Origin of the sequence: Sphaerimonospora mesophila, assembly GCF_001417795.1 — a bacterium.
Lineage (GTDB): Bacteria > Actinomycetota > Actinomycetes > Streptosporangiales > Streptosporangiaceae > Sphaerimonospora > Sphaerimonospora mesophila.
This window is the reverse complement of sequence record NZ_BCBX01000030.1, coordinates 557,183-597,764: the sequence shown is the minus strand read 5'-3', so window position 1 is coordinate 597,764 and position 40,582 is coordinate 557,183. Positions and strand designations below refer to the sequence as shown.

General features: G+C 67.3%; 38 protein-coding genes and 1 pseudogene. 23 read left to right on the top strand and 16 right to left on the bottom strand.

What is annotated here, in order from left to right:
- The first annotated feature begins 142 nt into the window (after positions 1–142).
- Positions 143–676 (top strand): hypothetical protein, encoded by a 534-nt coding sequence (locus tag AP234_RS34180; RefSeq protein WP_160330369.1) that lies wholly within the window; start codon positions 143–145, stop codon positions 674–676.
- Between the two features lie 185 nt (positions 677–861).
- On the opposite strand, the gene AP234_RS37025 is transcribed toward AP234_RS34180, so the two are convergent.
- Positions 862–1,698 carry a hypothetical protein gene (locus AP234_RS37025; RefSeq protein ID WP_055477932.1) on the bottom strand — a complete coding sequence of 279 codons (837 nt, stop codon included), beginning with the start codon at positions 1,696–1,698 and terminating at the stop codon, positions 862–864.
- A 12-nt stretch (positions 1,699–1,710) separates the two neighbouring features.
- Between AP234_RS37025 and AP234_RS03035 the strand changes: the two genes are divergently transcribed.
- Entirely contained in the window at positions 1,711–2,172 is a 462-nt protein-coding gene (locus tag AP234_RS03035) for an HNH endonuclease signature motif containing protein (RefSeq protein ID WP_268778010.1), read from the top strand.
- A 185-nt stretch (positions 2,173–2,357) separates the two neighbouring features.
- On the opposite strand, the gene AP234_RS03030 is transcribed toward AP234_RS03035, so the two are convergent.
- Together AP234_RS03030 and AP234_RS03025 are read right to left on the bottom strand one after the other, a co-directional pair.
- Entirely contained in the window at positions 2,358–3,020 is a 663-nt protein-coding gene (locus AP234_RS03030) for a response regulator (RefSeq protein WP_055477930.1), read from the bottom strand.
- Positions 3,017–4,291 carry a sensor histidine kinase gene (locus AP234_RS03025; protein WP_063842741.1) on the bottom strand — a complete coding sequence of 425 codons (1,275 nt, stop codon included), beginning with the start codon at positions 4,289–4,291 and terminating at the stop codon, positions 3,017–3,019. The genes AP234_RS03030 and AP234_RS03025 overlap by 4 nt, the downstream gene beginning before the upstream one ends.
- A gap of 675 nt (positions 4,292–4,966) precedes the next feature.
- Between AP234_RS03025 and AP234_RS39095 the strand changes: the two genes are divergently transcribed.
- Both AP234_RS39095 and AP234_RS03020 read left to right on the top strand, forming a co-directional pair.
- Positions 4,967–5,095 (top strand): hypothetical protein, encoded by a 129-nt coding sequence (locus tag AP234_RS39095; protein ID WP_268777999.1) that lies wholly within the window; start codon positions 4,967–4,969, stop codon positions 5,093–5,095.
- Positions 5,096–5,436: 341 nt separating this feature from the next.
- The gene (locus AP234_RS03020; RefSeq protein WP_063842773.1) at positions 5,437–7,224 is read left to right on the top strand and encodes a gamma-glutamyltransferase family protein; all 1,788 of its coding nucleotides are present in this window, start codon (positions 5,437–5,439) and stop codon (positions 7,222–7,224) included.
- Positions 7,225–7,453: 229 nt separating this feature from the next.
- Here AP234_RS03020 and AP234_RS37610 read toward each other — a convergent pair whose 3' ends face one another.
- Positions 7,454–7,627, bottom strand: a complete 174-nt coding sequence (locus AP234_RS37610; protein WP_162842181.1) for a hypothetical protein — start codon at positions 7,625–7,627, stop codon at positions 7,454–7,456.
- Positions 7,628–7,725: 98 nt separating this feature from the next.
- Here AP234_RS37610 and AP234_RS03015 point away from each other — a divergent pair, with 98 nt between their 5' ends.
- Positions 7,726–8,601 carry an SURF1 family protein gene (locus AP234_RS03015; RefSeq protein ID WP_063842740.1) on the top strand — a complete coding sequence of 292 codons (876 nt, stop codon included), beginning with the start codon at positions 7,726–7,728 and terminating at the stop codon, positions 8,599–8,601.
- Between the two features lie 31 nt (positions 8,602–8,632).
- Positions 8,633–8,944, top strand: a complete 312-nt coding sequence (locus tag AP234_RS03010) for a DUF3817 domain-containing protein (protein WP_055477929.1) — start codon at positions 8,633–8,635, stop codon at positions 8,942–8,944.
- A 64-nt stretch (positions 8,945–9,008) separates the two neighbouring features.
- Here AP234_RS03010 and AP234_RS03005 read toward each other — a convergent pair whose 3' ends face one another.
- Together AP234_RS03005 and AP234_RS03000 are read right to left on the bottom strand one after the other, a co-directional pair.
- Positions 9,009–9,203: a hypothetical protein gene (locus AP234_RS03005; RefSeq protein WP_055477928.1), complete on the bottom strand. Its 195-nt coding sequence runs from the start codon at positions 9,201–9,203 to the stop codon at positions 9,009–9,011.
- A gap of 193 nt (positions 9,204–9,396) precedes the next feature.
- Positions 9,397–9,993: a hemerythrin domain-containing protein gene (locus tag AP234_RS03000; RefSeq protein ID WP_055477927.1), complete on the bottom strand. Its 597-nt coding sequence runs from the start codon at positions 9,991–9,993 to the stop codon at positions 9,397–9,399.
- A gap of 181 nt (positions 9,994–10,174) precedes the next feature.
- Here AP234_RS03000 and AP234_RS02995 point away from each other — a divergent pair, with 181 nt between their 5' ends.
- The 10 genes and pseudogenes from AP234_RS02995 to AP234_RS39370 form a co-directional block, all read left to right on the top strand.
- Positions 10,175–10,864 carry a response regulator gene (locus AP234_RS02995; RefSeq protein ID WP_055477926.1) on the top strand — a complete coding sequence of 230 codons (690 nt, stop codon included), beginning with the start codon at positions 10,175–10,177 and terminating at the stop codon, positions 10,862–10,864.
- A 15-nt stretch (positions 10,865–10,879) separates the two neighbouring features.
- Complete coding sequence (locus tag AP234_RS34565) at positions 10,880–14,119, top strand: DUF4153 domain-containing protein (RefSeq protein ID WP_083501776.1); 3,240 nt, start codon at positions 10,880–10,882, stop codon at positions 14,117–14,119.
- A gap of 104 nt (positions 14,120–14,223) precedes the next feature.
- Positions 14,224–15,585 carry an alanine racemase gene (locus AP234_RS02985; protein ID WP_055477925.1) on the top strand — a complete coding sequence of 454 codons (1,362 nt, stop codon included), beginning with the start codon at positions 14,224–14,226 and terminating at the stop codon, positions 15,583–15,585.
- A 30-nt stretch (positions 15,586–15,615) separates the two neighbouring features.
- Positions 15,616–16,833 (top strand): hypothetical protein, encoded by a 1,218-nt coding sequence (locus AP234_RS02980; protein WP_055477924.1) that lies wholly within the window; start codon positions 15,616–15,618, stop codon positions 16,831–16,833.
- Positions 16,830–17,186, top strand: a complete 357-nt coding sequence (locus AP234_RS02975; protein WP_268777998.1) for a DUF6247 family protein — start codon at positions 16,830–16,832, stop codon at positions 17,184–17,186. The genes AP234_RS02980 and AP234_RS02975 overlap by 4 nt, the downstream gene beginning before the upstream one ends.
- A gap of 112 nt (positions 17,187–17,298) precedes the next feature.
- Complete coding sequence (locus tag AP234_RS37020) at positions 17,299–17,448, top strand: hypothetical protein (protein WP_160330368.1); 150 nt, start codon at positions 17,299–17,301, stop codon at positions 17,446–17,448.
- 706 nt (positions 17,449–18,154) lie between these two features.
- Positions 18,155–20,137, top strand: a complete 1,983-nt coding sequence (locus AP234_RS02970) for a hypothetical protein (protein ID WP_055477922.1) — start codon at positions 18,155–18,157, stop codon at positions 20,135–20,137.
- 466 nt (positions 20,138–20,603) lie between these two features.
- Positions 20,604–20,951 (top strand): hypothetical protein, encoded by a 348-nt coding sequence (locus tag AP234_RS02965; RefSeq protein WP_055477921.1) that lies wholly within the window; start codon positions 20,604–20,606, stop codon positions 20,949–20,951.
- Complete coding sequence (locus AP234_RS34560) at positions 20,935–21,486, top strand: nucleotidyl transferase AbiEii/AbiGii toxin family protein (protein ID WP_083501707.1); 552 nt, start codon at positions 20,935–20,937, stop codon at positions 21,484–21,486. Before AP234_RS02965 ends, AP234_RS34560 begins: the two co-directional genes overlap by 17 nt.
- Before the next feature lie 305 nt (positions 21,487–21,791).
- Positions 21,792–21,977: pseudogene (locus AP234_RS39370) on the top strand (DUF6247 family protein); the annotation flags it as partial.
- A 402-nt stretch (positions 21,978–22,379) separates the two neighbouring features.
- On the opposite strand, the gene AP234_RS35845 reads toward AP234_RS39370, so the two are convergent.
- A complete protein-coding gene (locus AP234_RS35845) occupies positions 22,380–22,646 on the bottom strand; it encodes a hypothetical protein (RefSeq protein ID WP_152990202.1) in 267 nt (88 codons plus the stop codon).
- Between the two features lie 158 nt (positions 22,647–22,804).
- The gene (locus AP234_RS02955; protein WP_055477919.1) at positions 22,805–23,023 is read right to left on the bottom strand and encodes a hypothetical protein; all 219 of its coding nucleotides are present in this window, start codon (positions 23,021–23,023) and stop codon (positions 22,805–22,807) included.
- Between the two features lie 282 nt (positions 23,024–23,305).
- On the opposite strand from AP234_RS02955, the gene AP234_RS02950 reads away from it, so the two are divergent.
- The gene (locus AP234_RS02950) at positions 23,306–24,163 is read left to right on the top strand and encodes a helix-turn-helix domain-containing protein (protein ID WP_055478225.1); all 858 of its coding nucleotides are present in this window, start codon (positions 23,306–23,308) and stop codon (positions 24,161–24,163) included.
- Entirely contained in the window at positions 24,156–24,356 is a 201-nt protein-coding gene (locus tag AP234_RS02945; protein WP_055477918.1) for a DUF397 domain-containing protein, read from the top strand. The genes AP234_RS02950 and AP234_RS02945 overlap by 8 nt, the downstream gene beginning before the upstream one ends.
- A 253-nt stretch (positions 24,357–24,609) precedes the next feature.
- Here the strand turns inward: AP234_RS02945 and AP234_RS02940 are convergent, their stop codons facing one another.
- Positions 24,610–24,978, bottom strand: coding sequence for a DUF5615 family PIN-like protein (locus AP234_RS02940; protein WP_055477917.1), 369 nt, complete (start codon positions 24,976–24,978; stop codon positions 24,610–24,612).
- On the bottom strand, positions 24,975–25,205 hold the full coding sequence (locus AP234_RS02935) for a DUF433 domain-containing protein (RefSeq protein WP_055477916.1): 231 nt from the start codon (positions 25,203–25,205) through the stop codon (positions 24,975–24,977). Before AP234_RS02935 ends, AP234_RS02940 begins: the two co-directional genes overlap by 4 nt.
- Positions 25,206–25,427: 222 nt before the next feature.
- Between AP234_RS02935 and AP234_RS02930 the strand changes: the two genes are divergently transcribed.
- The 3 genes from AP234_RS02930 to AP234_RS02920 are packed head-to-tail and all read left to right on the top strand — an operon-like array spanning position 25,428 to position 31,619.
- Positions 25,428–26,945 carry a type I restriction-modification system subunit M gene (locus AP234_RS02930; protein WP_055477915.1) on the top strand — a complete coding sequence of 506 codons (1,518 nt, stop codon included), beginning with the start codon at positions 25,428–25,430 and terminating at the stop codon, positions 26,943–26,945.
- Positions 26,942–28,168 (top strand): restriction endonuclease subunit S, encoded by a 1,227-nt coding sequence (locus AP234_RS34555; protein ID WP_083501706.1) that lies wholly within the window; start codon positions 26,942–26,944, stop codon positions 28,166–28,168. The genes AP234_RS02930 and AP234_RS34555 overlap by 4 nt, the downstream gene beginning before the upstream one ends.
- Positions 28,169–28,190: 22 nt before the next feature.
- A complete protein-coding gene (locus AP234_RS02920) occupies positions 28,191–31,619 on the top strand; it encodes a DEAD/DEAH box helicase family protein (RefSeq protein WP_055477913.1) in 3,429 nt (1,142 codons plus the stop codon).
- Between the two features lie 5 nt (positions 31,620–31,624).
- On the opposite strand, the gene AP234_RS02915 is transcribed toward AP234_RS02920, so the two are convergent.
- From AP234_RS02915 to AP234_RS02895, 5 genes are read right to left on the bottom strand one after another with little or no spacing between them, the layout of a single operon-like run.
- Positions 31,625–32,620, bottom strand: coding sequence for a LacI family DNA-binding transcriptional regulator (locus AP234_RS02915; RefSeq protein ID WP_055477912.1), 996 nt, complete (start codon positions 32,618–32,620; stop codon positions 31,625–31,627).
- Positions 32,621–34,000, bottom strand: a complete 1,380-nt coding sequence (locus tag AP234_RS02910) for a GH1 family beta-glucosidase (RefSeq protein WP_235557924.1) — start codon at positions 33,998–34,000, stop codon at positions 32,621–32,623. It abuts the gene before it with no gap.
- A complete protein-coding gene (locus tag AP234_RS02905) occupies positions 33,997–34,818 on the bottom strand; it encodes a carbohydrate ABC transporter permease (RefSeq protein ID WP_083501705.1) in 822 nt (273 codons plus the stop codon). Before AP234_RS02905 ends, AP234_RS02910 begins: the two co-directional genes overlap by 4 nt.
- Positions 34,819–34,874: 56 nt before the next feature.
- The gene (locus tag AP234_RS02900) at positions 34,875–35,861 is read right to left on the bottom strand and encodes a carbohydrate ABC transporter permease (RefSeq protein ID WP_235557923.1); all 987 of its coding nucleotides are present in this window, start codon (positions 35,859–35,861) and stop codon (positions 34,875–34,877) included.
- A gap of 26 nt (positions 35,862–35,887) precedes the next feature.
- Positions 35,888–37,216 carry an extracellular solute-binding protein gene (locus tag AP234_RS02895; protein WP_235557922.1) on the bottom strand — a complete coding sequence of 443 codons (1,329 nt, stop codon included), beginning with the start codon at positions 37,214–37,216 and terminating at the stop codon, positions 35,888–35,890.
- A 401-nt stretch (positions 37,217–37,617) separates the two neighbouring features.
- Here AP234_RS02895 and AP234_RS02890 point away from each other — a divergent pair, with 401 nt between their 5' ends.
- Positions 37,618–38,988, top strand: coding sequence for a glycoside hydrolase family 16 protein (locus AP234_RS02890; RefSeq protein WP_055477910.1), 1,371 nt, complete (start codon positions 37,618–37,620; stop codon positions 38,986–38,988).
- 111 nt (positions 38,989–39,099) lie between these two features.
- On the opposite strand, the gene AP234_RS02885 is transcribed toward AP234_RS02890, so the two are convergent.
- Positions 39,100–39,705, bottom strand: coding sequence for a hypothetical protein (locus tag AP234_RS02885; protein WP_055477909.1), 606 nt, complete (start codon positions 39,703–39,705; stop codon positions 39,100–39,102).
- A 645-nt stretch (positions 39,706–40,350) separates the two neighbouring features.
- Between AP234_RS02885 and AP234_RS37015 the strand changes: the two genes are divergently transcribed.
- A partial coding sequence (locus tag AP234_RS37015) for a winged helix-turn-helix domain-containing protein (RefSeq protein ID WP_200926193.1) occupies positions 40,351–40,582 on the top strand: 232 nt, incomplete at its 3' end.

Below are 40,582 nucleotides of genomic sequence, written 5' to 3'. Positions count from 1 at the left end.
GATTCCGGTCCCGACCCCGATTCCGGTCCCGGACCCGATTCCGGTCCCGGACCCGATTCCGGTCCCGACCCCGATTCCGGTCCCGACCCCGATTCCGGTCCCGGACCCGAGTCCGGTCCCGGCCCTAATTCCGGTCCTGATCTTGATGCTGTTCCCGTTCCCGATCGTGGCCTCGATTCCGGCCCGGACGTCGGTCCCGATTCCGGGCCTGGCCCTTCTTTCGGGCCTGACACCGGTCCCGGCCCTGACGCTGGTCCCGGTCCCGACTGTGGTCCTAGTCCTGGTGCCGGTGCCGGTGCCGGTCGTGGCCCTGTTTCCGGACCTGATCGCGGTCCTGGCGCTGATTCTGGTGCTGATGCCGGTCCTGGTGCTTGTCCTGATTCCTGCTCCGATTCCGGTGCTGGTCCCGGTGCTGGTGCCGGTGCTGGTGCTGGCGGTGATCGCCTTCCCGGTCCTGGTCCTGGTGCCGGCGATGAGCGTCATGGTGATGGTGGGGACGGTATGGGGGGCGGCCTTGACGGTGATGGCGCTGATCGTGACGGTCGCGATGGCAGCAGCGGTCACGGCCGGGGCGCGCTGGGCAGGGCCGGACTCACCGCGGGGGCCGATCCGGCCGGGGAGGAGCCGGCGCGGGCGGGCCGGGGGTGGGCGCTCGGTGAGATCCGTGTCGGGGTGATGACTCTGCTGGGGCGTGATGAGCATCCCGCTCACGTGCCCGGCTGGGGGTTTGTGCATGCGGACCTGGCCCGTTGGATCGTGGCCCGGATGCTGCCGGGGGAGTGGCGGTTTGCCGTGTGCGGTGACGACGGCCGGCTGTTGCATGCCGGGATCACCCGCCACCGCGCGCGACCGGTCACCTCCTCAGCGGGTCAGGCCCGCCCGGCAGCAGACGCCCGCCCGGCCGATGATGTGCCCCCGGCCCGTGACAGGCGCCGGGGTGGGATCGTCGAACTGCAGATCTCCTGGACGCACCTGTACGAACTGACGGGCCGGCCCGCCGGCGCGGGCGACTGGTCGAACCTTCTGGCCGATCTGCTCCGGCAGACCCGCCGCCACCTGGACCACGATGGACACGACCACGGCGCGGTCCTCACACCCGCCGGTGATCACGGCGGGCATCCTGGCTCCGCTCCCGCCCCCGCCTCTGGCCCCGGCCCCGATTCCAAGCCCGGTCTCGATTCCAAGCCCGATCCCGATCGCTGTGGGGATCATGGTTCGTGTCCTGAATCCGAGCGTGACGGCGGTCCCGATCCCAATCCCGGTCCCGGTCCTGGTCTTGACCGTGACCGCGATCGTGGCCTTGATCCTGGGAATGACCATGATCGTGGCTGTGGCTGTGGCTGTGGCTGTGGCTGTGGCTGTGGCTGTGGCGGTGGTCCCGATCATGGAGATGGCTGCGGGCTTGACGGTGGGGAAGCCACTGAGGGTGATCTCGATCGCGATGAGATCACTCATGGTGATCCACGACGTGGTGATCCAGGACGGGGCGAGGCCGGTCGTGGTGCTCCAGATCGTGGTGGGGCTGGTCGTGGTGCTCCAGATCGTGGTGGGGCTGGTCGTGGTGATCCAGATCGTGGTGGGGCCGGTCGTGGTGCTCCAGAGCACGGTGGGGATGGTCGCGGTGGGGATGGTCGCGGTGATCCGGATGGTGGGACCGGTCGCCGGAGGGCTGATGCCGTCTTGCGGCGTTATGTCCAAATCCGTGGCCGCGTGTGTTCTTGGCCCGGCTGCCGCGTGCCCGCCACCAAGACCGACCAGGACCATATCGTCGACTGGTCCTTGGCCGGCCCCACCTGTGCGGACAATCTGGAGTTGGCCTGCCGGCACGACCATCGCGCCAAGCATGAGGGCGGCTGGCGGGTGACCAGGCCCGAGCCGGGTCTCACCGTCTGGACCAGCCCGCTCGGGCACGTCTACCCGGTCCGGCTCCCTCCGATCATGGTCCCCCTGCCCGATCCGCAGCCGCGAAACTGGCCCAAGGCGCCACCCGACCGCCTGCCTCAGGACACCGAGCCGATCATGGCCGATGAAACCCCGGCCGAAGGCCTGACGGTAAGACCGGGATCGGTGGGTCGAGAATCACCGGGGCATGGCTCTCTGGAAAGCGAAGCTTCCGACGCCCTCGGCCCCAAGTCCTTTCTCTATCCTGACCACGACATCCCTCCCTTCTGACCGTCTTGCGGCGGTTCTTCCGGCAGGTCTCTTGTCGGTTCTTCCGTCGGTCTTCCATTGGTCTTCCGCCGGTTGTTCGTCGGCTTTTCAGTGCAGCCATTCAGCACGGGATTTTCCTGTGCCGGGTGTCCTGTCGGGCACGAGGTGCGTGCTCAGATACCGGGACTAGAGCGGTCGGGTATCAATCAGAGCCAGCCGGGCCTGACCAGGCCGGATTCGTAGGCGATGACGACGAGCTGGGCACGGTCGCGGGCCTGGAGTTTCATCATCGTGCGGCTCACGTGGGTCTTGGCCGTCGCAGGCGACATGTGGAGCTCGGCGGCGATCTCATCGTTGGTCATGCCGCCGCCCACGAGCGTGAGAACCTCGCGCTCCCGTTCGGTCAGCAGATCGAGGCAGGGGGCGATCCCGGGCTCCTTGGCCTTGGCGGCGTACTCGGCGATCAGCCGGCGCGTGACGCTGGGGGACAGCAGGGCGTCGCCCGAGGCCACTACGCGGACCGCCTGGATCAGTTCGGCGGGTTCAGTGTCCTTGACAAGAAAGCCGCTCGCGCCGCCACGCAGGGCCTCGAAGACGTACTCGTCCAGCTCGAACGTGGTGAGCATGATTATCTTCGTGTCGGCGGCCCGGGGATCCTCGCCGATCCGGCGGGTGGCGGTCAGGCCGTCCATGCCCGGCATACGGATGTCCATCAGCACGACATCGGGGTTGAGCTCCCGGACCAGTCGTACGGCTTCCGCGCCTTCGCCGGCTTCGGCGACCACTGTCATTCCGTCCTGGGCGTCCAGCAGGGCACGGAAACCGGCTCGTACAAGTGCTTGATCGTCGGCTAGCAGAATTGTGATCAATTGTGCTCCTTGACTGACTCCACCTGATCGGCGGCTCCTGCCGGGGTATCGGATGCCGGGGTATCGGATGCCGGGGTACCGGATGCTGGAGTGTCAGAGGCTGGAATACCGGCCGGCGGAACGGGGGAGGTGGGAGCACCGGAGGCAGGTGAGAGCGTGAGGTCTGAGAGGGGGAGGACGGCGATCACGCGGAAGCCGCCATCAGGTCGGGGGCCGGCTGAGAGCGATCCGCCCAGGGCGGCGGCTCGCTCGCGCATCCCGGGGATGCCGTTGCCCCCGCCGGTGGCCGTGGCGTCGGGATCCTTGGCCGTGGCGTCGGAATCCCGGCCGGTGCCGTCGTCATCGATGATGACGGTCAGTTCGCGGGAGCCGTACGTCACCTGGATGTCCACGGCCGAGCCAGGGACATGCCGGGTCACATTGGTCAGCGACTCCTGCACGATCCGATAACCGGCCCGATCGATCCCGGTGGGTAGCGGCCTGGCGTCTCCGACCACCTTCAGCGTCACGTCGAGGCCGCTGCGCTCTATGAGCTCCCGCAGGCGGCTCATCCCCGCCGTGGGGGAGCGTGGCGCGCCGTCCCGCAGCAGGCCGATCACCCCGCGCATCTCGGTGAGCACGTCTTTGGACGCCTGTTTGATCGTGGCCAGAGCCGTACGCGCCTGCTCGGGATGGTCATCGAGGAGGTGCAGCGCGGTGGACGCCTGGACGTGGATCAGCGAGATGTTGTGTGCGAGCACGTCGTGTAGCTCTCGGGCCATGCTCAGCCGTTCCTCGCTGGCCTGCCGCCTGGTCTCCTCCTCCGCCACTCGCTTCCGCTCGGCAAGGCGTTCGCGTCTGCTGCGGGTGAACTCGGCGATCGTCAATGTGAGGAGTAGATATGCCGCGACCGCGCTGTGGTGGAAGAGCCCAAGGGGTTCGGGGATGAGCCAGGTGGCGTACACGACCACGAACAGGAAGAAGCCCGCCGAGATGAGCCATGCCGCCAGCCGCTGTCCGTAGAGGATCGCACTGAAGATCATGATCACTGGACTGATGAACACCGGCCCGTAGGAACCCCCCAACACGAGATATGTGGAGGTCGCCGCCATCGTGGCGAGCAGCCCGGACGCCGGGAAACGGCGGCGCACCGCGATCGCGAGCGGTCCCACCAGCAGCAGTGCGTAACCACGCCAGTCCAGCGGCAGGCGGCCCAGGTCTGGGGCCTCGAGTTGGTTGGGTTGGGCACTCCTCGAGCCGACGACCTGGAACACGCCGATGACGGCCGACAAAGCCAGATCTTTCACACTAAATCGGGCGGAACGGGAGTGCACACCCGCACGCTAGGCCATCGCGCCATGTCATGGCATCCGCCGAGGGTGGCACGACCCGGTACGCCGCCAGGAGTATGGCGGGTCGGCAGCCGAGCCTGCATCGGAACCGGCATCGGAATCGGCATCGGAGTTGACATGTCGGGGCATGGCCGTCGATCTCCGCATGTGGCCGTCGGGCCAGGACGAGGTCCTGGCCTCTGGGACAAGGTCATGGGCCGGAACAAGGTTGTGACCCCGAGAACAAGTTGTGACCCCGAGAACAAGATTGTGGCCCCGGGGCAAGGCTGTGCTTCCTGGACCAAGGGTGTGCTTCCTGGACCAAGGGTGTGCTTCCTAAACCAAGGCTGTGCTTCCTAAACCAAGGCTGTGCTTCCTGGACCAAGGCTGTGGGCGCCGAGCAGGGTTATGGGCCCCGAGCAGGGTTGTTGGTCTACGAGCAGGGCTGTGGCTCCGGGAAAGGTCGGCCGCGGAGTAAGGCTGTGAGGTCGGGAGGCGCTCGGCGCGAAGTGTGAACGCGCAAGCCGGAATCCTCAGCCGCCATACTCAGAGATTTCCGTACAGATCATGACATTGTGAGTCATGCTGAAGTAATCAATGTTGTGATGGGGGTGGAGTCGCAGTGCAAGTGGAGCCGTGGCGGAGGCGGACAGCTTGATGGAGGTGGACGTCGTGATGGAGGCGGACGCTGCGGAGATCGGTGCTGGGGCGGCGAACGTTGTGGGGGCGGATCTGGAAGCGGATGCTCTGGAGGTCGTTGCATGAGAAGTGCCGTGGTCGCGTCGCTGGGGTTGGTCACACTCGTCGGCCCGATGGCCCCGCCGGCATCGCTTTCGCCGGCGCCGGTCTCATCGGCACCGGTTGAGTCCGCACCGGTTGAGTCGGCACTGGTCGAGCTGGCACTGGTCGAGCCGGCATTGCCTCAGTCTGCGCTGGTTCCCCCGGGACAGGTCTCGTCGGCGGAGGCAGTGGAGGCAGAGGAGGCAGAGGAGGCGGTCGAGGCGAGGGAAGCGGCGGAGGTCCCGGCGGCCTGGGCCCCGCGTGGGCCGTACGGCACGGAACCGGCAGGGGCGTGGGCTCAGCGGAGGCCGGATCTCAAGAAGCCGGTGGCGGAGGGCTACGGCGGTGCGGTGGCGACCGTGGACCTGGACGCCAGCAGGGCGGCGCTGAAGGTGCTCGGTCAGGGCGGCAACGCGATGGACGCCGCCGTGGCCGCGGCGGCGACGCTCGGCGTGACCGAGGCGTACTCGGCAGGTCTCGCGGGCGGCGGCTTCATCGTCTACTACGACGCCCGCACTCGGAGGGTCGCCACGATCGACGGCAGGGAGACCGCGCCGCGGGCGATGACCGCCACGACGTTCGAGGGCATCCCGTTCGACGAGGCGGTGACCAGTGGCCTGTCCGTCGGGGTGCCGGGCAGCGTCGCGCAGTGGGATCTCGCGCTGCGCCGGTTCGGCACGATGCCGCTCCGGAGGGCCCTGCGCCCGGCGATCGAGACGGCCGAGAGGGGCTTCGTCGTCGACCAGACATTCCATGACCAGACCGCGCAGAACGCGGACCGTTTCAAGGACTTCACCTCGACCGCCGCCCTGTTCCTGCCGGGCGGCCGTCCACCGGCCGTCGGGTCGGTCTTCCGCAATCCCGACCTCGCCAGGACGTACCGCGAACTGGGCCGGCGCGGGCCGGGCTGGCTGTACGGCGGAGCACTCGGCAGGGAGATCGTGACCGCGGTCAGGCGGCCGCCGGTGACTCCGGGCTCCACCCGGCTCGTCCGCCCGGGTCTGATGGAGACGGCCGACCTGGCGGCCTACCGCGCGATCGAGCGGCCGCCCACGAAGGTCACCTACAGGGGCCTCGACGTGTACGGCATGGCTCCGCCGTCATCGGGCGGATCGACGGTCGGGGAGGCGCTGAACATCCTGGCGGCGCTGCCGGACGTCGAGCCCAAGAGCCAGGAGTCGCAGGTCCAGGGGCTGCACCGATACCTGGAGGCGTCGCGGCTCGCGTTCGCCGACCGCAACGCGTTCGTGGGTGATCCGGCCCATGTGGACGTGCCGCTGGACGGGCTGCTGTCCGACGTCTACGGCAAGGAACGCGCCTGCCTGATCGGGCCGGTCGCGATGCCGCATCCGGCCGCGCCGGGTTCTCCCGGCTCGTTCGGCTCCTTCACCGCCTGCCCTGTGTTCCCGACTGCCATGTCCCCGAGTGCCACGCCGCCGTCTCCCGTACAGACGCCTCCCGTACAGTCGTCTCCCGCGCAATCCCAGGGCTCCTCATCCAGCGAGGGGAAGTCCGGTGAGGAGAAGGCGGAGGGGCCCGAGACGACCCATCTCGTGGTCGCCGACAGATGGGGCAACGTCGCGGCGTACAACATCACGATCGAGCAGACGGGTGGCAGCGGCATCGTGGTGCCCGGCCGCGGGTTCCTGCTCAACAACGAGCTGACCGACTTCACATTCGGTCCCGCGCCCGGCGACCCCAACCTGCCCGCGCCGGGCAAGCGTCCCCGCTCGTCGATGGCGCCCACGATCGTGCTCAAGGACGGCAGGCCGCTGCTGGCGGTCGGCTCGCCCGGCGGTGCGACGATCATCACGACCGTGCTCCAGATCCTGGTCAACCGGTTCGACTTCGGCATGTCGCTGCCCCAGGCGATCGCGGCTCCCCGCGCCTCTCAGCGCAACACCGCCACCACGCAGGCCGAGCCCGCGTTCGCCGAGACGTACGGCGCGGCGCTCACCGCTCTGGGTCACACCCTCGCCCCGGTCCCAGGCCCGCCCGCCGGGGAGATCGGCGCGGCGACCGGGCTGGAGTTCCTCGGCGGCGGGAAGATCCAGGCGGTGGCCGAGCCCTCCCGGCGCGGGGGCGGCAGCGCTCTCGTGCTCAGGACGCGCTGAGGACCGCCGACAGTGCTTGGATCCACCGACGGGCCTCGAGAACCCACCGACACGACAGGCCCACGGATCCGCCGACGGGCATTGGGGCCGTCGACACACTCGCAGGCGCCGAGGGGCACTGAAGTCGAGGGGCGAGTCGGCGGGCACCGAGACCGTCTGAGGGTACGGCAAAGCCGCCGACGGGTGCGGTCGTCGGCGGCCGGTCCCCGGCGGTCGGTGCGGCTGGAGATCAGCTGAGCAGGAGGTACACCACCACGGCGAGCACCACCAGGAGCAGCACACCGCCGGCGATCCATATCGGCAACCGGGACGGCTGCTCCCGCGCGGCCGCCGCGTCCTGCTGCTGTGCGAAGGCGCGGAACGCCTGAGTGTTGCCGGCCGGGTCAATGTGAGGGTCGGACATGGGCGCAACTCTAGCGACACCCGGAAGCCCGACGAAGCGATTTGTCGGATTTTCCGCCGTGTGCGGGACCGATGCCATCGGCGGATAGCGTGTTATCCATGTTGCGTACCCTGCTCGCTCCCCGGCTGGTGGCCCTGCACCTGCTGGTGATCGGGGTGCTCGTGTCCTTCACCATGCTCGGGCGCTGGCAGCTCGGCGTCTTCGAGGCATCGGGCAAACCCATACTCGCCGCGGATCCGGCGCCGGTCGCCGTCACCGAGTTGACCCAGGCGGGCCGGCACATCCCGGCGGATGCGGTGGGCAGGCAGGTCACCGCCACCGGCACCTACGACGCGTCCGGCCAACTCCTGGTGGCCGACCGGATGGCCGACGTTTCGGCCCCCGGGGGACGGGCGGCCAAGGGCCGGGGGTTCTGGCTGCTCACCCCGCTGCGGCTGGCGGACGGCACGCTCGTCGCCGTGGTACGCGGCTGGGTCTCCTCGCCCGAGGACCCGGCGGTCGCCGTACCGGCGGGCACCGTCACGGTCAGCGGTCGGCTCCGCCCGGCCGAGCCGACCAACGCCGTGCAGCGATCGTCGCAGACGCTGCCCGCGGGGCAGGTGGCCACCGTGTCCACCGGGGAACTCATCAACGTGTGGACCGACGCTCCGCTGCGCGACGGCTTCGTCGTCGCGACAGCACAGGAGCCGGCCTCCCAGGCCAAGCACGTCGTCGTGCAGCCGCCGACCGAGGGCGTGGGGCTCACCTGGCGCAATCTCGCCTACGCGGTCCAATGGTGGGTCTTCGCGCTCTTCGCGGTCTACATGTGGTTCCACTTCGTGCGCGACGACGTACGCGCCGCCCGTGCGGCACGTACCGGCACCGCCCAGGAGACGCCGGAGACATCGGTCACACCGGAGACGCCGGCGACATCCGGGGAACGGGCGACACCGGCGGCGCCGGGGGGACCGGCTGACGGTGCGGATATCGTGTGATGAACGACTTCCAGCAGAGGTAAATGATCAAGTGGCTTCCGCGCTCAAGTTCTACCGTGTGATGGCGTACATCGTCGGCGTGATGCTGCTCGCGCTCTGTGTGGCGATGGTCGCGAAGTACGGATTCGACAGCCCCACCGCGGTGATGATCGTGGGCCAGGCCCACGGCTTCCTGTACATGGTCTATCTGGTGGCCGCGTTCAACCTCGGGCTCAAGGCTCGGTGGGGCTTCGGCTACCTGCTGCTCGTGCTGCTCTCGGGGACGATCCCGTTCCTGTCGTTCGTCATGGAGCGGAAGGCCACCGACCGCGTCCGCAAGCAGCTCGCGGCCGCGGCGGTGTAGCGGCCTTCAGCCGCCGGCGTTCAACGGCCGTCCTTCAGCGCCGTCCTACGACGGCTGATCTCCTTCAGCCGCCGATCTGGCGGCGACGGATGCGGCGAAGCCGCTTGCGCTGCGACTCGTCGAGCATGAAGTACGCGACGACCGGAGCGCCCAGCACGCCGAGCACGATCAGCCAGGTCAGGAGCGAGGGGATCGGCAGGAGGATGGCGAGCACGGCCACAATTCCCGCACCCACGTAGTACTTTCCGAGTGGCGACATCGTCCGGCCTTTCGTGTTCTCTGCTGCGTCGCCAGGAGAACGTACGGACCCGTCGCCGAGTTCCTAGGGCGTGTCCGGCACCGTACGGCAGCCGTACGGCGCTGCCTCGGGAACCCTCATCCGGCACCCCTCGGGCACGGCCTGCGACCCCCCGGCCGGGCCGCGGCCGTGCCGCGTGGATGTCGCACGTTTTTCAGCCTTCGCCGGACTCGGACTTGCCCATCGCCTTGCGGATCACGTCGCGTGCCCGGTCCATCATGGCGAGCGGCGGCCCGAGCAGGATGTTCCCGGTCGCGGACTCGGGGCCGCCCGGGTGCGGGTGAGTGGGTGCCATCGCCTCGGCGGCCTTGACCCCCACGGCCATCGCCTTACGCTCGGCCTCACTGGTCGCCGCCTTCAACTCGGCGAACTCATAGCGTTCCTCGGCGGCGGCGTGGGCGAACACGGCGGCCCGGAGCCGCTCCAGTTCCTGGGTGAACTGGGGCGTCGTCACGTCCATGTCGTCGAGGCGGCTGAGCATCTCCTTCGCCTCTTCTTCCTCCTGCAGTCGACTGTCGACGATCGCGTCGCCGCCGACCAGCTTGCGCCGCGCATAGGGATGGACGATCTCCTCCTCGGCCGTCTCGTGAACGGCGAGCAGGCGGACGAGTCGGCTGAACGCCTCCTTCCGCTCTTCTCCCCGGCACCTGTCGACCTCGTCGAACAGATCCCTGATGAGGGAATGCTGCCGGAGCAGAAGATCGATGACGTCGTTCTCCCGCATCGTTTCCGGCCTGGTCTGGCGGTCCATTGGGCGCCTCCTCCCTGGTCGTGTTCGGGGTCTCCGGTCATATTCGGGCTACCCCTAACCAGGGACCGAAACGCCCACCCACAGCTGCGGATTTCGTAGGATCGGCCCCCTCTGACGGGATGCACCAGATCTTCACATAACGACGCGACGGGTCTGCACAAGGCCGTCCTACGATTCCGGCATGGTCACTCCCCAGCAGCGCCGAGTCCTCGTGGTCGAGGACGACGAGACGATCGCCAGAGCCGTACGGGAGCGCCTGGTGGCCGAGGGTTTCGAGGTGCTGGTCGCGAACGACGGAGCGGGGGCGCTCGCGACCTATGCCGAGGCCGATCCCGATGTCGTGATCCTCGACCGGCTGCTGCCCGGCCTGGACGGGCTGGAGGTCTGCCGCCGGATGCAGGCCGCCCGCCCGGTCCCGGTGCTCATGCTGACCGCCCTCGGTGAGGAGACCGATGTGCTCGTCGGCCTGGGGGTGGGGGCCGACGACTACATCACCAAGCCGTTCAGCATGCGCGAACTCGTGGCGCGCATCCGCGCGCTGCTGCGGCGGGTGGAGCGGGCCGGCCTGCTGGCCAGGGGAGACGGGGTGATCCGTGTCGGCGCCGTTGAGATCAACACGGCGGAGCGGCGGGTCTTCGTGCACGGCGTCGAGGCGCAGCTCACGCGGACCGAGTTCGACCTGCTCCGGCGGATGGCGGAGCGCCCGGGCCAGGTGTTCGAGCGGGAACGGCTGCTGTCCGACATCTGGGGCTTCTCCGAGGCGGCCGCGACGAGGACCGTCGACAGCCATGTCCGCGCCCTGCGTCGCAAGCTCGGCCCCGAGGTCGTCCGTACGGTGCACGGTGTCGGGTACGCGCTCGCCCGCACGTGAGCGGGGGTGCGGGCGATGAGGCCGCTGGATTTCCTCGGCCGGATCAAGGTCAAGCTCGGCATCGTCATCGTGCTCGCCGTGGTGACGGCGTTCGTGGTGAACGAGGTCGGCATCGATTACGGCCTGTCGCGGGACGTCAGGATCGCCATCGCGGTGGTGCTCGCACTGATCATGGTGCAGTTGCTCGCCCGGGGGATGACCAGACCGCTGCGCGAGATGGCCGCCGCCACGCAGACGATCGCCAAGGGCAGGTACGGCATGCGCGTGTCGGCGACGTCCAGGGACGAGGTGGGGGAACTGGCCCGCGCGTTCAACGCGATGGCCGCGGACCTCGGCGAGGTCGACCGGCAGCGGCGTGAGCTGGTCGCCAACGTCAGCCATGAGCTGCGGACCCCGATCACCGGCCTGCAGGCGGTGCTGGAGAACGTCGTGGACGGCGTCTCACCGCCCGATATGGACACGCTCGGTACGGCGCTGGCCCAGACGCAGCGGCTCGGCCGCCTCGTGACCCAACTGCTGGACCTGTCGCGGCTCGACTCCGGCGCCCGGCTGATCGAGCCCGAGCCGATCGACCTCGCGTCGCTGTGCCGTCAGGCCACCTTGGAGGCGGGATTCGGCCGGGACGAGGTCACGGTGGTGAGCGAGGTCCGGCCGGGGCTGACCGTGCGCGCCGACCCCGACCTGCTCGCGCAGGTCCTCGCCAACCTGCTCGACAACGCCGTACGGCACAGCCCGGCGGAGGGGATGGTGCGGCTGGAGGCGCGTCTCACCGGGCCGGGACTGGAGATCGCCGTGACCGACACGGGTCCGGGCATCCCGCCCGAGGACCGGACCCGGATCTTCGAGCGTTTCTCCCGGCTCGACTCGGGCCGGGCGGCCGACTCGGGCGGCGCCGGTCTCGGGCTCGCCATCGCCAAGGAGATCGTCGAACTGCACGGCGGCTCGATCACGGCAGCCGATCCGGTGGCGGCCGGCCGTCGGAGACCGCGGGGTTGCCGGATGGTCGTCACGCTTCCGGCCGGGTCGGTGGTGCTCGGCGGGGCGCCCGTACCGGACCGCGTGAGCGAGCCCGTCCCCGCTGCCGCCGTCCCGGGACCCGTGAGCGGGTTCGAAACCGGGCCCGCCGCCCATGTGGAAGAGCCAGGGACATCCGACCCCGACTCGGCCGAGGCGTCCGCGCCCACTCCCGACGGGTTCGAGGCGGGCCGGTTCGAGTTCCAAGGGGCGATCGGCGCTGCGGAGCGGCGTCGAGCGGCGGCGGTGACGGCGAGGGCGGCGCTCGGCGCGGGGATCGGCATGTTCGTCGGCTTCGGCATCGGGCTGTTCACCGCGCTCTTCCTGCAGCTCTTCCTGGGCGGAGTGGCCGGACCCATCGCGATGTTGCTGCTGTCCTGCGCCGGTGCCGTGATCGGAGCGGCCACGGGCTCGTCGTCCGGAGCGAAGCAGCGTCCCGCCCCTGCCTACCGCCCTGCCTCCGCTTCCACAGGCCACCCCCTTTCCACGGGCCGCTCCGTTTCCACGGGCCGCTCCGTTTCCACGGGCCGCTCCGTTTCCACGGGCCGCTCCGTTTCCACAGGCCACCCCGTTTCCACAGGCCACCCCGTTTCCACGGGCCGCTCCGCATCAACAGGCCGCTCCGTCTCTCGCCACGACCCGGGCGGGAGATCCGTCGACACGACCGACACGAGAGGGGATCGCCGGCTCATGCATCCCATGCAGCCCGCACAGCCCATGCAACCCGCACAGCCTGTTCAGCACGTGCAAGTCGCCTACGTTCCGCCGCCGCTGTTCCCCAGGCCGGAGCTGCCGGACGCGCCGAGGGGGTTGCTCCCCGTCGCGGCCGTGGTCGGTCTCGTGGCCGCGGTGGCCGTGCCGTACGCCCCGCTGGGGCTGGGGTTGGTGCTGACGGCGGTCGTCCTGGGCGGGGCCGCGCTCCCGATCGTGCTACGCCGTCGGCGGGAGCGCCTCACGCCGTGGACGGTCGCCTTCGGCCTGCTGGCGTACGCCCTGGTGGCGGTGGCGCTGTTCCGCGACGCCGACTGGCTGGTCGGGCCGATGCTGCTCGCCGGGTTCGGCGTCGCGGCGCTCGCGCTGTCGGGCGGTGGGGCGAACTGGCTGGGTGTGATCAAGGGGGGTCTGTCGGTCGTCGTCGCGCTGTTCCCGCTGCCGTGGTTCCTGTCGGGGCCGACCCGGCGGCTGCTGCGCCACCGGAGGATGCTGCCGGTGGTGGTGAGCGTGATCGTCACCGTGGTCCTGCTCGGCGTTTTCGGGCTGCTGTTCATGTCGGCCGACGCGGTGTTCTCGGCCTTCGTGTCCGACCTGCTCAGGACTCCCGAGTGGGCGGAGAGCCTGCCTTTCCGTGCCTTCGTGTTCGTGGTCTTCGCGGCTCTCGCAGCGGCGGCCGTCCTGGTGGCGCTCCGACCGATCGCCGAGCCGGACGGCCCCGACCTGAAGATCTCCGTCGGCAGGACGCTGTGGATGATCCCGCTGGTCGGGCTCAACCTGCTGTTCGCCTCGTTCGTGACCGTGCAGGTCGCCGTGTTGTTCGGGGGCAACAGGCGGGTGCTGTCGACGGCCGGCCTGACCTATGCGGAGTACGCCAGGTCGGGTTTCTTCGAACTCGTCACGGTCAGCGTCTTCGTGCTGGGCATCGTGGCCGCCGCGGCCCTGCTGCTCCGGCTGGGCGGCAGAGGGGACCGGTGGACCCTCGCCGTGCTGCTCGGGCTGCTGTGCGCGTTCACGCTGGTCATCCTGGCCTCCGCGGTGCACCGCCTCGACCTCTACATCGACGCCTACGGACTGTCCCGGCTCCGGGCGCTGGTGTGGGCCACGATCTGGTGGCTCGCCGCGGTGTTCGTGCTCGTCCTGGTCGCGGGTGCGGTACGGCTGTCGCGGCGCGGCGCGGGCTGGTTCCCCCGGAGCCTGGTGCTGCTCACCGGGGCCGCGATGCTCTTCTTCGCGATCTGGAATCCGGATGCGAGGGTGGCCGAGAGCCAGTTGGTCGTACGCGGCGTCGACCGCCTGGATCACCGTTACCTGGGCGACCTGGGGGCCGAGGCCGTACCGGCCCTGGACAGGCTGCCCGAGCCGCATCGAAGCTGCGTGCTGCGCGAGGTCGTCGCCGGCAACGGCCTGTCTCATCCGGACCCGTGGAACGGCTGGAACCTCGCCCGTGAACAGGCGCGTGACGTGCTCGAACGGCGCCCGCTGCGCCCTGCCGCCACCTCCGAAGGCGTCGCCTGCCCCGACCGCTGATCCGGCGATCACATGGGTCCGGTCTCATAATGGTCCTGCCCGATACGGCATGGCTTGACCGGTCCAGTACGATCCAGCGAGGTGGCCGTGTCGGCCTGCCGCCTATGAGGGACGACGATGAGGGGGACGAGGTGAGTTTCGCGGGCCGCCTCGAGCACCCCGAAATCGTCATCGACTGGAGCACCCGCGGCTTTCTGCGGCCCGATGACGCGGCCACCGCGGCGGAGTTCGCCGCCGCGGAACCCTCGCTGTTCGGCGGCGCGTTCACCTGGCCGGTCATGGTGGCCAAGAGGCCGGCGCTGGAGCACAACCTCGCCGCGCTGGCCCGGTTCGCCGCGGAGCACGGCCTCGCTCTCGCCCCGCACGGCAAGACCACGATGTCGCCCGAGCTCTTCCGGGCCCAACTCGACGCCGGCGCGTGGGGGATCACCGCGGCGACGGCCGCACAGGTGCTGGCCTGCCGGAGGTTCGGCGTGCCGCGGGTGCTGCTCGCCAACGAGATCTACGACGTGGCGGCGCTGCGTCTGCTGGCCCGGGAGATCGAGCACTTCGAGTTCCTCTGCTACGTGGACTCCGTCGAAGGCGTGCGCATCCTCGACGAGGCCGCCGGCGCCGTGCCGTTCCGGGTGCTCGTCGAGCTCGGCCACGAGGACGGCCGGACGGGCTGCCGAGGCATCGCCGCGCTGCTGGAGGTGGCTGAGGCCGTGCGCGACGCCCGTGGAGTCGAGCTCGCCGGGGTCGCCTGCTACGAGGGCACCCAGCCGGGGGCGGACGGCGTGCGCGCCTTCCTGCGGGAGTTCCGCCAGGCCGCCGAGGCGGTGGCGCCGTACGTGACGGGCCGGATGGTGGTCTCGGCGGGGGGAAGCTCCTGGTTCGACCTCGTCGCCGCCGAGCTGACCCCGCTGACCCGGCCGCTGGCCGAGTCGGGGCTGGACGCGCTCGCCATCCTCAGAAGCGGCGCCTACATCGCCCACGACGACGGCTTCTACCGGGAGCACACGCCGTACAACCGGATCGGGTCGGCCACCGGAGCGGAGCCCGGGTTGCGGCCCGCGCTGGAGGTGTGGGCGCAGGTGCTCTCGGTGCCCGAACCGGGCCTGGCGTTCGTCGGGGTGGGCAAGCGGGACGTTCCCTACGATCTGGACCTTCCGGTCGCCCGTGCCGTACGGCGCGGCCCGGCCTGGCCGGATTCGGGCGGGCCGGATTCCGTCGAGCCTGATTCCAGCGGGCCTGATTCTGTTGGGCCTGATTCCCTTGGGCCGGAGCCGGATTCGCTGAAGGTCGTCAAGGTCTGGGACCAGCACGCCCAGGTGGTGTGGGACGGCGAGGGCGGGGAGGGGCTGCGGCCGGGGGATCTGATCGGCTTCGGCGTGTCGCATCCGTGCACCGCGTTCGACAAGTGGCGGGTCATCCCGGTGGTCGACGACGATTACGTCGTGGTCGACGTGATCTCCACATACTTCTGATCCTCCGAGCCTTCCCGAGGAGCGGTGAGCATGGACGGCGCGTTGTACGCCTTCGTCGAGGACTTCCAAGGCGAGGGCGTGGACCAGGTCCTGGACCGCGTCGTCGCGTACGGCCTGCGGGGGGTGACCGTGGCGGCGGCCTCCCGGCAGGCGCGGGACGTCACCCCGCACGGGGCGTCCCGGCTCACGCTGCGCCGGGACGGGGTGCACTTCCCTCCGCCTGAGGACGTGTTCGCCGGGCTGCGGCTCGTCCCGCCCGTTCAACCGGGAGCCGGGGACCGGCCGCTCGCCGAACTGCGCCGGGCCTGCGACGATCGTGGGCTCAAGCTGAACGGCTGGACGGTGTTCCTGCACAACGCCACGCTGGGCCTGGCCGATCTCGACGTCACCGTGCGCAACTGCTTCGGCGACCGGGGTTCGCCGGCCGACCTGTGCCCCTCCCATCCCGACGTCCGGGCGTACGCCGTCGCGCTCGCCCGCGCGGTGGCCCGCCAAGGGGTGGACTCGGTCGTGGCCGAGGCGCTGCACTTCGGCACGTTCTCGCGCGGATGTCAGCACGAGCGCTGCTTCGTCGATCTCGGCCCGATGGACGCGTTCCTGTTCGGCCTGTGCTTCTGCCACCACTGCATGCGCCGGGCGACCGATCTCGGCGTGAAGGCCGAGGTGGCCAGGGAGGAATGCGGCAGGATCGTCGCCGGCGTGCTGGACGGAGACCCTCCGGCCGAGGGCGAGGTCACCCGGGCCGCCCTCACGGCGTACGCCGGTCCGGAGGTCGTGGCCTACGCCAGGGCGCGATCGGAGAGCGTCACGTCACTGGTCGCCGAGGTGTCAGCGGCGGTGACCGCCGAGGGCGCCGAGCTGACGTTCCTGGACGCCACCGGGGCCTGGAAGGGATATGCCGACGGGCTGCCCCCGGCCGGGCTCGCCGCCCACGACGCCTGGCAGCTCGGGGTGGACCTGGTGGCCCTGGGCGACCTCGTGCCGTCGTTCGCCATGCCCGCCTACGCGAGGGACCCGCAGCGGGTGGCCGAGGACCTCGCGGCCTACCGCCGGTCGATCGGCAAGAACCCGGAGCTGCGCGCGGTGCTGCGTCCCGGTGTCCCGGACACCGACTCTGCGGAACAACTGGACGCCAAGGTCCGGGCGGCCGAGGAGGCGGGAGCCGACGCCGTCGACTTCTACGCGTACGGCCTGGCCCCCCTCAGCGCACTCGACCGCATCCGTTGCGTGGGGTGCGATAGAACGTGATTCCACACAGCGGCGGGCGCACGCCACAGCAGATTCGCGCAGCGCTGCGAAACGATCGCAGCCCGCGTGCCATCCGCGATGCGCTTCCCATGGAGGATCTCGAAGCATTCGACCAGCAGTATCGCGAGGCCCTGCGGACGGCAGCGGACGATCTAGACCTGACGCCCCTGCACAAGTGCGTGGAGAGCTGGTGGCGGCGTGCGGTTCTCAGAGCCGATCCCGTCGCCTACCGGCACATGCTTGAACAAGCTGAGGAGATCCAGCGCCGGGCGGTGCTGGGCGAACCTACCGGAGGGGACACCTGGGACGAGGCCGAGGCTCGGCTTCGTCGCAGAATCGCGGCGGGACATTAGCGGCGGGACATTAGGTGTACGCCGTCGATCTCGACCCCTTGGCCCGGCAGCAGGCCGAGTCCTTCCGACAGAGGCGATCAACCCTTTCCTCGAGTTGCGGACCGCGCTTGAGATGGAACCGTGGAACGGTGAGCCGCTTAATCCAGACAGTCCGAAAGCCAACATCCTCACGCAGGCATTTGGCGGATTCGGGCTGGCCGTGTACCTCGTCCTCGACGAACACCGTCTCGTGCATATCCTCCGGATCGAGTGGCTCGGCTGACCGCAATCGGCGCGTGGACGAAAGCGTCAACGCGAGTTGCTGGGCTGTTGAACGAGAACCAGAACTGGCGTAGGCACCGTATCTCAGCTCGGGTAGGACCCGCCTGACCCTCTTGGGCGGCGAGATGCTCGGCGAGCGCCGATGAAAGAAATACCAGCGAGAGTCTCCGATGCTGGAGAGCTCTGCGGAAAGTAGGCGCAACCGCGTCTCCGGCGGCTCATGCAGGTACTCCTCCAGAGACTCGACGATCAAGCGCCAGCGCGTCTCCTCGTCTGTCGCGTCTCCTCGTCTGTGTGGTGAGCAAGCCCAGCAGGCCGCCCTGATCCTGCCGATCGTGGTCTACAGCGTTCAGGCAGGGCGGCTCGTCGACTTGCCACGCCAGGGGCAGCGTCAATGGCCAGGACGCGGTCACTCTTGACCTTCGCTACGTTCGCCCTCGCGTCCCTCCCGTCCTTCGCGCCCGAGCATCGAATTGGACAAGCGTGCTGATAGTTCCCAGCGGTCGCTAATTCGATATCCGGTAATTTCTCTTTTCACAGTGAGTAACCATGGTCTATCTGACTATGTCTGCTTAGCCTTGATGGGGGCGTCGATCGCATCGCTGGGGGAATCGTCGTGCCGTCACCCAAGACGATCCGGTGCAAAGCAGGCATACGACCGTACTCGCTCGCACGCCGCATGGTGCCGTACGCCGAGGAGGGATGTCGTGGACGATTTCGTCGGAGTCAATCCCGCCAACCTTGAGGAACTGACAAAGCGCCTGCATCGGCTGCACGAGGTGCTGTCGCGCAATGGACCGCTGATCCGGCAGACGATGCAGCAGTGGGGCAGCGAGGTCGGCTTCGCCCCGCTGACCCGGCTGACCGAAGCGGCGATGGACGACGCCCGAGACATGAGGGCGCGTACGGCACGGGCGCGTGACCTGGCCAACCAGAAAGGCTGGGATCCGGCGACGCTCAGACCCCAGGGGGAGTGGGTGCTCACCGGTCTGCCGCCGAGATATCTGGATCTCGACTGGGCCGCCACCGGGCAGAGCGGCACCCAGGCCGTACAGGACGTGCAGGCGCTGAACGACGTCCTCGACGCCGCCTCCGACGGGTCGGAGAAGGCGCGTCCCGGCGTGGCCCAACCGTCCCAATCCGCGCGATTAACACAGTTGGCGCAGCGCATCACCGAACACCTCGGCGACAAGGACTATCTCGCGACCTTCTGGGCGGAGGGTGGCGCGGCGGCACTCAGGGCCGCTTCCACCCTGTACGAGGGCCCCGGGGGCTCGTTGCCCAGCGCGGACAGCGTGAACCTCCTACAGGCGCTGGGCGCCTCACTCGCCGCGGCGAGCCGGATGCGGACGGGCACCGGCAAGGACAGCGGGCCAGTGCTGTCCGCGCAGACCAGGGCGGCGATCACCAAGAACTCCGACCCCTGGTCGACCGGCATGCTCTTCAAGTACGGCCCCGACGGCAAGTCCTGGGACCATCGGCTCCTCGCCGAGGTCACCCGTTCCATGCTCGATGCCCGCGCGGCCGGTAAGACACAGGTCGGGCCGGCCGACAGAGCCCTGCCCGTTCACAGCGGCGATCAGCAGGCCCTCGCCGACTTCGATCCCGTGGTGGCCGTGCTCGACCGTGCCGCCGAGAACGGTGTGGCGGCCCGGCATGTGCTCGGCGACCAGGCCAGTGGGTTGAAGTACGCCAAGATGCTGGTGAGCGACGACTGGCGCACGCTGGGATATGACGGCTACAGCACGGACACGCCCCGCAGGGGGCCCCTCCAGGTCGATATGAGCGCACACCCCGCCGGCTTTATCAAGGCGGCCGTGTCTGCCGAACGAGGCGCCACCGAGGACGCCAAGGAATCGGCCTGGTCGGTGGTCAACATCGTGCAGGCCACCGCCGAGTTCGCCAAGCTCCATCCCGGCGAAGTCCTTCCCCACCCGATCCGCCAATCCCTCATCCACGCCGCCGACCGCTACCTCCCCGACCTCGCCGCATCTGTTGAGGGTTACGGGAACAAAGTTCTCCCGCTTAACGATCAGCCAGATGCTCCATGGGCCGCCTACGTCAACCACACCAAGTTGAAAGCGTTCCTCAAGCAGGCTCTGCACGACCCGAAGGACCTCGGCTCCTTCCAGGGAAAGATGGAGGCCAGGATCAGCGCCAGCGTGGCCGCGTCAATCCGTAATCCCGGGCAGAACTATTTACGGCAAATGGGCGGTCTCAACGGTATGATCGCGACAGTCGAGAAAGACCTGAATTTCGAGGGTGCCCAGCTTAGGGACCAGAAGGCACAGCGACTAAAAACGTTATTGTCAATCGTGTCCGGCGGTTACGGCGCGTTGAGCTTCTCGGACGCATTCGGCAAGGGAACCACTTCCCAGGTCTTCGTCGCTATGGCACAGCCACCCGCAAACGACTCCATAAGCACCGATAATGCTGTAAATGCTCTCAAGGTCGGCGAGGACGAGTTCCGGGAGACCCTCCTAAACGTCAAGATACCCGTCATTCAAGGACTGGTGGGTGCTGGAGTCGTCAAACTCCCTCCGGATACAGCTTGGTACAAAGACGGAGCCATCATCCCTGATGCCGAGCTGACCAACTGGTACAACGCCCATGAGAGAGTCGTGTACGGTGACCGCAGACTTGGAGAGTGGGTAGCAGACGCCAGGCATGCTATGGAGGTGCAGCGATGAGTGGACGAACCATGGTTTTAACTTCCATGTTCACTCTACTTATCACTCTAGGGGTAGCGGCTTGCAATGGAGACTCCCGCGATAAAATCCAAATCGACCCTGCGGATCTACACGGAGCCGCCATGCAGAAGGCGGTCCAATGCCTAATAGATCACGATGTCATTCCAGAAAGTGAGCTACGAAAGGCAAAATGGCTAAAGGGAGATAGGGTCATCCTCAACGCAGAGTTCACCAACTGGTATACGACGCATGATAATGTTAATTACAAGGGGCGAACTCTGCCGGACTGGACTGACCAGGCCGAAAAGGCTGGAGAGACGTGGCAGTGCCCCCTTTGACGCCTTCTATCGCACCTTGATCACACTCGCATCCAAAGTCACACGATCCTCACCGATACGCCTACCGACTGGGTGACCGGGACGGCGTTGTGGGTGCGCGTGTCGAGAGATTAGGCCACACTGGAGACATGAGCAGCCAGGATGCGGCGTCGTTGCCATCATGGTGGGCCGGCGCGGACGAGGCCATGCCCTTGTCTCTGGACGAGTTAGCCGGCCCCGATCACGGGGTGGTGATGCTACCGGTCGATCTCGCATGGTCCGGCCGCCGGAGCTTCGACCTGGCCGATCCCGATCAGCGGTACCTCTGCTACATGACTGTGCTGACCGCCGGGGTCACCCGCGAACACTACACCCGATGGTTGAACGCCGATCTCCTGCGTGCGCAGTGGTCACGACTCCGTCTGCCTCGCCCACTGCGTCGGCAGTGGCAGGACCACTTCCCCGAATTGCGAACTTCAGTTGCCCGCCCTGCTTGAAGGCGACCACGCGCTGCTGATGCAAGCTGCCCTGCCTGTCTGCGATAGGTACGGCTTGGTCCTGGCCGGCGGATACGCGATCAAGGCACACGGTCTTGTCGACAGACCTTCTGACGACATTGACTTCGCCACTGCCAGCAGCGCACCGATGGAAGAAATCGTCAACGCTCTTGCACATGCCTATCAGCAGGCCGACCTTGAAACCTCCGTGATCTCGGCACAGGACCGCAAGGGGCATCTGCTCGTACGATTCCCTCATGGCACGAGCTATCGCATCGACGTCCTCAAGGAACCACTGAACCATCCACCGACGAGCATGAGCTTCGGCCCTGTGCTCTCGTTGGAGGACGCGGTGGCTCTCAAGGTGGGCGCACTGCACGATCGCGGTCTACCCCGCGATCTCATTGATGTGCACGCGGCCACCGAGTACTTCAGCGATGCGGAACTGACCACCATGGCCAGGCGTCCTCGGCGAGGACTTCTTCCCCGAAGACCTACGCGACCAGCTCGAACATGCGGCTGCCTTTCAGGATGAGGAGTTCACGGTGTACGGCTGTGGCCTAAAGGAGATCAACGCCATGAGGGCATGGGCGCAGCAGTGGGCCGACCGACTCGGCCTCGAACTGGCCGAAAACAAACTTTGGATGGATGAGACACCCGACTGAACACGACCTTGAGGCTCGGCCTTACGTCGGAGAGTCCCTCGCGGTCAGTCGCCCTCTGCCAGTTGCCGTTTATAGCTTCGAAGGCGGGTAGAAGGGGCAAGAGCATGACGGTACAACCTCAAGAGCCGGGAAGCTATGGGCGTAGACCGCAGCAGGTTCGCGCAGGCTTCGTAACGATCGCAGCCCGCGTACCATCCGTGCCGCGCTTCCCATTGAGGATCTCGAAGCCTTCGACCAGCAGTGCCGCGAGGCTGTGCGCACGGTCTCGGACGATCTAGATCTGACACCCCTGCACGAGTGCGTGGAGTCCCGGTGGCGGCGTGCGGTTCTCCGAGCCGATCCCGTGGCCTACAGGACCTGATTGACCAGGCTGAGGAGATCCGACGCCGGGTGGAAGTCGGTGAGCCCACCGATGGCGGCAAAACGGTAGGTGGACGTTCACACGACATCCAACTCCCGCGGGTGAATGAAAACGCCACGATCCTGGGCAGCGGAGCCGTGGCCCCGAGGCGCGCCGTCAGATCTCAGGTCCGGGGTGGGGTGGCCCGCCTGTCGTCACGGGGGTGGTACGGCAGGCGGGCCGTTTGGTGGAGCGGCCTTCCCCGATGGGAAGGTGTTCGTGGAAGGCCGCCCAGACCCTGCCGATCATCGGTAACAGTGATCGGCAGGGCGGCTCATTGGGTCTGCCACGCGGGGAGCTTCAGGTTGCGTACGGCCTGAGCCGTACGGCTGCCGAGCCCAAGGCAGGTGTGGCGGGTCGGACTTACGTGGGTGGGGTCTCCATGACGGCGAGGGCGGCCAGGCCGATGAGGTGCATTCCGGCGCTGCGGGCTTCGGCGATCGTCATCTCGATGATGGTGCGATGGTCGGTCTGGAGGTGGATGCGGGGCTCGTCGTCGCCGGGGCTGAGTACGAGGTCGAGCCAGAGCCGCTGTGGAAGCCCCGCCAGGGGGATGGCGTGCAGGTCGACGGCCTGAATCCAGGCGTTATGGATGCGCTCGCCGGGGTGCTCGTCGATGTGAGCGTCCATGCACCACGGTGGGCACGACCGATCCCGGACCGGCCGGCTCGAAACGTACCGGTCGCGGGCGTTAAGAGCGCCCTGTGGGAGTCCGCCGTCTCGCCGACCGTCGTTCGCACTCGGCTCGGCGATGTCGATCGAGGCCCGGCCTGTGATTTCGTTCCCGGTCATTGGGTCACCGCCATCTCGGCGAGGCTCTCCTGCTCGGCGATGGCCTGACACAGTGCGCGCAGGTTGTCACCGTCGACCGTGCGGTAGGCGCCGGCCTGCTCGGCCTCTGGAGAGAACGGCCGCTGCCGGCTGGCCCACAGTCGCCCCTCGTCGCTTCTCATGATCCGCCACCCGGCGAACTCCGCCCCGGGTGTCGTGGCCCTATCGTGTGACATGGTCAGGAAACCTCACTTCCTGATCAGGACCCGCCCTGTCGTGGCAGCGGCGGGCGGGTCCGCTGTTGGTTAGCGAAGAAGAGTCGTTTTCTAACAGATCCTTCCGTTTCCGTCTCCGAGACGTCACAGCCTGAGGTTGACGACTCAGAGTGATCTGCTGACTCCGATTCGCACATGGCCATGTTGAGGTCGAGTGATGCAAGCTGTCAATGCAATGTGCAGATTCTCTTTGCTTCGTGCATTGCCCTCTATCGGCACTCTCTGTTGAGGCACACTGACCTCATGTCATCGACCCACAGCCCCACGGTTCGCCTCCGGCGTCTCGCCCGTGAACTCCGAAGACTGCGCGAGAACAGCGGGTTGAGTCCCGAGGCTGCCGCTGCTCGCCTCGGTTGGAGTCGTAGCAAAATCAGCCGCATCGAGACAGGTCGCACCCGCGCGAGTTCGGCCGATGTCTCCGATATCTGCGATCTTTATGGGGTCGACTCAAGGGCTCGGGCCGGACTGATTCAGCTCGCGAAGGAAGGCCGGCAACGGGGCTGGTGGACGGCCTACGCTGACGTGTTTACCGGCTCGTACGTCGGCCTGGAAGACGAGGCGGCCTTCATCCGCCAATGGGAAGTACAACTCGTTCCGGGCCTGCTCCAAACCGAGGACTATGCCCGCCACGTGATCAGTGCAGGGCGGCCCGGGGCTCCTGATCCCGACGACGTCCATAGGAGGGTCAGGGCGCGCATGGCACGCCGCACATTGCTGAGCCGGCCCAACGCACCGGAGCTACATGCAGTGCTGGACGAGGGAGTAATTCGACGTCCGATAGGCGGTCCCCGCGTGATGCGCGATCAACTGGACGCGCTGCTGAACTCAGCGAGGCGACCCAACGTGACGATCCGCGTCCTCCCCTATGACGTCGGAGCGCACGCCGGTCTGGAGGGCGCGTTCACGATACTCTCCTTCGCCGAGGAGGCCGATCCTGACGTTGCGTACGTCGAGGGCACCGCAGGCGATGTCTACGTCGAGAGCACCGAGCAAGTGGACCGCTACAGATCCGCGTTCGCGCGAATCAGCGATGCGGCTCTGCCGGCCGAAGAAAGCTTGAAGCTGATCTTGAATACCAAGGACAATCTCCCTCATGACTGACCTGTCCATGGCGAACTGGCGTAAGAGCAGCCACAGCGGCAGCGGAAACAACTGTGTCGAGGTGGCCACGAACTTGCCGGGCCTGGTGGCCGTACGGGACAGCAAGGACCGCTCAGGTCCGGTGCTGGCCTTCACCCCGAGCGAGTGGAGCGCCTTCATCGCCGGTGTGAAGAGCGGCGAGTTCAACATCTGACCGCGGAGGCACCCCGGATCGCTCGCGCTGGCAGGTCCGGGGATACCCGCGTGCTGCTGAGGGGAGCTTGCGGTACGCGGGTCGCGCCTACCTGGTTGGGCGAGGTTCTGTGGCGTCTCCTCCTACTCCGGTCGGGTGGGTGTGTCTATGTGAGCACGCCGTTGGTCTTGCTTGGCAAGGGACCGCCTGGTCTAAGCCTCAACCGGAACGCCTTGGTCTGAGAGGTTGCGGGGCACCCTGCCGTTCGGCGCCTTTAACGAAGCGGGAGACCCCGAACGCGGATGCCGGTAGTTGTGAACGCCGCGATCGCGCCCCTGGAGAGATGCGGTTGGAGGATATCGAGGTTCGAAAGGATGGTGTTCACCAGGTCGGGTGGCCGGAGTTCCAGGAGCTCGCGAACGAGGATGACCGAAGGTTCGGTGGCGCGAGCCTGAGCCAGGAGCGCGCCGAAGTCGGTGTCAGCGGAAATGATGACCCGGTCGCCCGCTACGGCAAGTGCCATGATCGTGGTGTCCGGTGCGCTCTTCGCGTGAAGAACACGAACGTGTACCGCGTCATGATCGGCTTTGGTGAGTAGTTCGGCGACTCGAGGTGAGAGGTTCTCGTCGACCAGGAAGTTCACGCCGACTCGCGAAGCCGGTAGAAGTGGACGTTCGTCGACGCCGCTGCGTACTCGAGAGCCTGCTTGACGTCGTCGCGTTCGAGATCGGGGTAGTCCGACAAGATCTCGTCGAAGGACCAGCCGGCGGCAACGAGTCGGACCACGGTCTCGACGGTGATGCGCAGGCCGCGGATGGTGGGCTTGCCTTCGAGCTTATCGGGCTCGACGGTGATGCGGTCGTAGGTCATGGTGTCTCCCCTCGCTCCTGATACTGCCAGGTTGGCCACGAGCGGGCGAGCGCCATTGACTGAGTCCGACGCATGAAGGACATACGCCGCTGGGGACCAAGTAGCTGGAACGGTGGGTTACCTGCCCAGCGATCTGGAAGTGGAGGGGTGACGGGAGTCGAACCCGTGCTGTCATCTTGGGAAGCTGATGGGGTGTCGATTGCTCCGCTACGCTGACGGATCGTGATTACGGGTGAACTGAGGAACAAAATTGACCGGCTCTGGGACGCCTTCTGGTCAGGGGGGATCTCCAACCCGCTGGAGGTCATCGAGCAGATCACCTATCTGATGTTCATCCGGCGGCTGGAGGACATCCAGACCGCGAAGGAGCGCAAGGCCAGCCGGACCGGCAAGCCCATCGAGCACCCGATCTATGATGACGAAACCAACGTGCTGCGGTGGTCGCAGTTCATCGAGCTGCACCCGGAGAGCATGCACCAGACCGTGCGGGACGCGGTCTTCCCGTGGCTGCGCGTGCTGGGCGGCGAAGGCTCCACCTACTCCCAGCACATGAAGGACGCGCGGTTCACGATCCCCACGGCGAACCTGCTCACCAAGGTCGTCGACATGATCGACGACATCCAGTTGGGTGAGCGAGACACCAAGGGCGATCTCTACGAGTACATGCTCAGCAAGCTCGCGACCTCGGGCCAGAACGGCCAGTTCCGGACATCGCGGCACATCATCCAGCTCATCGTGGAGATGATGGCCCCCGGACCAGGGGACGAGATCTGCGACCCGGCCTGTGGCACGGCCGGCTTCCTCGTCGCGGCGGCGCAGTACGTCGCCCGGACCCACAAGGACGCACTGCTCGACCTGGCGCAGCGGCGCCACTTCAACGAGAACATGTTCCACGGCTTCGACTTCGACAGCACGATGCTGCGGATCGCCAGCATGAACATGCTGCTCCACGAGATCGAGCGTCCCGATATCCGCTATCGGGACTCGCTGGCCGAGAGCACCGCGAGCGAGGCTGAGCGCTACACGATGATCCTCGCCAACCCACCGTTCGCCGGGAGTCTCGATTACGAGACCACCGCCAAGGACCTGCTCAAGGTCGTCAAGACGAAGAAGACCGAGCTGCTGTTCTTGGCGCTCTTCCTCCGCCTGCTCAAGCCCGGTGGCCGGGCGGCCGTCATCGTGCCCGACGGGGTGCTCTTCGGATCGACGAAGGCGCACAAGGAACTCCGCCGCATCCTGGTCGAAGACCACAAACTCGACGCGGTGGTCAAACTCCCGAGCGGTACCTTCAAGCCGTACACCGGAGTCTCCACGGCCATCCTGTTCTTCACCAAGACCAACAGCGGTGGTACGGACGACGTCTGGTTTTACGAGGTCACTGCGGACGGCTTCAGCCTGGACGACAAGCGGACTCCGTTGCTGACCGAAGACAAGCTTGGCCCCACGCCGAGAACTCAGCTTGACGAGGCCGAGCACGCCAAGAACAACCTCCCGGATGCGCTCGCCCGGTGGACACTCCGCAACGGCAGCGAGAAAAAGCGCGCCAGGACCGAGCAGAGCTTCTGCGTCCCCAAGGCCGACATCGCCGCCCAGGGCTACGACCTTAGCCTCAACCGATACAAGGAAGTCGTCCACGAGGAAGTCGAGCACCGCCCGCCGAGCGAAATCCTGGAAGAGCTGGAACGCATCGAGTCCGACATCCAGCAGGGCATGTCCAATCTAAAGGGGATGCTGGGATGACGCTATGGTCCATAGTGCCACTTGGCAGCATTGCAACAATTCAAGCGGGAACCGGCTTTCCGGTTAGATATCAAGGAAAGACGTTTGGTGCATACCCATTTGCCAAGGTTGGAGACATTTCGAAGCTTGCCAGGGCAGGGGGAAGTCAATTATCGCATGCAGATAATTATGTAAGCGCGGCAGACGTGCGAGAGCTCAAGGCGAGAATAGTGCCGGAAGGCTCCATTGTATTCGCGAAAATTGGCGAGGCGATCCGCCAGAACTTCTGTGCCATTACTGTGCGACCATGCCTTGTTGACAATAATGTCATGGCAGTTTCGCCCGATAAGTGCATGGTTGATTTGCGCTACTTCTATCATTTTTGGAAGTCGCTTGACCTTTACCCGCTTGCCGACTCGACGACGGTTCCATCGATTCGGAAATCAACTCTTGAGAAGCTTGCGGTTCCCCTTCCACCTCTAGATAAGCAGCGACAAATTGCTGAGGTGCTCGATCGTGCCGATGCCCTGCGCGCGCAGCGTTGGAAGGCAATCTCCCTTCTCGACAGCCTCGCTCAGTCCATCTTCCGTGACATGTTCGGTGATCCAGTGGAGAACGACCGCAGTTGGCCGGTCGCGGAGGTGGCTGACTTCATCAAAGGGTTCGAGAGCGGAAAAAACCTTGCAGCCGGCGAAGAGAACGGCAATACCAGGTATCGGATCCTGAAGGTCAGCGCAGTGACTTCCGGTGTATTCAAGGCCGAGGAGAGTAAGCCAGCCCCCGAGGGCTATATCCCGCCGATGTCGCATGTTGTGCGGGATGGAGATTTACTGTTTAGTCGAGCCAATACGGCGGAACTTATCGGCGCGACTGCACTTGCAATCAATCCGCCCCTCAATGCCCTCCTCCCTGACAAGCTTTGGCGATTTCTATGGTATTCACCAGCTCGCGCAAATGTGCTCTATGTTCGACATCTGTTTCGTCAGCCGGGGTTTCGCTGTGAAGTAAGCAGAAAGTCCACTGGCAGCAGTGGGTCGATGAAGAACATCTCTCAGGCCAAGGTTCTTTCGATTGAATGCGGGCTCCCGCCACTAGACTTGCAAAACGCTTTTGGGGAACGCGTCGCCTCCATTGAGCAGCTTCGCTCGTTGTACACATCCCACCTCGCCGAGCTGGACAACCTGTTCGCGTCGTTGCAGCAGCGGGCGTTTCGGGGGGAGTTGTGGGACACTCGGGATAACTGAATCCTTCCCCGGAGGGTGTCCGTTGGGCAACTTCGAGTTTCTTCGTCCGGAATGGCCTGATTTATACGAAGAAGCCACTCGCGCCGAGCGGTTGGCGGTCGCCGATCCACGGGTGTCGTGCTTCTACGCCCGGCGGACGCTGGAGTTGGCGGTCGCCTGGCTCTATACGGCTGACGACACGCTGCGGCTGCCGTACCGGGACGATCTCGCCGCCCGGATCACTGAGCCGACCATGGTCAGGCTGGTCGGCCCGGCGATTCGCACCAAGATGGACCTCATCCGGCGGCAGGGAAACTCGGCCGTGCACCGCAGGGGGCCGGTGCCGCCCACCGACGCGGTCCGGACCGTGGCCGAGCTGTTCCACGTCATGTACTGGATCGCTCGCCGCTACGCGCGTAGTCAGATGCCGACCGTCGGCCTGGCCTTCGATCAGACGCTGATTCCCAAGCCCGTCCCGGCCGAGGTCAGGCAGAAGAGGCAGGCCGAGATCCAGGCCATGGCCGAGGAGTTCGCCAGGCAGCAGGCCGAGTTGGCCAAGCAACTTCGCAAGAACCAGGACCTCGATGCCGAGCTGGCTGAGCTCCGGGCCGAGATCAAGCAGGCCAAGGCGGCCAACGCGGCGGTCCCGGACGCCCACGACTACAACGAGGCCGACACTCGCGAGCTGCTCATCGATCTGCTGCTCAAGGAAGCGGGCTGGCCGCTCGACAAGAAGGAAGATCGGGAGTTCCCGGTCACCGGCATGCCCAAGGGCGGCACCGGCAGGGTCGACTACGTCCTGTGGGACGACAACGGCAAGCCGCTCGGCCTGGTCGAGGCCAAGCGCACCAGCCACGACGCCGGCGTCGGCCAGCACCAGGCCAAGCTGTACGCCGACTGTCTGGAGCAGATGTTCGGCCAGCGGCCGGTGATTTTCTACACCAACGGCTACGACACCTACCTCTGGGACGACCGGAACTATCCGCCCCGGAAGGTCCAGGGGTTCTACACCAAGGACGAGCTCCGTACGCTGATTCATCGCCGCAGCAGCCGCCGGCCGCTGTCGACGGAACCGATCAATCCCGAGATCGTCAACCGCAACTATCAGACCCTGGCCATCCAGCGCATCGGCGAGACCTTCGACAAGGACGGCATGCGGCACGCGCTGCTGGTGATGGCGACCGGCTCGGGCAAGACCCGTACGGTCATCGCGCTGGTCGACCAGTTGATCCGGGCCAACTGGGTGAAGCGGGTGCTGTTCCTGGCCGATCGGCAGGCCCTGGTCACCCAGGCCGCCAACGCGTTCAAGGAGCACCTGCCCGGCGTGCCGACGGTGAACCTGCTGACCGAGAAGAACGACGAGGGCCGGGTCTACGTCTCGACGTACCCGACCATCATGAACCTCATCAACGAGACCGCCGACGGCGTGCGCAGATTCGGACCGGGCTACTTCGACCTGGTCGTCATCGACGAGGCGCACCGGTCGGTCTACCAGAAGTACGGAGCGATCTTCGACTACTTCGACTCGCTGCTCGTCGGGCTGACCGCCACGCCGAAGGACGAGATCGACCGCAACACCTACCGTCTCTTTCACCTCGAAGACGGCGTGCCCACCGATGTCTACAGCCTGGACGAGGCCGTGGCCCAGGGCTACCTCGTCGCCCCGAGCGCGGTGGACGTCCCGCTGAAGTTCCAGCGCGGCGGCATAAGGTACGACGATCTCTCGGACGAGGACAAGGAGAAGTGGGACGCGATCGACTGGTCGGAGAACGACGACGCCCCCGACGAGGTCAGCGCCGACGAGATCAACAAGTTCCTGTTCAACGCCGACACCATCGACAAGACGCTCATCACGCTCATGAGGTACGGCGCGAAGGTCGAGGGTGGGGAGCGCCTGGGCAAGACGATCATCTTCGCCCGGAACAACAACCACGCCGAGTTTATCGCCCAGCGTTTCAACGAGCTCTTTCCCGAGTACAAGGGCGCGTTCGCGCAGGTCATCACCCATCAGAAGCGGCTCGCCCAGGATCTGATCGACAAGTTCTCCGACCGTGACAAGGCCCCGCACATCGCCATCTCGGTCGACATGCTCGACACCGGGATCGACGTGCCCGAGGTCGTCAACCTGGTGTTCGCGAAGCTCGTACGGTCCAAGACGAAGTTCTGGCAGATGATCGGGCGTGGCACCCGGCTGTGCCCCGACCTGTTCGGCCCCAACCAGGACAAGAGCGGTTTCCTCGTCTTCGACCTGTGCCAGAACGTGGAGTTCTTCAACCAGAACTTTCCGACTGCCGAGGGCAGGATCCAGCCCTCGCTGAGCGAGCGGCTGTTCCGGCAGCGGATGGACCTGCTGCTCGACCTCGACCAGCAGCACCCCGAGCTGTCCCCGCCGAAGGACGGCACACCAGACGGGACGAAGAGCGAGGTCGATCTGCGCTGGGCTCTGGCGGAGCGGCTGCAGGCCGAGGTGGCCAACATGAACACCGCCAACGTCGAGGTGCGCCGTCGTCTACGCGAGGTCGAGACCTATCGGGAGCCGGCCAGCTGGCATCGGATCACTCCGGACAAGCATGCCGAGATCACCTCGACTCTGGCCGGGCTCCCCACCGAGTTCCGCGACGACGACAACAGTCAGGAGGCCAAGCGCTTCGACCTGCTCTCGCTGCGGCTGCAGCTCGCCCTGATCCGGGCAGACGCTGACTACCCCAAGCTCCGCACGCAGGTGCAGGAGATCGCCTCGGCCCTGCTCGATCCGACCACGCTGACCATTCCCAACGTCAGGCGGCAGCAGGAGTTCCTCGAAGACCTCACCACCGACCAGTGGTGGGAGGACGTCACGCTGCCGATGCTGGAGAACATGCGCAAGCGGCTGCGTGGGCTGGTCAAGCTCATCCCCAGGGTGAAGCGCGGCATCGTCTACACGGACTTCGAGGACGAGCTCGGCGACCTGAGCGTGACGCAGATCAACGGCGTTTCCCTGGGGACGGACAAGTCCAGGTTCGAGGCCAAGGTGCGGACCTACCTGCGCAGCCACGAGAACGAGCTCGTGATCCAGAAGATCCAGCGGAACCGGCAGATCACCTCGGCCGACCTCGACCAACTTGAGCTGATCTTCCTCAGGAACGGCTTCGGCACCGGGGATGACATCGAGCGGGCCAAGTCCGAGCACGGCGGGCTCGGCCTGTTCCTCCGTGGGCTGACCGGCCTCGACCGTGCGGCCGCGGCGAAGGCGTTCGACCGGTTCCAGTCCGGCCGGAACCTCACCGCCAACCAACTGCACTTCGTGACGCTGGTGATCGACTTCCTGACGAGGAACGGCTTCATGGAGGTCGACGTGCTCTATGAGTCTCCGTTCACGTCGGTCGCTCCCGGCGGTCCCGAGACCATCTTCTCCGATCCCGACGTCGACGCCCTCGTCGAAGTCCTGGCCACCGTTCAGGCGACGGCCGTACCCGAGGAGAGCGCCGCCTGAACGGTTCAGGCGGACTCGCGGATGATGAGTTCGGTGGGGAGGATGACCGGGGCGGCCGGGCCGCCCTCGAACAGGCCAAGCAGCAGCCGGACCATCGCGACCGCCTGCTCCACGATCGGGTGCCTGATCGTAGTCAGCGGGGGCTCGGTGTAGCGGGCGGCCTCGATGTCGTCGAACCCGACCACGGCGACGTCGTCCGGCACCCGCCGGCCGGCCTGGCGCAGCGTCTGCAGCGCACCGATCGCCATCAGGTCGTTGGCGACGAACACCGCGTCCAGCGCGGGATCGTCCTCCAGCAGGTGCCGCATGGCGACCGCGCCGGACTCACGGGTGAAGTCGCCGACGGCGACGATCGAGCGGCGGTCGCAGGCGCGCAGCGCGTCGCGGTAGCCGGTGAGCCGGTCCTGCCCGCCGATCATGTCCTGTGGCCCGGCGATGGTCGCGATGCGGCGCCGTCCCCGTTCCAGCAGGTGCCGTACGGCCTTCTCGGCGCCGCCCACGTTGTCGTTGTCGACGTACGGCAGCGGCACGGGCACGGCCGGCCTGCCGTACGAGACGACGGGGACGCCCATCCGCGTGATCGCCGCGGGCAGCGGATCGGCGCCGTGCATGGAGATCAGCATGACGCCGTCGACGTGGCCGCCCGCGATGTACCGCTCGATCCGCGCGTGGCTCTTGGTCGAGCCGGCCAGCATCAGCACGACCTGCCGGTCCGCGGCCTCCAGCTCCAGGCTGGCCGAGCGGATGACGGTCGCGAACATCGGATCTTCGGAGAAGACCCGGGTCGGCGGCTCGGACACGACCAGGGCGATCGACCCGGTCCGCTGGGTGACCAGGCTGCGCGCGGCCGAGTTGGGGACGTAGCCCAGCTCGTCGACCGCGCGCAGCACCGCCTCCCTGATCTGCGGAGTGACGGTGAGCCTGCCGTTCACGACCCGGGAGACGGTCGCGCGGGACACCCCCGCCCGCGCCGCCACCGCCTCCAGCGTGGGTCGTCTCATTCATTCCCCCTGCAGCCCGTTGCGTTGGATGACCTCCCGATACCACAGCGCGCTGTCCTTGGGGAGGCGTCGCTGGGTCGAGAAATCGACGTACACGATGCCGAACCGCTTGTGGTAGCCGTAGGCCCACTCGAAATTGTCCAGTAGCGACCATACGAGATAACCGCGGAGGTCCGCACCGGCCGCGATCGCGGCGTGCGCGGCCCGCAGGTGCCCGTCGAGGAAGGCGATCCTCTCGGGGTCGTGGACCCGCCCAGCGCCCGTCTCGTCGTCGGTCACGCCGTCCTCGAAGGCCGCGCCGTTCTCGGTGATCAGCAGCCCGACCTCCGGATAGTCGCGCGACAGCCGTACGAGCAGGGTCTCCAGGGACGCCGGTTCGATGGGCCAGCCCATCGAGGTCACCGGGCCGGTCGGCGGCACGAACCGGATGTCCTCGGTGCCGGGGTAGTCCGGATTGGCCGGCTCGCCGGGCGAACGTGAGACGGTCGTGGGGCAGTAGTAGTTGACCCCGAGCAGGTCGATGGGCTGGTTGATCACGGCGAGGTCGCCGTCCCTGATGTGATCGAGGCCTCCGTGTCCGGCCGCGATCTCCAGGACCTCCTCCGGGTAGCGCCCGCGCAGCGCGGGGTCGAGGAACTGCCGGTTCAGCAGCGCGTCGACCCGGGCCACGGCCTCCTCGTCCTCGCCCAATATGGTGCCGAGGTTGAGCGTGAGCGCCAACTCGGCGGCGCCTGCAGAACGCAGGGCCGAGGCGGCCAGGCCGTGTCCGAGCAGCAGGTGGTGCGCGGCCCGGAACCCGGCGGCCGGGCTGCGCCGTCCGGGTGCGTGCACCCCCGAGCAGTAGCCGAGGAACGCCGACACCCAGGGCTCGTTCAGCGTCGTCCACGTCCTGATCCGGTCGCCGAGCCGGTCGTGTACGGCCAGGGCGTAGTCGGCGAACCGGAACGCGGTGTCCCGCTCGGTCCAGCCGCCCAGGTCCTCCAGCGCCTGGGGCAGATCCCAGTGATAGAGGGTGGCGTAGGGGGCGATGCCCCGGCCGAGCAGTTCGTCCACCAGCCGGTCGTAGAAGCCGAGGCCTTCGGCGTTGACCGGCCCGGCCCCGGTCGGCTGGATGCGGGGCCAGGCGATCGAGAAGCGGTACGCCTTCAGGCCGAGGTCGGCCATGAGCCGTACGTCCTCTGCGTACCGGTGATAGTGGTCGCAGGCGACGTCGCCGGTGTGGCCGTCGGCCACCTTGCCGGGGGTGTGGGAGAACGTGTCCCAGATGGACGCGCCCCGGCCGGCCGCCGAGACCGCGCCCTCGATCTGGTAGGACGCCGTGGCCGTACCCCAGACGAAGTCGTCGGGGAAGCGGCCGAAGCCGTCAGGAGAACTCATCATCCTTTAACAGCTCCCTGCATGATTCCTCCGATGATCTGCTTTCCGAGCATGACGAAGATCAGCACCAGCGGCAAGGTCGCCACCGCCGTGCCGGTCAGACCGAGGGTGAAGTCCCTGACGTACCCGCTGGCGAGCTGCGACAGCGCGACCTGCACCGTCGGGTTGTCCGGGGTGAGGACGACGAGCGGCCAGAAGTAGTCGTTCCACGCGGTCATGAACGTGAGCATGCCGAGCACGGCCGCGGCCGGCCGGGCCGCCGGGATGACGACGTGCCAGAACAGCCGCCAGGTGCCGCAGCCGTCCATCCGGCCGGCCTCCAGCAGCTCGGTGGGCAGCGCGCGGCTCAGGTACTGCGTCATGAAGAACACGCCGAACGCGCTGACCAGGGCGGGAACGATGACCGCGTACATCGTGCCGGTCCACTCGAGTTTGATCATGAGCATGTACAGCGGGATGATGCCGAGCTGCGTCGGCACCATCATCGTCACCACGGTCAGCAGCAGCAGCACGTTGCGGCCGCGGAAGCGCAGCTTGGCGAAGGCGAAGCCGGCCAGCGTGGAGAAGAGCATCACCGAGAAGGTGATCGCGCCGGCCACGACGACCGAGTTGAGCAGCGCCAGCGCGAAGGGCGCGGTGTCGAAGACCCGCTGCACGTTGGCGAAGAAGTTGCCGCCGGGCAGCAGCGGCGGCGGCACCTCGGCCAGCGCCGCGTTGTCGTGCGAGGCGACGATCACGCTCCAGTAGATGGGGAACGCCGAGAAGAACGCCACGGCGGTGAGCGTGAGATAGGTGAGCGGGTTCCTGCGCAGTGATTTCAACGACGTTCTCGACGGCGTTCTCGATGACGTTTTCAACGGTGACTTCAGCGGCGATTTCACTCCAGCCCACCTCGCATGCGCCGTACGACCAGGTAGTTGACGCCCACGACGAGGATGACGAGCAGGAACATCACCCACGCCGCCGCCGAGGCGTAGCCGAACTCGAAACTCCGGAATCCCTTCTCGTAGAGGTAGAGCGCCAGCGTCTGGAACTGCCTGTCGGTGCCGCCCGTGACGGAGGCGCCGTTGCTGACCTGGGCGCCGAACAGCAGCGGCTCGGCGATGATCTGCATCGAGCCGATCGTGGTGACGATGACCGTGAAGATGATCGTCGGCCGGATCATCGGGATCGTGATCCGCCGGAGCTGGCGGGCGCCGGACGCCCCGTCGATGGTCGCCGCCTCGTACAGCTCGCGTGGTACGGCCTGCATCGCGGCGAGGTAGATGAGCGCGTTGTAACCCGTCCACCGCCACATGATCATCAAGGCGATCGCGATGTGCGAGCTCGCCACGTCGGCCTGCCAGTTCACCGGGTCGACCCCGAAGACGCCGAGCACCAGGTTGACCAGCCCGAACTCGCGGCCGAAGAGCTGGCTGAAGATCACCACCACGGCGACGACGCTCGTCACGTTGGGCAGCAGCAGCGTGATCCGCCACATCGTCTGCGCACGCAGCGGCCGGTTCAGCAGGTGCGCGAGCACCAGGGCCAGCGCGAGCTGGGGGATCGCCGACAGCAGTCCGATGGACAGCGTGTTGAACGCCGCGTTCCAGAAATATCCGTCGGCGAACAGCTCCCCGTAGTTCTCCAGCCCGATGAACGGGTTCTCGCTGCTCAGCAGGTTCCAGTCGTGCAGTGAGACCCAGGCCGTGTAGATCAGCGGGAAGAGCCCGAAGGCCGCGAAGAGCAGGAAGAACGGCGAGACGAAGGTGTACGGCGTGGCCGACCGCCCCAGACGGACGACCGGCCGAGGCAGGCCGCCCGCCCCGGCCGCGCGGCCGGGGGCAGGCGGGTGGCCGTCCTCTGGTGCGGACGGACGAGTCACGGAGACGCTTTGACGGGACATCCGGACTACTTGATGTCCCCGACGTCCTTGAGGACCTGGGCCCAGGCCTCATCGGGCGTCTGGCGGCCCTGCTCGACCCGGCCGAGGCCGTTGCCGATCGCCGTACGCACATCGCCCTCCCGCGGCCCGAGGTGCTGGGGCTTGAGGTTCGCCGCCGCGTCGGAGTAGATCTTGCCGACCGGCGCGTCGTTGAAGAAGTCCTTGGTGAAGTTCTGGATGTCCGCCTGGCCGTACAGCGAGGGGATCGACGGGAAGTTGCCGGTGGCCTTGAACACGGCGGCCTGGCTCTCCGCCGAGGTCAGCAGGTCGATCAGCTCGGCGGCCTCCTTGGGGTGCTTGCTCTGCTTGGGCACGGTGAGGTGGCTGCCGCCGGAGTTGCCCGCGCCGCCGGGCACCGTGGCGATGTCCCACTTGCCGGCCGAGTTCTTGGCCTGGTCCTGGATGTAGGCGGTCATCCACGCCGGGCAGATGACGGTCGCGAACGTGCCCTTGGCGAAGCCGGTGTTCCACTCCGGGGTGAACGCCCCGATCTTGGCCGACAGGCCGGCGTCGATCATCTGGACCGACAGGTCCCAGGCCTTCTTGATGTCGGGGTTGGTGCCGACGACGATGTTGTCCTGCGCGTCGTATACGCCGACCGGGGCCTGCGCGATCATCGCGCGCATGATCTCACCGGGGCTGTCGAAGAACTTGGCGTCCTTGGGCGCAGCGGCGGCGAACTTCTTGCCGATCTCGATGTACTGCTCCCAGGTGGGCCACAGCGCCGACACCTCCTCGCGCCCGGTCGGCAGCCCGGCCTGTTCGAACAGGTCGGTTCTGTAGCACATCGCCAGGCCGCCGACGTCGGTGCCGAGGCCGATGAGGGCGCCGTTCGGCGCGAGGCCCTGCTGCCACTTCCAGTCGAGGTAGTCGCTCTGCCGCCGCTCCAGTCCGAACTGCTTGAGGTCGGTGAACCTGTCCGGCTGGGCGGTGAACTGGCTGATGTAGCCGACCTCGATGGCCTCGACGTCCGCCGTGCCCGCGCCGGTGGCCAGATGGGTGGCGAGGTTGGTGTGGTGGTCGGCGAAGGCGGCCTGACGCTCCTCGATCTCGACGTTCGGGTGCGTCTTCTTGAACTCCTCGTAGAGCGGCTTGAAGCCGAAGTCGCCGAACAGCGCCACCGTCAGCTTGATCTTCTCGGCCGATCCGCCGGAGCCGTCCGACTGGGTGGAGGTGCCGCCGCCTCCGCCGCCGCATGCGGCGGTGAGGGTCAGCAGAGTGGCGGCGATCATGGGGGCGGCGAGTCGGGTGATCTTGTTCATCCGGTGTGCCGTGGAGAGGCGGGGAGTGCCCATGAACCCTCCTTGGGTTCTGGAAATTCGATCTTGAAGAGAGCGCTCTCAGAACGCTCTCAGCACAGAGTGGGCCTGGAGTGTGCGGAGCGTCAATACCAGGATCAGTAACGATCCTCGTTATACGAGTTGGGGAGAGCGCTCTCAGCGGTTTGGCCTAGTCAGCCAGCGCTCGGCGGAGAAAACGCTCTCGCGGACACTACTTGGGCCCTTGACCGATGTCTGATCGAGGAGGAAAGTGTCGGCAAGTCGGTCCGCGGCCGCGGCGCGTTCCCCTGTCCTTGACGAATCTCCGCCGAGGAGATCAAGGAGAAGAGGCAGCCATGCATGAGTCCCATCCCCCTGCGTCCCATCCCCCAGCGTTTGGGCGATCCGTCCGGACACGATGGCTCCGCCGCCCGCTCTTGGCCCTGCTCGTCGCCTGCGCGGCGGTCGTCGCCGTCGCCGTACGGCCGGCCGGCGCGGCGGTGCCGGCCACCCCGTCGGGCTGGTCGCTGGTCTGGGCGGACGACTTCAACGGTTCGGCCGGATCACTGCCGTCGTCCACCAACTGGATCATCGACACCGGTCATTCCTATCCCGGCGGTCCGGCCAACTGGGGCACCGGAGAGATCCAGAACTACACCGCGAACCCCGCCAACGTCAGCCTGGACGGCAACGGCAACCTTCGCATCACGCCGATCGGGAGCGGTCAGAACTGGACCTCCGCCCGCATCGAGACCCGCCGAGCCGACTTCAAGCCGGCCCCCGGCCGCATCCTGCGGATCGAGGGCCGCATCCAGATGCCGAACGTGACCGGTGACGCCGCCCTCGGCTACTGGCCGGCCTTCTGGGCGCTCGGCTCGCCGTACCGCGGCAACTACTGGAACTGGCCGGCGATCGGCGAGTTCGACATCATGGAGAACGTCAACGGGCTCAACACGGTCTGGGGCGTGCTGCACTGCGGCGTCGCCTCCGGCGGGCCGTGCGACGAGACCAACGGCCGCGGCGCCAGCCGGGCCTGCCCCGGTTCGACCTGCCAGTCGGCCTTCCACACCTACCGCTTCGAGTGGGACACCAGCGTCACGCCCAACCAGCTGCGGTGGTACGTCGACGGCCAGCAGTTCCACAGCGTCAGCCAGAACCAGCTCGACGCCACGACCTGGTCCAACATGACGTCGCACGCCGGCTACTTCCTGCTGCTCAACGTCGCGATGGGCGGCGCCTTCCCCAACGGCGTGTCCGGCCGCGCCACCCCGACCTCGGCCACCGTCTCCGGGCGGCCCATGGTGGTCGACTACGTAGCGGTATGGCAGAGCGGCGGCGGCACGTCGCCGAGCCCCTCGCCCACCTCCCCGCCGACCTCGCCGCCGCCCGGCGGCGTCGACGCCCGGTCCACCATCCAGGCCGAGAACTACCAGGCCCAGAGCGGCACCTCGGTGGAGCCCACCAGCGACACCGGCGGCGGGCAGAACGTCGGCTACATCGCGAGCGGCGACTGGCTCCGCTATGACAGGGTCGACTTCGGCTCGACCCCGGTCACGCAGTTCAAGGCAAGGGTGGCCTCGGGCGCGGCGGCCGGGGTGAGCGGCCTCGTCCAGGTCAGGCTCGACAGCCTGACGGCCGCGCCGATCGGCAGCTTCGCGATCGCCGACACGGGCGGCTGGCAGAGCTGGCGCACCGTGCCGGCGAACATCTCCGCCGTGACCGGCACGCACACCGTCTACCTCACGTTCAGCAGCGGCCAGCCCGCCGACTTCGTCAACGTCAACTGGTTCACGTTCTCGACGTCGTAACCGCACGTCCACACCGGTGCCAGGACCGGTCGAATGGCCGGTTCCGGTACGACGAGGCCCGCCGTACCGGAACCGGCCCCTGTCGTCTCTAGGCCGTCACCCTTTCCTTCGTCAGTCGGTCGGCTCGACCGTCTCGGGGCCGGCCGTCTCCTCCGGACCCGGGGTCCCGGTCCCGTGCGGCGACGGCGCGGTCTCCGAAGGCACCGGCGCTCCCGGGCCGGTCTGCGCCGGTGAAGCCGGGCCTCCCGCGCCGTGTCCGAGCCACTGCGGCCGGGTCAGGTCCGTGATCATGAAAGCGGCCGGTCGCTGCCCCTGGGCCGAGCCGATCACCCAGACCTTGTCACCGTTCCTGATCCCGGAGATGCCCTCCGGTCCGGCGCAGACGCGGGTCGAGCCGTTGACGGCGTAGGTACGCGCACCGCCGTCGTCCCCGCGCACCGAGATGGAGTTCTGCCCGACCGAGGTGGCGACCCCGGTCTGGGTGGTGAAGGTCTGGTACCCGCCGCCGGGTGTCGCGCTGGCTCCGGGAGTGGGCTGGATCCGCGGTGGCTGGGCCGCGGGGTGAATACCTGGCGAGTTGCCCGCGGTGGCCAGGCCCGCGCCGGTGGCGACCAACGCGGCCGCCGCGACGCCGAGAACGAGCCGGCGGCCTCCAGGCCTGCGCCGGGTGGGCTCCCGCGACGGGAACTCGGGCGGGCGGATTTCGGAATCAGTCATCGGACGCTCCCTCCACCTCCACTCGTCGCCGTGCGGGGGGTGCGAGGGCGGGACGCCAGGCAGCATGACGCATGGCGCGGCACGGCATGACGCGTCGTGGGCGGTGTGGCTGGTCTGTGTCTTATCGAACCTGTGTCTTTTGGGACTGTCTGTGCTGCGGCCTGCGCTGGGCCGTGGCCGGATGTGACGAGAACGCGCGCGAGCGTCGCGGCGGAGATGTGCGTCGGCGCGCTCCGGCCGTACGGATCGTCACCGGTCAGCCGCCGCTCGGCCGCCGCGCCGAGACGGTCGGCATGCCGGCGGATCCTTTGGCCGCCCTACCCCCTCCCGCACCACGCTCACCGCTCTGTCCGTAAAGTCCTCGGTGGCGTCTGACAAACAGGGTCCTGCCCACGCGCGGCCGGGATTTCCGGGGGCCGGAGGGGCCGTACGGACCCAGGTCCGCGGCCCGTCTCTCCCGGCGAGTGGGGCGCGGGACGCGGTGCTCCTCGCCCGGGTCCGACCGGCCACCGCAGCGCCCGGAAAGATTGATTGACGCAGATAACCTGCCGCCGTATCGTCCATCCGGCCATGTATGCCTGAACCGTGAACTTGGGGATTCCGCACCGCTTCCCGGGGGGGTACGGCGAAAACAGGAGGGGGACATTGGCACTTAAGATCCTTGGACCGCTTGAACTGGTCGCCGGAGGTGATTCGCTCGACCTCGGCGGCCCCAGACAGCAGGTGGTTCTCGCCATGCTGGGCCTGAATGTGAACAGCGTGACTTCGATGGATCAGCTGATCGAGGCCGTTTGGGGCGAGCACCCGCCGCTCACCGCACGCGGACAGGTTCAGGTATGCATTTCGGAAATCCGAAAGCTGTTGACCAGGGCCGGAT

Excerpts from the sequence above, each read along its gene's own strand:
- AP234_RS35845 (WP_152990202.1), bottom strand. The coding sequence starts at position 22,646 with ATGGACGCTCACATCGACGAGCACCCCGGCGAGCGCATCCATAACGCC.
- AP234_RS02985 (WP_055477925.1), top strand. The coding sequence starts at position 14,224 with ATGAGGGACGACGATGAGGGGGACGAGGTGAGTTTCGCGGGCCGCCTC.
- AP234_RS34555 (WP_083501706.1), top strand. The coding sequence starts at position 26,942 with ATGACGCTATGGTCCATAGTGCCACTTGGCAGCATTGCAACAATTCAA.
- AP234_RS02995 (WP_055477926.1), top strand. The coding sequence starts at position 10,175 with ATGGTCACTCCCCAGCAGCGCCGAGTCCTCGTGGTCGAGGACGACGAG.
- AP234_RS02955 (WP_055477919.1), bottom strand. The coding sequence starts at position 23,023 with ATGTCACACGATAGGGCCACGACACCCGGGGCGGAGTTCGCCGGGTGG.
- AP234_RS03015 (WP_063842740.1), top strand. The coding sequence starts at position 7,726 with ATGTTGCGTACCCTGCTCGCTCCCCGGCTGGTGGCCCTGCACCTGCTG.
- AP234_RS02980 (WP_055477924.1), top strand. The coding sequence starts at position 15,616 with ATGGACGGCGCGTTGTACGCCTTCGTCGAGGACTTCCAAGGCGAGGGC.
- AP234_RS03000 (WP_055477927.1), bottom strand. The coding sequence starts at position 9,993 with ATGGACCGCCAGACCAGGCCGGAAACGATGCGGGAGAACGACGTCATC.
- AP234_RS02910 (WP_235557924.1), bottom strand. The coding sequence starts at position 34,000 with ATGATGAGTTCTCCTGACGGCTTCGGCCGCTTCCCCGACGACTTCGTC.
- AP234_RS37610 (WP_162842181.1), bottom strand. The coding sequence starts at position 7,627 with ATGTCCGACCCTCACATTGACCCGGCCGGCAACACTCAGGCGTTCCGC.
- AP234_RS02950 (WP_055478225.1), top strand. The coding sequence starts at position 23,306 with ATGTCATCGACCCACAGCCCCACGGTTCGCCTCCGGCGTCTCGCCCGT.
- AP234_RS02945 (WP_055477918.1), top strand. The coding sequence starts at position 24,156 with ATGACTGACCTGTCCATGGCGAACTGGCGTAAGAGCAGCCACAGCGGC.
- AP234_RS02915 (WP_055477912.1), bottom strand. The coding sequence starts at position 32,620 with ATGAGACGACCCACGCTGGAGGCGGTGGCGGCGCGGGCGGGGGTGTCC.
- AP234_RS02965 (WP_055477921.1), top strand. The coding sequence starts at position 20,604 with ATGAGCAGCCAGGATGCGGCGTCGTTGCCATCATGGTGGGCCGGCGCG.
- AP234_RS02885 (WP_055477909.1), bottom strand. The coding sequence starts at position 39,705 with ATGACTGATTCCGAAATCCGCCCGCCCGAGTTCCCGTCGCGGGAGCCC.
- AP234_RS02935 (WP_055477916.1), bottom strand. The coding sequence starts at position 25,205 with ATGACCTACGACCGCATCACCGTCGAGCCCGATAAGCTCGAAGGCAAG.
- AP234_RS02895 (WP_235557922.1), bottom strand. The coding sequence starts at position 37,216 with ATGGGCACTCCCCGCCTCTCCACGGCACACCGGATGAACAAGATCACC.
- AP234_RS03005 (WP_055477928.1), bottom strand. The coding sequence starts at position 9,203 with ATGTCGCCACTCGGAAAGTACTACGTGGGTGCGGGAATTGTGGCCGTG.
- AP234_RS37020 (WP_160330368.1), top strand. The coding sequence starts at position 17,299 with ATGGAACCGTGGAACGGTGAGCCGCTTAATCCAGACAGTCCGAAAGCC.
- AP234_RS34565 (WP_083501776.1), top strand. The coding sequence starts at position 10,880 with ATGAGGCCGCTGGATTTCCTCGGCCGGATCAAGGTCAAGCTCGGCATC.